The 56,339-nt window shown below is 68.5% G+C and carries 53 protein-coding genes and 1 riboswitch (2 of these 54 running past the window's edge); of the genes, 41 read left to right on the forward strand and 12 right to left on the reverse strand.

Annotation, left to right across the window (positions count from 1 at the left end; all coding sequences use genetic code 11):
- The 5 genes in view from HTY53_RS16410 to HTY53_RS16430 are tightly spaced (at most 28 nt apart) and all read left to right on the forward strand, a layout consistent with a single transcriptional unit that may run on beyond the window.
- On the forward strand, positions 1-936 hold the 3' portion of the coding sequence (locus tag HTY53_RS16410; protein ID WP_254599985.1) for a tripartite tricarboxylate transporter substrate binding protein. The gene continues 72 nt to the left of window position 1, outside the view; only the last 936 of its 1,008 coding nucleotides appear in the window; its start codon lies beyond the left edge, outside the window; the stop codon is at positions 934-936.
- Between the two features lie 4 nt (positions 937-940).
- Positions 941-3,151, forward strand: a complete 2,211-nt coding sequence (locus HTY53_RS16415; RefSeq protein WP_174107663.1) for an acetate--CoA ligase family protein — start codon at positions 941-943, stop codon at positions 3,149-3,151.
- Positions 3,148-4,566: an acetyl-CoA carboxylase biotin carboxylase subunit gene (locus HTY53_RS16420; RefSeq protein ID WP_174107664.1), complete on the forward strand. Its 1,419-nt coding sequence runs from the start codon at positions 3,148-3,150 to the stop codon at positions 4,564-4,566. The genes HTY53_RS16415 and HTY53_RS16420 overlap by 4 nt, the downstream gene beginning before the upstream one ends.
- Before the next feature lie 14 nt (positions 4,567-4,580).
- Positions 4,581-4,793, forward strand: coding sequence for an acetyl-CoA carboxylase biotin carboxyl carrier protein subunit (locus HTY53_RS16425; RefSeq protein WP_006580124.1), 213 nt, complete (start codon positions 4,581-4,583; stop codon positions 4,791-4,793).
- Between the two features lie 28 nt (positions 4,794-4,821).
- Positions 4,822-5,262: a PaaI family thioesterase gene (locus tag HTY53_RS16430; RefSeq protein ID WP_371557741.1), complete on the forward strand. Its 441-nt coding sequence runs from the start codon at positions 4,822-4,824 to the stop codon at positions 5,260-5,262.
- Between the two features lie 198 nt (positions 5,263-5,460).
- On the opposite strand, the gene thiD is transcribed toward HTY53_RS16430, so the two are convergent.
- Entirely contained in the window at positions 5,461-6,300 is an 840-nt protein-coding gene (thiD, locus tag HTY53_RS16435; RefSeq protein ID WP_174107666.1) for a bifunctional hydroxymethylpyrimidine kinase/phosphomethylpyrimidine kinase, read from the reverse strand.
- 119 nt (positions 6,301-6,419) lie between these two features.
- A riboswitch (S-adenosyl-L-homocysteine riboswitch) is annotated at positions 6,420-6,513 on the forward strand.
- A 123-nt stretch (positions 6,514-6,636) separates the two neighbouring features.
- On the opposite strand from thiD, the gene ahcY reads away from it, so the two are divergent.
- From ahcY to HTY53_RS16455, 4 genes are all read left to right on the forward strand, one after another.
- Positions 6,637-8,055 (forward strand): adenosylhomocysteinase, encoded by a 1,419-nt coding sequence (gene ahcY, locus HTY53_RS16440; protein WP_174107667.1) that lies wholly within the window; start codon positions 6,637-6,639, stop codon positions 8,053-8,055.
- A gap of 160 nt (positions 8,056-8,215) precedes the next feature.
- A complete protein-coding gene (locus HTY53_RS16445) occupies positions 8,216-8,569 on the forward strand; it encodes a phage holin family protein (protein WP_174107668.1) in 354 nt (117 codons plus the stop codon).
- A 50-nt stretch (positions 8,570-8,619) separates the two neighbouring features.
- Positions 8,620-9,450 (forward strand): methylenetetrahydrofolate reductase [NAD(P)H], encoded by an 831-nt coding sequence (metF, locus tag HTY53_RS16450; RefSeq protein WP_174107669.1) that lies wholly within the window; start codon positions 8,620-8,622, stop codon positions 9,448-9,450.
- Between the two features lie 88 nt (positions 9,451-9,538).
- On the forward strand, positions 9,539-10,324 hold the full coding sequence (locus tag HTY53_RS16455) for a Mut7-C RNAse domain-containing protein (RefSeq protein ID WP_174107670.1): 786 nt from the start codon (positions 9,539-9,541) through the stop codon (positions 10,322-10,324).
- Positions 10,325-10,327: 3 nt separating this feature from the next.
- On the opposite strand, the gene HTY53_RS16460 is transcribed toward HTY53_RS16455, so the two are convergent.
- Positions 10,328-10,948 carry a 5-formyltetrahydrofolate cyclo-ligase gene (locus HTY53_RS16460; protein ID WP_174107671.1) on the reverse strand — a complete coding sequence of 207 codons (621 nt, stop codon included), beginning with the start codon at positions 10,946-10,948 and terminating at the stop codon, positions 10,328-10,330.
- A 149-nt stretch (positions 10,949-11,097) separates the two neighbouring features.
- Here HTY53_RS16460 and HTY53_RS16465 point away from each other — a divergent pair, with 149 nt between their 5' ends.
- From HTY53_RS16465 to HTY53_RS16485, 5 genes are all read left to right on the forward strand, one after another.
- Positions 11,098-13,068, forward strand: coding sequence for a lytic transglycosylase domain-containing protein (locus HTY53_RS16465; protein ID WP_174107672.1), 1,971 nt, complete (start codon positions 11,098-11,100; stop codon positions 13,066-13,068).
- A gap of 209 nt (positions 13,069-13,277) precedes the next feature.
- A complete protein-coding gene (locus HTY53_RS16470; RefSeq protein ID WP_174107673.1) occupies positions 13,278-14,297 on the forward strand; it encodes a complex I NDUFA9 subunit family protein in 1,020 nt (339 codons plus the stop codon).
- Positions 14,298-14,530: 233 nt separating this feature from the next.
- A complete protein-coding gene (locus tag HTY53_RS16475; RefSeq protein ID WP_174107674.1) occupies positions 14,531-15,220 on the forward strand; it encodes a glutathione S-transferase family protein in 690 nt (229 codons plus the stop codon).
- A gap of 25 nt (positions 15,221-15,245) precedes the next feature.
- Positions 15,246-16,490, forward strand: coding sequence for a multifunctional CCA addition/repair protein (locus tag HTY53_RS16480; protein ID WP_174107675.1), 1,245 nt, complete (start codon positions 15,246-15,248; stop codon positions 16,488-16,490).
- Positions 16,491-16,812: 322 nt separating this feature from the next.
- Positions 16,813-18,942: a hypothetical protein gene (locus HTY53_RS16485; protein WP_174107676.1), complete on the forward strand. Its 2,130-nt coding sequence runs from the start codon at positions 16,813-16,815 to the stop codon at positions 18,940-18,942.
- Here HTY53_RS16485 and HTY53_RS16490 read toward each other — a convergent pair.
- Both HTY53_RS16490 and HTY53_RS16495 read right to left on the reverse strand, forming a co-directional pair.
- A complete protein-coding gene (locus tag HTY53_RS16490) occupies positions 18,937-19,131 on the reverse strand; it encodes a DUF2905 domain-containing protein (protein WP_006579486.1) in 195 nt (64 codons plus the stop codon). The two genes, HTY53_RS16485 and HTY53_RS16490, sit on opposite strands and share 6 nt — an antisense overlap.
- Before the next feature lie 14 nt (positions 19,132-19,145).
- Positions 19,146-20,342, reverse strand: coding sequence for a class I SAM-dependent methyltransferase (locus HTY53_RS16495; RefSeq protein WP_174107677.1), 1,197 nt, complete (start codon positions 20,340-20,342; stop codon positions 19,146-19,148).
- Positions 20,343-20,357: 15 nt separating this feature from the next.
- Here HTY53_RS16495 and HTY53_RS16500 point away from each other — a divergent pair, with 15 nt between their 5' ends.
- The 6 genes from HTY53_RS16500 to ttcA all read left to right on the forward strand — a co-directional run bounded on the left by HTY53_RS16500 (position 20,358) and on the right by ttcA (position 23,598).
- Positions 20,358-21,221: an SDR family oxidoreductase gene (locus tag HTY53_RS16500; RefSeq protein WP_174107678.1), complete on the forward strand. Its 864-nt coding sequence runs from the start codon at positions 20,358-20,360 to the stop codon at positions 21,219-21,221.
- An 86-nt stretch (positions 21,222-21,307) separates the two neighbouring features.
- On the forward strand, positions 21,308-21,703 hold the full coding sequence (locus HTY53_RS16505) for a dihydroneopterin aldolase (protein ID WP_174107679.1): 396 nt from the start codon (positions 21,308-21,310) through the stop codon (positions 21,701-21,703).
- Positions 21,704-21,824: 121 nt separating this feature from the next.
- On the forward strand, positions 21,825-22,115 hold the full coding sequence (locus tag HTY53_RS16510) for a nucleotidyltransferase family protein (RefSeq protein ID WP_174107680.1): 291 nt from the start codon (positions 21,825-21,827) through the stop codon (positions 22,113-22,115).
- Positions 22,116-22,195: 80 nt separating this feature from the next.
- Positions 22,196-22,288, forward strand: a complete 93-nt coding sequence (locus HTY53_RS24795; protein WP_254599989.1) for a hypothetical protein — start codon at positions 22,196-22,198, stop codon at positions 22,286-22,288.
- Positions 22,263-22,499 (forward strand): HepT-like ribonuclease domain-containing protein, encoded by a 237-nt coding sequence (locus HTY53_RS24800; RefSeq protein WP_254599986.1) that lies wholly within the window; start codon positions 22,263-22,265, stop codon positions 22,497-22,499. The genes HTY53_RS24795 and HTY53_RS24800 overlap by 26 nt, the downstream gene beginning before the upstream one ends.
- 118 nt (positions 22,500-22,617) lie before the next feature.
- Complete coding sequence (ttcA, locus tag HTY53_RS16520) at positions 22,618-23,598, forward strand: tRNA 2-thiocytidine(32) synthetase TtcA (RefSeq protein WP_174107681.1); 981 nt, start codon at positions 22,618-22,620, stop codon at positions 23,596-23,598.
- Positions 23,599-23,635: 37 nt separating this feature from the next.
- Here the strand turns inward: ttcA and HTY53_RS16525 are convergent, their stop codons facing one another.
- Positions 23,636-24,532 (reverse strand): DUF6279 family lipoprotein, encoded by an 897-nt coding sequence (locus HTY53_RS16525; RefSeq protein WP_368041015.1) that lies wholly within the window; start codon positions 24,530-24,532, stop codon positions 23,636-23,638.
- A gap of 43 nt (positions 24,533-24,575) precedes the next feature.
- Here HTY53_RS16525 and HTY53_RS16530 point away from each other — a divergent pair, with 43 nt between their 5' ends.
- From HTY53_RS16530 to glmS, 3 genes are all read left to right on the forward strand, one after another.
- Complete coding sequence (locus HTY53_RS16530; protein WP_174107682.1) at positions 24,576-24,812, forward strand: hypothetical protein; 237 nt, start codon at positions 24,576-24,578, stop codon at positions 24,810-24,812.
- Positions 24,813-24,822: 10 nt separating this feature from the next.
- Entirely contained in the window at positions 24,823-26,196 is a 1,374-nt protein-coding gene (glmU, locus tag HTY53_RS16535) for a bifunctional UDP-N-acetylglucosamine diphosphorylase/glucosamine-1-phosphate N-acetyltransferase GlmU (protein WP_174107683.1), read from the forward strand.
- Positions 26,197-26,318: 122 nt separating this feature from the next.
- On the forward strand, positions 26,319-28,157 hold the full coding sequence (glmS, locus tag HTY53_RS16540; protein ID WP_174107684.1) for a glutamine--fructose-6-phosphate transaminase (isomerizing): 1,839 nt from the start codon (positions 26,319-26,321) through the stop codon (positions 28,155-28,157).
- Between the two features lie 110 nt (positions 28,158-28,267).
- Here glmS and HTY53_RS16545 read toward each other — a convergent pair whose 3' ends face one another.
- Together HTY53_RS16545 and HTY53_RS16550 are read right to left on the reverse strand one after the other, a co-directional pair.
- Complete coding sequence (locus HTY53_RS16545) at positions 28,268-29,644, reverse strand: heavy metal sensor histidine kinase (protein WP_174107685.1); 1,377 nt, start codon at positions 29,642-29,644, stop codon at positions 28,268-28,270.
- Positions 29,644-30,330 carry a heavy metal response regulator transcription factor gene (locus tag HTY53_RS16550; RefSeq protein WP_174107686.1) on the reverse strand — a complete coding sequence of 229 codons (687 nt, stop codon included), beginning with the start codon at positions 30,328-30,330 and terminating at the stop codon, positions 29,644-29,646. The genes HTY53_RS16545 and HTY53_RS16550 overlap by 1 nt, the downstream gene beginning before the upstream one ends.
- Before the next feature lie 211 nt (positions 30,331-30,541).
- Between HTY53_RS16550 and HTY53_RS16555 the strand changes: the two genes are divergently transcribed.
- The 5 genes from HTY53_RS16555 (at position 30,542) to HTY53_RS24940 (ending at position 35,236) form a co-directional block, all read left to right on the forward strand.
- Positions 30,542-32,449, forward strand: coding sequence for a copper resistance system multicopper oxidase (locus HTY53_RS16555; RefSeq protein ID WP_174107687.1), 1,908 nt, complete (start codon positions 30,542-30,544; stop codon positions 32,447-32,449).
- 47 nt (positions 32,450-32,496) lie between these two features.
- Positions 32,497-33,534, forward strand: a complete 1,038-nt coding sequence (locus HTY53_RS16560; RefSeq protein ID WP_174107688.1) for a copper resistance protein B — start codon at positions 32,497-32,499, stop codon at positions 33,532-33,534.
- A 40-nt stretch (positions 33,535-33,574) separates the two neighbouring features.
- Positions 33,575-33,961 (forward strand): copper homeostasis periplasmic binding protein CopC, encoded by a 387-nt coding sequence (gene copC, locus HTY53_RS16565; RefSeq protein ID WP_174107689.1) that lies wholly within the window; start codon positions 33,575-33,577, stop codon positions 33,959-33,961.
- Positions 33,962-33,965: 4 nt separating this feature from the next.
- Positions 33,966-34,904 (forward strand): copper homeostasis membrane protein CopD, encoded by a 939-nt coding sequence (gene copD / locus HTY53_RS16570; protein ID WP_174107690.1) that lies wholly within the window; start codon positions 33,966-33,968, stop codon positions 34,902-34,904.
- 200 nt (positions 34,905-35,104) lie between these two features.
- Entirely contained in the window at positions 35,105-35,236 is a 132-nt protein-coding gene (locus HTY53_RS24940) for a hypothetical protein (protein WP_255650794.1), read from the forward strand.
- A gap of 152 nt (positions 35,237-35,388) precedes the next feature.
- On the opposite strand, the gene HTY53_RS16575 is transcribed toward HTY53_RS24940, so the two are convergent.
- From HTY53_RS16575 to HTY53_RS16585, 3 genes are all read right to left on the reverse strand, one after another.
- Positions 35,389-36,156 carry a dienelactone hydrolase family protein gene (locus HTY53_RS16575; protein WP_174107691.1) on the reverse strand — a complete coding sequence of 256 codons (768 nt, stop codon included), beginning with the start codon at positions 36,154-36,156 and terminating at the stop codon, positions 35,389-35,391.
- An 84-nt stretch (positions 36,157-36,240) separates the two neighbouring features.
- On the reverse strand, positions 36,241-37,053 hold the full coding sequence (locus HTY53_RS16580) for a helix-turn-helix domain-containing protein (protein WP_174107692.1): 813 nt from the start codon (positions 37,051-37,053) through the stop codon (positions 36,241-36,243).
- 225 nt (positions 37,054-37,278) lie between these two features.
- On the reverse strand, positions 37,279-38,016 hold the full coding sequence (locus tag HTY53_RS16585; protein ID WP_174107693.1) for a GDSL-type esterase/lipase family protein: 738 nt from the start codon (positions 38,014-38,016) through the stop codon (positions 37,279-37,281).
- A 285-nt stretch (positions 38,017-38,301) separates the two neighbouring features.
- Here HTY53_RS16585 and HTY53_RS16590 point away from each other — a divergent pair, with 285 nt between their 5' ends.
- From HTY53_RS16590 to HTY53_RS16615, 6 genes are all read left to right on the forward strand, one after another.
- Positions 38,302-38,583 carry a UxaA family hydrolase gene (locus tag HTY53_RS16590; protein WP_006575911.1) on the forward strand — a complete coding sequence of 94 codons (282 nt, stop codon included), beginning with the start codon at positions 38,302-38,304 and terminating at the stop codon, positions 38,581-38,583.
- 152 nt (positions 38,584-38,735) lie between these two features.
- Positions 38,736-39,911 carry a UxaA family hydrolase gene (locus HTY53_RS16595; protein ID WP_174107694.1) on the forward strand — a complete coding sequence of 392 codons (1,176 nt, stop codon included), beginning with the start codon at positions 38,736-38,738 and terminating at the stop codon, positions 39,909-39,911.
- A complete protein-coding gene (locus HTY53_RS16600) occupies positions 39,911-40,849 on the forward strand; it encodes a hydroxyacid dehydrogenase (RefSeq protein ID WP_174107695.1) in 939 nt (312 codons plus the stop codon). Before HTY53_RS16595 ends, HTY53_RS16600 begins: the two co-directional genes overlap by 1 nt.
- Positions 40,846-41,904, forward strand: coding sequence for an Ldh family oxidoreductase (locus HTY53_RS16605; protein ID WP_174107696.1), 1,059 nt, complete (start codon positions 40,846-40,848; stop codon positions 41,902-41,904). Before HTY53_RS16600 ends, HTY53_RS16605 begins: the two co-directional genes overlap by 4 nt.
- Positions 41,905-42,030: 126 nt before the next feature.
- Complete coding sequence (locus HTY53_RS16610) at positions 42,031-43,035, forward strand: Bug family tripartite tricarboxylate transporter substrate binding protein (RefSeq protein ID WP_174107697.1); 1,005 nt, start codon at positions 42,031-42,033, stop codon at positions 43,033-43,035.
- Positions 43,036-43,209: 174 nt separating this feature from the next.
- Positions 43,210-43,950 carry a GntR family transcriptional regulator gene (locus tag HTY53_RS16615; protein ID WP_174107698.1) on the forward strand — a complete coding sequence of 247 codons (741 nt, stop codon included), beginning with the start codon at positions 43,210-43,212 and terminating at the stop codon, positions 43,948-43,950.
- Between the two features lie 28 nt (positions 43,951-43,978).
- Here the strand turns inward: HTY53_RS16615 and HTY53_RS16620 are convergent, their stop codons facing one another.
- Positions 43,979-44,389: a Fur family transcriptional regulator gene (locus HTY53_RS16620; RefSeq protein ID WP_174107699.1), complete on the reverse strand. Its 411-nt coding sequence runs from the start codon at positions 44,387-44,389 to the stop codon at positions 43,979-43,981.
- Between the two features lie 176 nt (positions 44,390-44,565).
- On the opposite strand from HTY53_RS16620, the gene HTY53_RS16625 reads away from it, so the two are divergent.
- The 5 genes from HTY53_RS16625 (at position 44,566) to HTY53_RS16645 (ending at position 51,889) form a co-directional block, all read left to right on the forward strand.
- The gene (locus HTY53_RS16625; RefSeq protein WP_174107700.1) at positions 44,566-46,743 is read left to right on the forward strand and encodes a TonB-dependent siderophore receptor; all 2,178 of its coding nucleotides are present in this window, start codon (positions 44,566-44,568) and stop codon (positions 46,741-46,743) included.
- 214 nt (positions 46,744-46,957) lie between these two features.
- Positions 46,958-48,508, forward strand: a complete 1,551-nt coding sequence (locus HTY53_RS16630) for an ABC transporter substrate-binding protein (protein WP_368041016.1) — start codon at positions 46,958-46,960, stop codon at positions 48,506-48,508.
- An 86-nt stretch (positions 48,509-48,594) separates the two neighbouring features.
- Entirely contained in the window at positions 48,595-49,575 is a 981-nt protein-coding gene (locus tag HTY53_RS16635; RefSeq protein ID WP_174107729.1) for an ABC transporter permease, read from the forward strand.
- The gene (locus tag HTY53_RS16640) at positions 49,572-50,408 is read left to right on the forward strand and encodes an ABC transporter permease (protein ID WP_174107702.1); all 837 of its coding nucleotides are present in this window, start codon (positions 49,572-49,574) and stop codon (positions 50,406-50,408) included. Before HTY53_RS16635 ends, HTY53_RS16640 begins: the two co-directional genes overlap by 4 nt.
- A gap of 29 nt (positions 50,409-50,437) precedes the next feature.
- Positions 50,438-51,889: an ABC transporter ATP-binding protein gene (locus HTY53_RS16645; RefSeq protein ID WP_254599988.1), complete on the forward strand. Its 1,452-nt coding sequence runs from the start codon at positions 50,438-50,440 to the stop codon at positions 51,887-51,889.
- A gap of 130 nt (positions 51,890-52,019) precedes the next feature.
- Here the strand turns inward: HTY53_RS16645 and HTY53_RS16650 are convergent, their stop codons facing one another.
- Entirely contained in the window at positions 52,020-52,325 is a 306-nt protein-coding gene (locus HTY53_RS16650; RefSeq protein ID WP_174107704.1) for a zf-TFIIB domain-containing protein, read from the reverse strand.
- 268 nt (positions 52,326-52,593) lie between these two features.
- Between HTY53_RS16650 and HTY53_RS16655 the strand changes: the two genes are divergently transcribed.
- Entirely contained in the window at positions 52,594-55,572 is a 2,979-nt protein-coding gene (locus tag HTY53_RS16655; protein WP_174107705.1) for a hypothetical protein, read from the forward strand.
- 76 nt (positions 55,573-55,648) lie between these two features.
- A protein-coding gene (locus HTY53_RS16660) for a leucine-rich repeat domain-containing protein (protein ID WP_174107706.1) crosses the window boundary here: on the forward strand, positions 55,649-56,339 show its 5' end (the start). The gene runs 1,154 nt beyond the window's last position; the window shows 691 of its 1,845 coding nt (coding positions 1-691); it begins with the start codon at positions 55,649-55,651; its stop codon lies off the right edge, out of view.

A 56,339-nucleotide genomic window follows, 5' to 3' on the forward strand; every position in this document is an offset into this window, starting at 1 on the left:
GCAGCGGCCGTCGTGCCCGGCACCGCCGCCGCGCAGGAAAACTGGCCGAGCAAGCCCGTCACCATCATCGTGCCGTTCCCGGCCGGTGGCATGACCGACGTGCTGGCGCGTCGCATCGCCAAGGACATGGCGGTCGATCTGAAGCAGCCGGTCGTGGTCGAGAACCGCGCCGGTGCCAGCGGGCAGATCGGCACCGAGATGGTGGCGCGCGCCAAGCCCGACGGCTACACGCTGCTGGTCTCGGCGACGCACCATGTGATCAACCCCGCGGTGCGCGGCACGCTGCCGTACGACGCGGCGAAGGACTTCACGCCGATCGCGCTGCTGGCGACCACGCCCAACGTGCTGGTCGTCAACAACAATATCCCGGCCTCGACGCTGCCGGAGTTCCTCGCCTATGCGAAGAAGCAGAAGGAGGGGCTGTCGTTCGGCTCGTCGAGCATCGGCGGCGCGACCCATATGTCGGGCGAGCTGCTGAAGCTGATGACCAAGGCGCCGATGGTCCATATCCCGTACAAGGGCGCCACGCCGGCGATGGCGGACCTGCTCGGCGGCCAGATCCCGGCGCTGTTCCACGATGCGATGACGATGGCGCCGTACGTCAAGGACGGCAAGGTCAAGGCGATCGGCACGACCTCGGCCAAGCGCAGCGACGCGCTGCCCAATGTGCCGACCATCGCGGAGCAGGGTGTGGCCGGCTACGAGGCGACCACCTGGATCGGCTTCTACGGCCCGGCCAATCTGCCCAAACCGATCGTCGACCGGCTCAACCGCGAGGCCGTCAAGAGCATGAACGCGCCCGACTCGAAGGCGAGCCTCGCGCAATCGGCGACCACGCCGGGCACGATGACGGCCGAGCAGTTCGGCGGCTTCGTGCAGGCCGAGCTCGCCAAGTGGAAGCGCGTGGCCAGCGAAGCCAAGGTCAAGGTGGAATGACGCGATGACCGATCTTCATGTCAATCCGGCGGCGTCGGCAGAAGGCAGCGAGCTGCTGTCGCTGCTGTCGCCGCGTTCGGTCGCGGTGCTCGGCGCCTCCGACAATGCGGTCAAGGCCGGCGGCCGGCCGATCGACTATATGCGGCGGCAGGGCTTTGCCGGCGCGATCTATCCGGTCAATCCGAACCGCGCGACGATTCAGGGGCTGACCGCCTATCCGTCGCTGGACGCACTGCCGGCCGCACCCGACCTGGTCGTGATCAGCGTGCCGGGTTCGGAGGTCGAACAGGCGATCGACCAGTGCCTGGCGATCGGCGCGCGCGGCGCGGTGATCTATTCCTCCGGCTTCGCCGAATTGGGCGAGGCCGGCGCGGTGCAGCAGCGGCGGCTGGTCGAACGTGCCCGCGCCGGGGGGCTGCGGCTGTTCGGTCCGAACACGCAGGGCCTGGCCAACTTCGCCAGCGGCGCGATCGCGCATTTCTCCACGATGATCAACGAAGAGCCGGGCCAGGACGGCCCGGTCGCCATCGTCAGCCAGAGCGGCGCGGGGTCGGCCATCGTCTACGGCGGGCTGCGCCGCAAGGGCATCGGCGTGCGCTATATGGTCGCCACCGGAAACGAGGCCGACGTCAGCGCCGCCGAGGTCGTGCGCGCAGTGCTGCACGACGAGCAGGTTCGCGTGGTGCTGCTCTATATCGAGTCGCTGCGCGACCCGCAGGTGCTGGCGCAGGCCGCGCGGCTGGCGCACGAGCGCGACGTGCCGATCCTCGCCGTCAAGGCGGGCCGCACGCGCTCGGGCCAGTTGACCGCAAGCTCGCACACCGGCGCGCTGGCGGGCGAGGATGCGCTGGCCGATGCCTTCCTGCGCCGACATGGCATCGTGCGCGTGGCGGACTTCCGCGAGCTGGCCGAGTACTGCCAGGTCTTCGTCGGCAGCCAGCGGCCGCGCGGCGATGGCGTAGTGGCGATCAGCAATTCCGGCGCGACCTGCGTGCTGGCGGCCGACGCGGCCGAGGACGAAGGGCTGCGCCTGGTCGAGTTCGATACGGCGGGGACCGAGGCGCTGCGCGCCGTGCTGCCGAGCTACGTCAGCGCGCGCAATCCGATCGACATGACCACCGCGCTGCTGGGCCAGCCGCAGATCTTCGGCCGCACGCTCGACGCGGTGGCCGCGCGCGGTGCCGCCGACATGATTCACGTCGGCTTCCCGATCGGCGGCGAGGGCTACGACTTCGACGACTTCTCCGCGCAGACCGGGCGATTCGCTGCGGCCAGCGGCGTGCCGGTCGTGGTCAGCGCCAATCAGGAGTGGGTGGCGCAGGCCTTCCGCCAGCACGGTGTGCCGGTGTTCGACAGCGAACGCGCGGCGATGCGTGCGCTGGGTCTGCTGTCGCGCTATGTGCAGGCGCGTGCCACGGTGCTGGCGGCACCACTTGCACCACTGGAACCACTGGCGGCACTGGCGGCAATGGACGCGACATCGGTGCCGGCTTCGGGCGGCGCTGCGGCTGCGTCCGCCACCATCACGCTCGACGAAGTACAGAGCCTCGCGCGGCTGGCCGCAGCCGGGCTGCCAGCGGTCGCCCATCGCCTGTGCCGCGACCGCGTGCAGGTGCGACGCGCCGTGGCCGAGTTGGGTTTGCCGGTGGTCGCCAAGGGCGTGTCGGCGTCGATCACGCACAAGTCCGAGTACGGGCTGGTGCGCCTGGGCCTGGACAGCGAAGAACGTGCGCTGGCCGCCTTCGACGAACTCGATGCGATGCTCGTCACGCTGGCCGCCGAGCAGGGCGTCGAACACGGCGGCGTGCTGATTGCGCGCCAGCACAAGGGGGCGTTCGAACTCGCGGTCGGCGCGCATCGCGACCCGGTGTACGGGCCGGTGGTGATGATCGGGCAGGGCGGCGTGCTGGTCGAGGCGCTGGACGACGTGCAATTCCTGCCCGCGCCATTCTCGGCCGCGCAGGCGCGCGACGCCATCGCCCGCCTGCATGTCGCGCGCGCGTTCGGCGCGGTGCGCGGCATGCCGGCGGTCGATGTCGAGCGGCTGGCGGCGATGCTGGTGGCGCTGGGCGACTGGTTCGCCAGCGGCGAGGCCGGAAGTGAGGCCGAGTCGGTCGATGCCAATCCGGTGATCGTGCCGCGCGGCGATGCCGCCCCGGTGATCGTCGATGCCGTCGTCGTGCGACGCGCTGCCGATGGCGAGGTGCCGCGATGACGCCCAGATTGCAGATCCGTCCGTTGCGCCGCGTGCTGGTCGCCAACCGCGGCGCGGTGGCCGCGCGCATCCTGCGCGCGCTGAACGCGCAGGGCATCGAGTCGATCGCCGTCTATTCCGACGCCGATGCCGAAGCGCCCTACCTGCAGCAGGCCACCGTGCGCGTGCGCCTGGGCGAGGCTCCGCCGCTGCAGAGTTATCTGAATCAGGACGCACTGCTGCAGATCGCGCGCGAGCATGGCGCCGACGGCGTGCATCCGGGCTACGGCTTTCTGTCGGAGAACGCCGGCTTTGCCGAATGCGTGGAGGCGGCGGGTCTGTGTTTCATCGGTCCGTCGTCGCGCTGGATTCGCCGGCTCGGCCACAAGACCGAGGCGCGCGCGCTGATGGCGACCCACGGCATGCCGATGACGCCGAGCAGCGCGGTGCTGCCCGACGATCCCGTCGTCGTCGCCCAGGCAGCGGCGCGCATCGGCTATCCGGTGCTGATCAAGCCCGCCGGTGGCGGCGGTGGCATCGGCATGCTGCCGGCGCGCGACGACAGCGAACTGGCCGCGGCATGGCAGCGCGCGCGCTCGGTCGCGCAGCGCAGCTTCGGCCAGGCCGAGCTGTATCTGGAGAAGCTGATCGAGCGGCCGCGCCATATCGAATTCCAGCTGCTCGCCGACCGTTACGGCGGCGTGCGGGTGCTGGGCGAGCGCGACTGCTCGGTGCAGCGGCGCCATCAGAAGGTCATCGAGGAGGCTCGCGCGCCCAACGTGCCGGCCGACGAGATCGATGCGATGGCAAGGCGCCTGGCCACGCTGCTGGCGACGCTCGGCTACGACGTGATCGGTACCGTCGAGATGCTGTACACGCGGGAAACCGGCTTCGTCTTTCTCGAGCTCAATACGCGCCTGCAGGTCGAGCACGCGGTCACCGAGCAGGTCACCGGCATCGATATCGTCGCGGCGCAGTTGCGGCTGGCGCGCGGCGAGCCGATCGAGGCGGTATTGCCGGCGCCTGTCCGGCTGCGTGGCCACGCGATCGAGGCGCGCGTCTATGCCGAGGACCCGGTGCGCTTTCTGCCGTCGCCGGGGCCGCTGACGGTGTATCGGCCGCCGGTGGGCGAGGGCGTGCGGGTCGAGACCGGCTATGCCGAGGGCGGCCGTGTCACCCCTTACTACGACCCGATGCTCGCCAAGGTGATCGCCACCGGTGCCGATCGGCCGCAGGCGATTGCGCGGCTGCGCGCGGCGCTGGACGCCTTCGCCATCGACGGCGTCAAGACCAATATCCCCTTTATCCAGCGGGTGCTGGCAGACGACGAATTCATCGCCGGACGCATCGATACGGGCCTCGCGCAGCGCGTGCTGTCCGGCGGAACGATGACCACCGGCGCGACGCCGGAAGCCGCATCCACCCTGACATCCTGATCCCGGAGTTCCCCATGAAGCAAATCGAAGCGGCCGTCGCCGGCCATGTCTGCGCCGTCGACGTGCAAGTTGGCGCTACCATTGCGGCCGGCGATGCCGTGATGACCATCGAGTCGATGAAGATGGAAATCCCGCTCGAGTCCGAGCAGGCCGGCGTCGTCAAGGCCATCCTGGTGCAACCCGGCGATGCGGTCGCCGAGGGCCAGGTCGTGATCGAACTCGAGTAAGGAAGTGGTTTTGGAAAGCAGTACGCAAATCGTCCCGCAGATCGTTCCGGTCGCGCCGGGCACGGCCGAAAAGCCCTATTTCGGCATCGACGTCCCGCTGATGCGGCATCTGGGCCTGCAGCCCGTCCATATCGAGGAGGGGCTGTGCCGGACGCGGCTGCCCGCGAATCCCGCTCTCGTCAACAGCCGTGGCGACGTACATGGCGGCACGCTGATGGCGGTGCTGGACTTCACGCTCAGCGGCGCGGCGCGCTCGCATGCGCCGCTGGAGACCGGCGTGATCACGATCGACATGTCGACCCACTTCCTGGCGGCCGCGCGCGGCGAACTGACCTTCGAAGCCCGCTGCATGCGGCGCGGCGCGCGGATCGCGTTCTGCGACGGCGAAGTCAAGGACGCCGCCGGCAATGTGGTGTGCGTGGCGCGGGCGGCGTTCAAGCTGGTGCCGCTGGCGGCCGGGGGGAATTGAGGGGGTTGATGATCGGCCTCGCTGGCTGAGCGGGCGCCCTTTGCCCTCTCCCCCGGCCCCTCTCCCGCAAGCGGGCGAGGGGAGCCAACCGGCGATAACGGCAGCGTGGCCTACGTCGTACGCAGACCTCACTCCCCTCTCCCGCTTGCGGGAGAGGGGTGGGGGAGAGGGCAAGCGAGCGCCTCTCCCCAACTGACTTCACCCCAACACCCGCGGCGCGAAGCCGTGGTTCAGCGGGCCGTTGCCGGCCCCGAGCCGCAGGTCCGCGCCGGCGGCGATGGCCTGGGCCACGAAATCCAGCGCAGTGCCGACCGCCTGCTCGAGCGCGTCGCCGCGCGCCAGTTGCGAGGCGATCGCGGCGGCCAGCGTGCAGCCGGTGCCGTGCAGATTGCGGGTATCGATGCGCGGATGGCTGAATACCCGCACGCTGCCGTCGGCGCTCATCAGCAGGTCGTCCAGGCTGCCTTGCTCGCCCCCTTGCTCGCCGGCTTCCGCCAGATGTCCCCCCTTGAGCAGCACTGCCTGGCAGCCCAGTTCGATCAATTCCTGCGCTGCGCGCTCCATGTCGGCGCGGCGCGTGACCGGGCGGCCCAGCAGGTACGAGGCCTCGGGCAGGTTCGGCGTGACCAGCAGCGCGCGCGGGAACAGCAGCTGCACCATCGCCTGCGCGGTGGCGTCGTCCGACAGCGTCGCGCCGGAGGTGGCGACCATCACCGGATCGACCACCAGCTTGCGCAGGCCGTGACGGTCGACCGCGGCAGCCACCGCCTCGACGATCGCCGCCGTGCCCAGCATGCCGGTCTTGGCCGCGTCGATGCCGATATCGCCGGCCACCGCGTCGATCTGCGCCGCCACCATCTGCGCGGGAATCGCGTGCACGCCGGTCACGCCGAGCGTGTTCTGCGCCGTGATCGCGGTGATCGCGCTCATGCCGTAGCAGCCGAGCGCGGCGAAGGTCTTCAGGTCGGCCTGGATGCCGGCGCCGCCGCCGGAGTCGGAACCGGCGATGGTCAGGGTACGCGGGGGAAGGGCGGTCATAACGAGTCGAAAGGCGAGGTCCGGGACGGGCGGCGGCGGCTTGCGGGCTCGGTCCGGACCAGCCGAAAAGAAATCGGAGAGCGGCACACCGTCGCCGCGCAGGGCAGGTACAATACCGCCACTCCGAGGAGCGTTGCAACGGACGGCGCGCGGGCCAACCCCGCATTCTGCCATCCGCCAGGCTCGGAATGTCTTCAACGGCGCTCGCTGAACCGTGGTTCGCACGGTGGCGAGTCGACCTATCCGCACGCTGCGTCAGCTTCCCTGCCGACCGCAGCCCATCCGCGGAACCCGTCCCCTCTGTTCACCGGCGTCCACTCTTCGACGGAGTGAATCATGAACGCTGTAACCGAACTGAAGAACGATTTCGTGGTGGCCGACATCGGCCTGGCCAACTGGGGCCGCAAGGAAATCGCCATCGCGGAAACCGAAATGCCCGGCCTGATGGCGATCCGCGAGGAATTCGCCGCCAGCCAGCCGCTCAAGGGCGCCCGCATCGCCGGCTCCCTGCACATGACGATCCAGACCGCCGTGCTGATCGAGACGCTGAAGGCGCTCGGCGCCGACGTGCGCTGGGCCTCGTGCAACATCTTCTCGACCCAGGACCACGCCGCCGCCGCGATCGCCGCCTCCGGCACGCCGGTGTTCGCCTTCAAGGGCGAATCGCTGAAGGAATACTGGGACTTCACCCACCGCATCTTCGACTGGGCCGACGGCGGCACGCCGAACATGATCCTGGACGACGGCGGCGATGCCACGCTGCTGCTGCACCTGGGCGCGCGCGCCGAGCGCGATCCGTCGGTGATCGCCAACCCCGGCAGCGAGGAAGAGACCTACCTGTTCGCCGCGATCAAGGAAAAGCTGGCCAAGGATCCGGGCTGGTACAGCCGCAACCTGGAAGCGATCCGCGGCGTCACCGAGGAAACCACCACCGGCGTGCACCGCCTGTACCAGATGGCCCAGAAGGGCGAACTGCGCTTCCCGGCGATCAACGTCAACGACTCGGTCACCAAGAGCAAGTTCGACAACCTGTACGGCTGCCGCGAATCGCTGGTCGACGGCATCAAGCGCGCCACCGACGTGATGATCGCCGGCAAGGTCGCGGTGGTGTGCGGCTACGGCGATGTGGGCAAGGGCAGCGCCCAGGCGCTGCGCGCGCTGTCGGCACAGGTGTGGGTCACCGAGGTCGACCCGATCTGCGCGCTGCAGGCCGCGATGGAAGGCTATCGCGTGGTGACGATGGAATACGCGGCCGACAAGGCCGACATCTTCGTGACCTGCACCGGCAACTACCATGTGATCACCCACGACCACATGGCGAAGATGAAGGACCAGGCGATCGTCTGCAATATCGGCCACTTCGACAACGAGATCGACATCGCCTCGCTGGAGAAGTACCAGTGGGACGAGATCAAGCCGCAGGTCGACCACGTGATCTTCCCCGACGGCAAGAAGCTGATCATCCTGGCCAAGGGCCGTCTGGTGAATCTGGGCTGCGCGACCGGCCACCCGTCGTACGTGATGAGCAGCTCGTTCGCCAACCAGACGCTGGCGCAGATCGAGCTGTGGCAGGAGCGCGATAGCGGCAAGTACCCGGTCGGCGTCTACACGCTGCCCAAGCATCTGGACGAGAAGGTGGCGCGCCTGCAGCTGAAAAAGCTCAACGCGCAGCTGACCGAGCTGACCGACCAGCAGGCCGCCTATATCGGCGTGCCGAAGGAAGGTCCGTACAAGGCGGATCACTACCGTTATTGACGTGGTTTTCTCCCTCTCCCGCTCGCGGGAGAGGGTTGGGGAGAGGGAAGCGACGCCAGGCACCGGCAAGACGGTGAATATGACGACCGCCCAGGCCCTCTCCCCCGGCCCCTCTCCCGCAAGCGGGAGAGGGGAGCAAACCAACCGACAAGGAGTTGCCATGAGATTGCTGGCGGTATGGATCATCAACGCGCTGACGCTGTTCGCGATCAGCGCGGTGGTCGACGGCATCGAAGTGCGGGGCTTCGGCTCGGCGATGATCGCGGCGGCAGTGCTGGCCGTCATCAATACGCTGATCCGGCCGATCCTGGTGCTGCTGACCTTGCCGGTCACGCTGCTGACGCTGGGCTTGTTCATCTTCGTGATCAACGCGCTGCTGTTCCTGTTCGTCGGCAATCTGCTGTCGGGCTTCACCGTGTCGGGCTTCTGGACTGCGCTGCTCGGTTCGCTGCTGTACAGCGTGATCTCGACCCTGCTGGCCGGCCTGCTGCTGCGCGACCGCGAAGTGGCCTGACGCCGGGCGCTCCTCCTTCCAGCGCCGCCTCGTCGGCGGCGCCACCCATCATGCAAGACCGCTACTACAGCTTCGAGTTTTTCCCGCCCAAGACGCCCGAGGGCCGGGAAAAGCTGCGCAATACCCGTGCGCAACTGGCCCCGCTTGGGCCCAAATACATCTCGGTGACCTTCGGCGCCGGCGGCACCACGCAGCAGGGCACGCTCGACGCCGTGCTGGAGATCCAGCGCGACGGCATCGACGCCGCGCCGCACCTGTCCTGCGTCGGCTCGACCCGCGACGGCATCCGCGAGATCCTGCGCACGTACCGCAACAACGGCATCCGCCATATCGTCGCGCTGCGCGGCGACATGCCCTCCGGCATGGGCGAGATCGGCGAATTCCGCTACGCCAACGAGCTGGTGGAATTCATCCGCGCCGAGACCGGCGACTGGTTCCATATCGAAGTGGCCGCCTATCCGGAGTACCACCCGCAGGCGCGCTCCCCGCGGCACGATCTCGAGAACTTCGTGCGCAAGGTCAAGGCCGGCGCCGATTCCGCGATCACGCAGTACTTCTTCAACGCCGACGCGTATTTCCGCTTCGTCGACGACGTACGCGCGCTCGGCGTGGACGTGCCGATCGTGCCCGGCATCATGCCGATCACCAACTATTCGCAGCTGATGCGCTTCTCCGAGATGTGCGGCGCCGAGGTGCCGCGCTGGGTCGCCAAGCGGCTGGAGAGCTTCGGCGACGACCGCGAGGCGATTCGCGCCTTCGGGCTCGACGTGGTCACCGCGCTGTGCGAGCGGCTGCTGGCCGGCGGCGTGCCGGGGCTGCATTTCTACACGCTGAACGCGGCCGGCGCGACCAAGGCGATCTGGCAGCGGCTGAAGCTATAAGGCCGTAAGGCTGTAGTGCTGTAGTACGCCAATCGCGATGGCGGCCATGGGGGGCGGAAGGTGCGCCCCCGATGGCATACTGTGCCGCATGGTTACCGCCACGTTCCGCTTCTACGAGGAGCTGAACGATTTCCTCCCCCCGGCGATGCGCGGACGGGACTGGTCCTGTCCGTGCGCCCGCGCGGCCACGGTCAAGCACATGATCGAGGCGCTCGGCGTGCCGCACACCGAGGTCGAGCTGATCCTGGTCAACGGCGAGTCGTGCGGCTTCGACCGGCTGCTCGCCGACGGTGACCGGGTCTCGGTCTACCCGACCTTCGAGGCGCTCGACGTCACGCCGCTGCTGCGGGTACGCCCGGCCCCGCTGCGGGTCACCCGCTTCGTCGCCGACGCCCACTTGGGCGGGCTGGCCGCCCTGCTGCGGCTGACCGGCTACGACACCCTCTACGACAACCACTTCGACGATCGCGAGATCGAGGCCATCGCCGCGCGCGAGGGCCGCATCGTGCTGACCCGCGACCGCGAGCTGCTCAAGCGCAGCAGCATCACGCACGGCTGCTACGTGCGGGCGCTGAAGCCGCAGGCGCAACTGCGCGAGATCTTCGCGCGGCTCGATCTGCGCCGGCAGGCACGGCCGTTCTCGCTGTGCCTGAGCTGCAATGCACCGCTGCGCGCGGCCTCCAGCGACGAGGTGGCCGACCGCGTGCCGCCGGCCGTGCTGGAGCGGCACGCGCGTTTTTCCACCTGCGATGTGTGCCGCCGGGTGTTCTGGGAGGGCTCGCACTGGCGCCGGATGCGGGCGCTGGTCGATTCGCTGATATTGCCGGCGACGCCGGCGGACGAGCGCACATCCGCCGGCCAGGCCGAACCTTAGCGCCTAGAAGCGCCCGCTCTCCGTCACGATCCAGTCCATCGGGATGTCATGCGCCCCGGGCGCCAGGTCGATCCGGCAGCTTTCGTAGCCAATGCCGATCGCCACCGGCTTGCCGGGCAGCGCGGCGAGCGTGCGGTCGTAGAAGCCGCCGCCGTAGCCCAGACGGAACTTCCGGGCGCTGAAACCGACACAGGGAATCAGCAGCGCGTCGGGCGTCACGGCCGGCGTGCCGTCGGGCACCGGGATGCCGTAGCGGCCCTCGCGCATCGGCGTGTCCGGCGTCCAGCGATGGAAGTCCAGCGGCACCCCCGGGCGGCTGACGGCCGGCAGCGCGGCGTCGCGCCCCGGGGCAGCCGCAAGCCAGCGCGCAACCAGTCCGCGCGCGTCGAACTCCTGCTGGATCGGCCAGTAGAACCCCAGGCAATGCACCGGCAGCCAATCGAGCAGCGCGGCGAGCTCCGCCTCGATGCGCGCATCCAGCTGCGCACGCTGCGCCAGGCTGGCGCGGCGCTCCAGCAGCGCGGCGCGCAGCGCCCGGCGCTCCGGGGCGGGATCGCCCGGCGCCGAAGAGGGCTGCGAGGACGAGGGCAGGGGATCGAGTGGACCGGTCGGTGCGTGGGCCATGAGCTGGAGAAATACGTGCCGAAGCGGGGCGTTAGTCCACGATCGGCCGGTGTGAAGTGCGTGTGATAATGTCCGCGGACTATTGGTTTTCAAGCGGTGCGGCAGCCACATCGAGGGCCGGCCGGGCCGCCACAACAAGGAAAGACAGGATGCGCAAGGGAGTATATCGGCAGCGTGCGGGACAGTTCGCATTGACCGCGATCGCCACCGCATTGAGCTGGACGCTGCTGGCAACGCCGGCCGCCGCGCAGAAGCGCACGGTATCGTCGAACGGGCAGGGCGCCGCGTCGACCATGATCCCGAGCAATCCGGACGACGCCTTCCGGGCGCTGCGCGAGGCCGCGCGCAAGAACGACGTGGCGCGCGCCTATGCGATCTCGGCCACGCTGGTCGACTACCCGGTGCCGTCGTACGTCGAATACTTCCGCATCAAGCCGCAGCTGTTCGACGCCACCGGCCTGGCGCGCATCGATGCGCCCGACGACGAGGTGCGCGCCTTCCTGCAGCGCTACCAGGGCGAGGCGATCGCCGACCGCATGCGCAACGACTGGCTGCTGGTGCTGGGCAAGCGGCGCGACTGGGCCAACTTCGACGCCCAGTATCCGCAGTTCGTGCTGAAGGACGATACCCAGGTCGAGTGCTATGCGCTGCTGTCGCGCGCGCTGAAGGGGCAGAACGTCGCCGCCGAGGCGCGCGCGCTGCTGACCGAGCCGAAGAACTATGGCGAGGGCTGCGTCGACCTGATCGGCTATCTGTACCAGAGCCGCCAGATCACCCGTGCGGACGTCGCCTTCCAGGCCCGCACGGCGCTGGAGCAGAACTACACCACGCTGGCCGGGCGCATCGCCGCCACCGTGCCGGATGGCGCCGTCGACGGCGACACGCTGGCCACCGTGGTCAAGATGGCGCGCAACGACCCCGCGCAGGCCGCCGCCTACCTGACCGCCAGTTCGGGCAGTCTGTCGCGCGACGAGCAGGGTGCGGGCTGGGGCGTGGTCGGCCAGTTCGCCGCCAAGAAGCTGCTGCCCGATGCGGCCGGCTACTTCCGGCGTCAGATCGAGCTGGGCGGCAATCAATGGCTGTCGACCGAAACGCAGGAGTGGCGCGTGCGCGCGGCCCTGCGCCAGGGCGACTGGAAGCTGGTGCGCCTGGCCGTCGAATCGATGCGCCCCGAATTGCGCACCAAGGATCCGGCCTGGACCTACTGGCTGGGCCGGGCGCTGGCCGACGCGGGCCGCACCGAGGAGGCTCGCCAGCAGTACCAGTCGATTGCCAGCGGCTTCAATTTCTACGGGCAGCTCGCCAGCGAGGAACTTGGCCAGCGGATCACGCTGCCGCCGCGTACCCAGGTCAGCGACACCGAGGCCATGGCGATGCGCACCCGCCCCGGCTTTCAGCGCGCCAAGGCGTTCTACGACATGGATCTGCGCTTCGAAGGCAACCGCGAGTGGAACTGGGAGCTGCGCGGCATGAGCGACCGCGAACTGCTGGCCGCGGCCGAGTACGCGCGCCGTATTTCGTTGCTGGACCGCACCGTCAACACCGCCGACCGCACCCAGGCGCAGCACGACTTCTCGCTGCGCTTCCTGATGCCGTTCCGCGACATCATGCAGCGCGCCACCGACGAGGCCGGGCTCGACATGGCCTGGGCCTACGGCATCATCCGCCAGGAGTCGCGCTTCATCATGAATGCGCGCTCGTCCGCCGGCGCGCATGGCCTGATGCAGGTGATGCCCGCCACGGCCAGGTATGTCGCCCGCAAGATCGGCATGACGGACTTCACGCCGTCGATGATGAGCGACCCGAACGTCAACATCCTGCTAGGCACCAGCTACATGAGCATGGTGCTGACGGACCTGGAGAGCTCGCAGACGCTGGCGTCGGCCGCCTACAACGCCGGCCCGGGCCGCCCGAAGAGCTGGCGCACCAGCCTGTCGCGGCCGGTCGAGGGCGCGATCTTCGCCGAGACCATTCCGTTCACGGAGACGCGAACCTACGTCAAGAATGTGCTCTCCAACGCCACGTACTATGCTGCATTGATGCACGGACATCCGCAGTCGCTGAAGGCGCGCCTGGGCACCGTGGTGCCGTCGCAGGTCACCACCACCAGCCTGCCGTGACGATGCTGTGACGGTGCCCTGACGGTGCTCTGAGGGCGCCCTGGTACGCGCCCTTCGGGTACCACTGCCGGCCATGCCTGGCCGGCGCGGTGCGCCGGTGCAAGGCGACGCCGCGCGATGTCCGCCGCTGGGGTCGAACGCTGGGTCGAACGCTGGATCGAAACCCGCCGCGGCAGCCGTGCCGCGGCCACCGTGCCACGGAGGACATCATGCTGACGAGCAATGTACTGGTCATCGGCGGTTCCGGCTTTATCGGCAGTCATCTGGTCGCGCGCCTGTCCGGCGTGGCAAACCGCAGCAACGCGCCGCTCGAGCATGCGACGGTGGTCATCCCGCCGATGGATCCCGAGCGGATCGTCGTCGCAACCCGCAACGAGGACAATGCGCGCGATCTGCTGGCCCTGCCGCGGGTCGAGGTCGTGGTGCTCGATGTCACCGACGAGGCGGCGCTGGACAGCGCGATCGGCTCGCTCGGCATCGAGGGCATCGTCGTCAATCTGGTCGGCGTGCTGCACGGCGGCCGCGGCGACCCCTATGGGCCCGGGTTTGCCGCCGCCCATGTCGAACTGCCGCGCCGGCTGATCGCGTCGATGCGGCGCACCGGCGTTCGCCGGCTGCTGCATATGAGCGCGCTCGGCGCGGACAGCGCCGGCCCGTCGATGTATCTGCGCAGCAAGGGCGACGGCGAGCGGGTGGTGCGCGACAGCGGCCTGGACTGGACCGTGTTCCGCCCGTCGGTGGTGTTCGGCCCCGACGATCATTTCCTCAATCTGTTCGCCAGCATGCAGCGCCTCGCGCCGGTGGTGCCGCTGGCCTGCGCGCAGGCGCGCTTCCAGCCGATCTACGTGCAGGACGTGGCGCAGGCGATGGTCAACGCGATGGCAACCCCGGCGACCATCGGCCGGTGCTACGAACTTGGCGGCCCGCAGGTCTATACGCTGGAGGAACTGGTGCGCTTCGCCGGCGAAGCCTCGGGCCATCCGCGGCCGGTGCTGCCGCTGCCGGATGCGCTGGCGCGGCTGCAGGCCGCGGTGCTCGAACATATGCCGGGCGCCTTGCTGTCGCGCGACAACCTCGATTCGATGCGCCTGGACAATGTGCTGACCGGGCCGATGGCGCCGGAGCTTGGCGTGCAGCCGACCAGCCTGGAAGCGATCATGACGGAGGCGCTGTCGGGCGGCAGGGAGACGCGGCTGGAAGCACTGCGCTCGAGCGTGCATCGGCGGTGAGGGAATGGATTGCGATGCGGTTGATCGAGGGCAGCAGCGGTTCAATCGCTATGTGACCCATATTGACACGCCTTGCGAGTCCAATTCGTTTGGTCCGCCCCGGAGCCGCTCGCTACAATGTTCGGCCTGAAGCCCGGTGTGGCGCCCAATGTCGCGCAATGGCGCGCGATGCCGGCATTTCCCGCTTGCCACACCGTGCGCACCTCGCTCTCTCCCTCTCCAAGGACCCGCAAATGAAGCTCGTCATCGGCAACAAGAACTATTCCTCCTGGTCGTTGCGTCCCTGGCTGGTGATGGCGCATACCGGCATTCCGTTCGAGGAAGTCCCGGTGCGCCTGTTCACGCCGAGCTTCGCCGAGGAGATCGGACGCTATGCGCCGGCCAACAAGGTGCCGGCGTTGGTCGACGGCGATATCGTGGTGTGGGACTCGCTGGCCGTCGTCGAATACCTGGCCGAGCGCTTCCCCGACAAGCCGCTGTGGCCGCGGGACCCCGCCGCGCGCGCGTTCGCCCGCTCGATCTGCGCGGAGATGCATGCCGGCTTCGGCAATCTGCGCAGCCAGCTGCCGATGAACCTGAGCGCGATGCTGCCGGGCATGGGCTGGAACGTCGCGGTGCAGCGCGACATCGACCGCATCGTGCAGCTGTGGAAGGAGGCGCGCGACCGCTTCGGCAAGGGCGGCCCCTTCCTGTTCGGCGAATTCTCGATTGCCGACGCCTACTACGCGCCAGTCGTTTGCCGCTTCGCGACCTATGGCATTCACCTGCCCGAACATGCCAAGACCTATGCCGACCTGGTGCTCGAGCTGCCGGCGCTGCAGCGCTGGATCGCCGCGGCGCGCGAGGAGCGGGATTTCCTGGCACCGGACGAACCGTATCGCGTCGCCCCGGACCGTGACGACGCGATCGTGATCCATCACTGAAGCGTCGGACCGAGGAAGGAGCTCCATGCAGATCTACGCCGTCGGCGGCGCCATCCGCGACCAGTTGCTGGGTACGCCGAGCCAGGATCGCGACTACGTGGTCGTCGGCGCGACCCCGGCGCAGATGGAGGCGGCCGGCTTCAAGCCGGTCGGCAAGGACTTCCCGGTCTTCCTGCATCCGCGCACGCGCGAGGAATACGCGCTGGCGCGCACCGAGCGCAAGACCGCTGCCGGCTACAAGGGCTTCGCGTTCTATTGCTCGCCCGATGTCACGCTGGAGGACGACCTGATCCGGCGCGATCTGACCATCAACGCGATGGCGCAGGCCGTCGACGATGCCGGCCGGCTGGTCGGGCCCGTGATCGACCCGCATGGCGGGCAGCGCGATCTGGCCGCCCGGGTGTTCCGCCACGTATCGCCGGCCTTTGCCGAGGACCCGGTGCGCATCCTGCGGCTGGCGCGTTTCGCCGCGCGCCTGCCCGAGTTCACCGTCGCGCCGGAGACGCTGGCGCTGATGCGGTCGATGGTGGACAGCGGCGAAGTCGATGCGCTGGTGGCCGAGCGGGTCTGGCAGGAACTGGCGCGCGGGCTGATGGAAGCGCGCCCGTCGCGGATGTTCGAGGTGCTGCGCGAGTGCGGCGCGCTCGCGCGGCTGATTCCGGAACTGGACCGGCTGTGGGGCGTGCCGCAGCGCGCCGAGTATCACCCCGAGGTCGACACCGGCGTCCACGTGATGATGGTCGTCGATACCGCCGCCGCGATGCAGGCACCGCTGACGGTGCGCTTCGCCGCGCTGGTCCATGACCTGGGCAAGGGCACCACGCCGGCCGACGTGCTGCCGCGCCATATCGGCCACGAGCAGCGCAGCGTGGCGCTGCTCGAAGCGGTCAGCAAGCGGCTGCGCGTGCCGACCGATTGCCGCGACCTTGCCGTGCTGGTCGCGCGCGAGCACGGCAATATCCATCGTTCCAGCGAATTCGGCGCCGCCGCGGTGACGCGGCTGCTCGAGCGCTGCGACGCGCTGCGCAAGCCCGAGCGCTTCGCCGAGGCGCTGCAGGCCTGCGAGGCCGACGCGCGCGGCCGGCTCGGCTTCGAGCAGCGCGACTATCCGCAACCGGCCCGCCTGCTGGCCGCGCGCGAAGCCGCCGCCAGCGTCGATGCCGGCGCCATCGCGCGCGAATGCGCGGGGCAGGTCGAACTGATCCGCGAGCGCGTGCACGAGGCGCGGGTTGCCGCAGTGGCACGCGCGCTGGGGCAGGCCGGCGACTAGCGCGGCGGCTGCGGCAAGTTATCGCTCAAGTCACCACGGCAAGTCACCGCGGCAAGTCACCGCGGCAAGTCACCGCGGCAAGTCACCACGGCAAGTCACCACGGCAAGTCACCGCGGCAAGTCACCATCACAAATCGAAAGCGACGGTCTGGAGCGGACAACAGAATGGCGCCTCGCTCGCACGCGGGGGCTGCTGGCCTGCCACTGCATCCGAGCGGGTAGTCGCCGACGCCAGCACCGAAGCGCATCGTCTCTTCCTCGCCATGGTGCCGATCCGGCACGGCAGCCCAGCGTCGGCGTTGTCCTGTCCAAAGGAGGGAGGATGCTGCGGCAAATCGATGCTCATTGCATGACGAACCCGGCGTTCGTGCCGGCCGCGCCTGCCGGGCAAGCCGGGCCGGGCGGGCAGACGCGCGCCACATGGCACGAACTGACGACCGATCTGTTGCGGCACGTCGCAGGCTATCTCGACCATCGCCGCCTTTGCGGGATGGCGCGGGCCGACCGGCGCACGCGGGCGGCACTCGCGCCCATGATCCAGTCGGCAAGGATCGACTGGTGCATCGGCCGCGTGTCCAATCTGTCGACCTTGCAGGCCGCGCTGCGGGAAATCCATGAAGGCGCCATCCCGCCGAACGTCCGCGCCCGCCATATGGCCGCACTGGCAGAACGCCTCACGTCGATGCATCCGTTCGTGGCCGCCAGGGCGTGCGGTCTCATGACCGACTCGGTCGCGACGCTGCCGGCCGACTTGCGCCAGCGCCTGCTGTGCGCATTGCTGTCGTGCTGCGGCAAGTTGGCGCACCTGGCCACGCGCCAACGCATCGTCCACCACGTAGAGATGGCCTGGCACCTGCGCTCGCTGCAAGGACGGCTGTTGCAACTGGCGTGCGGACTGCCGGCGCCTCAGCAGGCTGCGGCGCTGCTCGCCCTTTGCACAGAATTTCCCCGGTTGACCCAGGAGGCGGCCGCCGCGTTGCCCGCATGCCTGCAGCGCGCCATGGCGGTGCCGGGCGCGCAGCATGCGCCGTTGATTGCGCCATTGATAACGGCGATGTGTTGGGCGGTACGTTCGCTCGGCAGGGCCCCGGTCGAGCTGCTGGCCACCGTGCAATCGGCCTACCCGGCATTGGCGCGGCAGGACGGCGCGGCCGCCATGGCGGAGCGCACTGCCGTGCTGTGTGCGGTGGCGGACGTAGCGGGCCCGGCGTGGCTGCATGCCGGCGACATCGACTTGTCGGCCCAGGTGCGGCAGTGGGTATGGGAGGCGCTGCGGGATCTGCCTGGCGAGAGCCGGCTTCGGGTGCTGAGCCGGGTTGCCGCGTGGAGCCATGCCGGATCGTCGCGCGAGCAAGTGCTGGAATGCAGCAACCGGCTGTGGACCGAAGGGCAGAAGGCGTGTACCGATGCGGCGACGCGCGCCCATTGGCTCGCGATCGTCTACAAGGCGGCGCCCGGCGTCTGTGTGGCGCCGCGTCTGTGGGGCGACCTATGGGCAGAGGCGGTCAGGCTGGCACCGCCAGGATGCGCGGTCCTCATCGCGTCGCATGCTTCCTCGCTCGGCCTGCTGCCCCATGAGGCCAGGCGCGACGCCTGGTCCGGGCTGTTTCGGCATGCCGTCGACGTGCTGCCGATCGACCATCGCGCGGGGCCGCTGCAGGCACTGGCCGCCGCGCTGGCGGAATTGAGCGGACCCTTTCCCGATTCCCGCTGGGACGCGATGATCGACGCCGCCGCGGATTTGCCGCCGGCAGGGCGGGCACCGGTCCTGTACGAGTTCTGCGCCGCCTTTCCGGAGCAGTGCGAGCGCCACTGGGATCGCTATCTGCAGCTGCTGGCGCAACTGCCGCCCGATGCGCTGAACGGCGAGCTGCAACGGGCCTGCGATCAGCTGCGTCGGCTCACCGCGGCGATGGCGGCGCGCGCAGTGCCGCGCCTCGCCGCGTTGCTGCAACGCCTTCCCGCCGACCACCGCGAACAACCGTGGCTGGCGCTTTGGCGGCTGGTCGGGGTGATCCTCGGCCCGGCCGACCGGACAGCGGCATGGGAGGCCTTGCTGCGGGCAATGGTCCCGTTGCCGCCGACGCTCGAGCAGAGGTGGCTGGTGGCAGCCGCGGCGATCGATCACGCGGATGCGTGCATGCTGTTGCTCGAGCGCGCCGCCGGCCTGCCGGCGGCCCGGCGCGCCAGCGTGCTGTCGGAACTGGCGCGTGGCTCGGTGGCGGGGCGCCCCAGGGAGACATGGCTGCCCATATGGCAGGCGCTGGTGGAGGCGGTACGGAGCTTGCCGCCGGCGTACCGCGGTTCGCCCCTGCACGCGCTCAGGGAATTGCAGATCGCGTTGTCGGAAGCGGATGGCGGGCCGTGGCGCGAGGCATTGGCGGCGCTGACCGCGCTGTATGAGGGGGTGCCGCCGATCGACCTGCCGCCGGCAACCGGCGCACCGTCATAGCAGCCGGCCGACCACCAGCGCGATCAGCGACAGCAACACCGTCGACGCGAACGGCAGCACCCACTCGCGGCCGAACAGCCGGAAACGCACGTCGCCCGGCAGGCGGCCCAGTCCGATCTTTTGCAGCCACGGCAGCGCGGACGACAGGATGATCACGGAAAGGAAGATGGTCAGTGTCCAGCGCAGCATCGTGGGTTCCGTGGCTACAGGGTGTGGCTGCGGTCGCCCGCGGCAAAGCCGATCGGCACGCTGTCGCCCAGGCCGCGCGTCAGCGCGATGGCCTTGAACAGCTCGCCCATTTCGGCTTCGGACAGCAGCTTCTGCACCGCATTGGCGGCCGGCAGGAAGCTGCGCGGATCGTTCGGGTCCAGCGACATCAGCAGTTCGGTGATGCCGGTATTCATCAGCAGGCGGGCCTGCGAGGCAAAGCCCGCGACTTCGAGGCCGGCGTCCACCGCGGCCTGCGCGATGCCGCTGAAGTTCACGTGGGCAGTGATGTCCTGCAGCCCCGGATAGAGAAACGGATCGGGGTGGGCGTGATGGCGGTAGTGGCACATCAGCGTGCCGCCGGTGCGCTGCGGGTGGTAGTACTCGCTGGCCGGAAAGCCGTAGTCGATCAGCAGGGCCGCGCCGCGCGACAGCATCGCGCCGACCGAGCGGACGAAGCCCTCGGCCTCGGCATGGGTTTCGGTGACAAGGTCATGTTCGCCAGGAATCGCCGCGACGACTGCGGGAATGTCGGAGGGATCGAGCTTTCTGTCGGCGAAGCGGAACCGGGCATCCGTCCCGTGCTCGGCGCCCTCGGCCCGTGCCACGCCGCGCTCATGCCAGACGCCGCCGACCCGGGCGTACAGCCGCACCGGCATCGCATCGAGGACCTCGTTGCCGATCGCCACGCCTTCGAAGCGGGCGGGCAGGGCGTCGAGCCACCGCACGCGTGCGGCCAGATGCGGGGCCCGCTCGGCCAGCGTGGCCTGTTGCCGGGCACGCAGTTCGCCGGACAATTCGACGATCCAGTAGCTGGAGGGCAGGCGGCCTTCGGTTTCGAGCGCGAGCAGCAGGTCCGCTGCCAGCCGGCCGGTGCCGGCGCCGAACTCCATCACCTCGTCCAGGCCGAGCTCGAGCCATTGGGCGACCTGGCGGGCCAGCGTGCGCGCGAAGAACGGTGTCAGTTCAGGTGCGGTGATGAAGTCGCTGCCGTCGCGCACGTCGCGGCCGAACTTGGCCGCGCCGCCGCTGTAGTACCCGAGCCCGGGCGTGTAGAGCGCCATCGCCATATAGCGGTCGAAGCCGAGCCAGCCTTGCGCGGCGTCGATCGCCCCGCCGATGCGCGTGGCCAATGCCGTGGAGGCATCGAGCGCGTCCGCGGAGGGAAGGGGTAAACTACCGGTTTTCTGCATCCCGCGATTGTAGCAATGCCAGATTTCACTTCTGCTGCCGCTCCTTCCAGCGCTGCCTCGGCAGTTGGCTCCACCGCTGCCGCCGCCGCGTCCGCCTCGTCGACGCAGGCCGCCGCGCCCGACAGCCGCGGTATTGCACTGGTGACGGGCGGCGCCCGCCGCATCGGCCGGGCCATCGCGCTGGAGCTGGCGGCGCGCGGCTGGGATATCGCGGTGCACTGCCATCGCTCGCGCGAGGAGGCCGAGGAGGTCGCCGGACAGATCCGCGCCCTCGGCCGCCGCGCCGCGGTGCTGCAGGCCGACCTCGCCGACGAGGCCGCCACCGGGGGGCTGATCGCCGCCTGCACCGCCGCGCTCGGCACGCCGACCTGCCTGGTCAACAACGCCTCGCTGTTCCAGTACGACGTCGCCACCAGCTTCTCCTACGGCTCGCTCGACACCCATATGCGCACCAATGTCGCTGCGCCGCTGCTGCTGTCGCGCGAGCTGCACCGGGCGCTGCCGGACGATGCGCGCGGCGTGGTGATCAACCTGCTGGACCAGAAGCTGGACAATCTGAACCCGGACTTCCTGTCGTACACGCTGTCGAAGGCCGCGTTGCAGACCGCCACCATGCAGCTGGCCCAGGCGCTGGCGCCGCGCCTGCGCGTGGTCGGCGTGGCGCCAGGCATCACGCTGGTGTCGGGCGACCAATCCGGCGGCGGTTTCAAGCGCGCCCACCGGATGACGCCGCTGGGCCAGTCCTCGACGCCGGACGATATCGCGCAGGCCGTGGCCTATCTCGCCGAGGCCCGCGCGGTTACCGGCACCACGCTGTATGTCGACGGCGGCCAGCACCTGATGCCGCTGGCGCGCGACGTGATGTTCCTGACCGAATGACTTCCCTGGAGCCGGCGCCGCCTGTACCATCGGCGGCCCTTGCCGGTTCCCGGCTCCCTTCTCTCCGCCCTCTCCCTCACGCCGCCATGTCCGCCGCTCTTTCCCATCCCAGCCTGCAAGACTGCCGCCGCATGTTCCTGCGCAACTACGAAGTGCAGATCAACATCGGCGTGCACGAGTTCGAGAAGAAGGGCGAACAGCGCGTGCTGATCAATATCGACCTGTACGTGCCGCTGGCGGAAAGCACGCCGCACGACGACAAGCTGCACGAGGTCGTCGACTACGACTTCATGCGCAATACCGTGGCCGAGCGCATGGCGCTGGGCCACGTCCATCTGCAGGAAACGTTGTGCGACGACGTCGCCCGGGCCATGCTGCGCCATCCCAAGGTGCGCGCGGTGCGGGTGTCGACCGAGAAGCCGGATGTGTATCCGGACTGCGAGTCGGTGGGGGTCGAGGTGTTTCATATCAAGGCGGCGTAAGCCCCGACGATGCGGCCCGATATATACGGGCTCTCGAAACGAGGGGGGTTGTCCTATTGCTCTCCGGCGTCTTTCCCCTATCATTTGCCGAGAAGTCCCACTCTTAGCAGATTGGTGAGCCATGCGACCCTCGAAGGCATTTCAAGCGCATCGCGCTGCGATCCGAAACATCATCGAGAGCCATCACGGCTCCAACCCTCGGGTGTTTGGCAGCGTGCTGCATGGATCGGATACGGCGGCAAGCGATCTCGATATCCTGATCGACCCTACGCCGGAGACCAGCCTGCTCGATATTGGGGCCATGCGGCTCGCGTTGCGTCGCCTGCTGGGCGTCCCCGTAGACGTCGTGACGCCCAACGCCTTGCCGGAGCAGTTTCGAGATGAGGTCGTCAATGAAGCGGTCCCGGTATGAGCCGAGACCGGCGCAGGCTGATTGATTACCTTGGCCATATGCTCGAGGCGGTGCAGCAGGCAGGCTCGTATGTCGTTGGCATGGACGAGTCGGAGTTTCTGCGCAATCGCCTGGTGCAGGATGCCGTAATCCGGAATATCGAAATCGTTGGCGAAAGCGAGCCGCAACATTGAGCGTCATTACCCGGAATATGTCCGGGAGAATCCGGATGTTCCTTTCTCCGCGGCATACGAAATGCGAAACGTGCTTGCGCACGGCTATTTCAAGGTAGATCTTCAAGCGGTATGGCTGACGGTGAAACGCGATCTCCCGGCGATCGCTGCGCAGATCACTCCATTGCTCGCGGCGCTTCGCCAGCAAGAAGGGGCTGAACCAACCGCCTAGGCCTGTCCGTCCCCCGGAGGTGCCGCTCCCATCCCCGGCCCCTTCCCCTGATACCCGCTAGAATGGCGTTCTTTGCCGTAGGGCCGGCGCGCGCAGTGCCGGCGAGAGCTATTCCGCCATGACCGAAACCACCCACTCCAGGAACTTCTACCGCCTCGAGACCTATCTGCAATCGCAGACGGGCCGTGCGATCGGCGACTTCAAGATGATCGAGGACGGCGATACGGTGCTGGTCTGCCTGTCGGGCGGCAAGGACTCGTACACGATGCTGTCGGTGCTGATGGCGCTGCAGAAGCGGGCGCCGATCGACTTCAAGCTGATCGCGATGAATCTCGATCAGAAGCAGCCGGGCTTCCCCGAGGACGTGCTGCCGCGCTATCTGGACGGTATCGGCGTGCAGTACGTGATCGTCGAGGCCGACACCTATTCGATCGTCAAGGAGAAGGTGCCCGAGGGCAAGACCACCTGCTCGCTGTGTTCGCGGCTGCGCCGTGGCGTGATCTACCGCACCGCGAAGGAACTGGGCGCCAACAAGATCGCGCTGGGCCACCATCGCGACGACATCGTCCAGACCTTCTTCCTGAACATGTTCTTCGGCGGCAAGATGAAGGCGATGCCGCCGAAGCTGGCCACCGACGACGGCCAGCACATCGTGATCCGCCCGCTGGCGTATTGCTCGGAGAAGGACATCGCCGCCTATGCGCGCGCGATGGCATTCCCGATCATCCCCTGCAATCTGTGCGGCTCGCAGGAGAACCTGCAGCGCAAGAAGGTCAAGGAGATGCTGCTCGAGTGGGAGCGGCAGAATCCGGGCCGCATCGACAATATCTTTTCGGCGCTGAAGAACGTGGTGCCGTCGCACCTGGCCGATACCGAGCTGTTCGACTTCAACGGTCTGGCGACCGGGCTGGCGAAGGTCGACGAGGCCTCGCTGTTCGGCGATTCGACCTTTTCGCAGCAGCCGCTGGTGTTCGCCGGCGGCAGCGCCGAGAACCGGATGGAGTTCGTCCGCTTCGAGAAGCCGTCGGCGCGCGAGGCCCGGCCCGAGCGCGCTGCCGAGGCGGGGGCCGCCGCCGCAGCGGCGTCGGCCGCGGAATAAAGCCGGGCGCCCGAGCGCCCGCGTTTCCCCTCCTGCTTCAGCTCGCCGCGCGCGACGGCACCGTGGCCGGCTGCCGCGGTGCCTCGCGCATCAGCGACTGCGTATCCTCGATCCACTTCTGGAAGCGCTCGACCGCGTGGCGCTTCTGCTCCGGCGTCGTCATGTTGGCGATCTGCGCCGCCACCGACAGTCCCGCCTCGGTATTGGCCTCGTAGCTGACGCGGCGCTCGCGTGTCGGCGGCGCCTGCCACTGGTCGCCGAAGCGCTGCAGCAGTGCGATCACGCGGGCCTTGGGCGGATGCTCCGCCTGGACCTGCCGGACCAGCGCCATCCATGCCTGCTGGCGCTTGACCCGTTCGGCGAAGCGCGCTTCGGCGTTGTCGACCACCGGACCGAGCGCCGTGCGGATGGCGTCCTGCTGCTCACGGGAGAAGCGCCCGTAGATCAGCGTGGCCCACTCCATCACCTTGTCGTAGCGGGCTTCCAGCCGATCTTCCCGGCTGCCGCGCAGGAATTTCTTCCGGTACTTCTCGTTGCCGTCGGCGAACTTGCGCTCCATCCGCTTGATCTGCTCGGGCGTCAGCGTCAACAGCAGATCGGCGACATCGGGTATCGCATGGTCGAAGGCCACGCGCGCCATGCGCTGCGTGTCGTCGCGCACGCGTTCGAGCTGGGCCTCGGTCACCGGTCCCTGGACCTCGCTCTTGGCGCGTTGCAGCAAGGCGGCGATCTCGGGCAGCTGCTCGCGCCGATGCCAGGCGAAGAAGCGGGCGATGGCGTCGCGCGTCTGCGGTTCCTGGTCATCGGAGACGTCGACATAGTTGTCGATCCACCAGTAGGCAAGGTGGTCGCCCTGCTGATAGCCCAGCTTCATCGCATTGCAGGCGGTCAGCAACACCAGCATCCCCGCCGCGATCAGTTCGCGCCACCGCACATTGTGAATTTGCGCAACAGCCGGCAAGCGGCGGATACCCCCCATGCTAGAATCGCCGGACGCGCTGACGGCCGCTGGCCGCCGCCCGCCGAGCCAGCTCTGGCAACGGTTTGCGGGCGATGGCGAGGTGCCGGCGACGGCTTCCGCACGAGCCCGTCCATGGCGGGATGAGGCCGATGACCGGCCCATCGCCAGCCAGTTGCGCCAGCGCCCGGCTGTCACGTCGGGGCTGGTCGCGCGTCTTTCCGATCCGGATGTCAATTCGGGCGCACTCACTTAGGAACCTCCTCGTGAACATCGTCATTCTCGCCGCCGGCATGGGCAAACGGATGCATTCCGATTTGCCGAAGGTGCTGCATCCGCTGGCCGGCCGGCCGCTGCTTGCTCATGTGATCGATACCGCGCGTACATTGTCGCCGACGCGGCTGGTGGTGGTCGTGGGCCATGGCGCCGAGCGGGTCCAGGCGGCGGTCGCGGCGCCGGATGTCGCCTTCGCGCTGCAGGCGCAGCAGCTGGGAACCGGCCATGCGGTGATGCAGGCGCTGCCGCTGCTCGATCCGGCCCAGCCCACGCTGGTGCTGTACGGCGACGTGCCGCTGACCCGAGCGGACACGCTGGCCCGTCTGGTGGAAGCCGCCGGGCAGGACCGTTTCGGCATCCTGACCGTCGAGATGGACGATCCGACCGGCTACGGCCGCATCGTGCGCGACGCCGCCGGCAGCATCGCCCGCATCGTCGAGCAGAAGGACGCCAGCGACGCCGAGCGCGCGATCCGCGAGATCAATACCGGCATCGTGGTCTGCCCGACCGCGAAGCTGACCGAATGGCTGTCCACGCTGCGCAACGACAACGCGCAAGGTGAGTACTACCTCACCGATACCGTCGAGCGCGCCGTCGCCGATGGCGTCGAGGTCGTGTCCGCCCAGCCGGGCGCGCTGTGGGAGACGCTGGGCGTCAACAGCAAGGTGCAACTGGCCGAACTGGAGCGGCTGCACCAGCGCAACCTGGCGATGCGCCTGCTCGAAGCCGGCGTGACCGTGCTCGATCCGGCCCGGATCGATATCCGGGGCGAACTGACATGTGGCCGAGACGTCACGATCGACGTGGGGTGCGTGTTCGAAGGACGGGTTCACCTGGAAGACGGCGTGCAGATCGGTCCTCACTGTGTGATCCGCGATAGTCGCATCGGTTCCGGCGCACGTGTGCTGGCCTTCTGCCATCTGGAGCAGGCGCAGGTCGGCGCGGACGGCAGGATCGGGCCCTATGCCCGTCTGCGTCCCGGCACCGAGCTGGCCGAGGACGTCCATATCGGCAACTTCGTCGAGGTCAAGAACAGCCAGATCGCCGCGCACAGCAAGGCCAACCATCTGGCTTACGTCGGCGACGCCACGGTGGGCTCGCGCGTCAATATCGGCGCCGGCACCATCACCTGCAACTACGACGGCGTCAACAAGCACCGCACGGTGATCGAGGACGACGTCTTCATCGGCTCGGACTCGCAACTGGTGGCGCCGGTCACGGTGCGACGGGGCGCCACGCTGGGCGCCGGCACCACGCTGACCAAGGAAGCCCCGGCCGACCAGCTGACGCTGTCGCGCGCCAAGCAGATGACCATCCCCAGCTGGCAGCGTCCGGTCAAGCAGCCCAAGCAGGGCACGAAGTAAGATAGGCGCACCGCGCTGGCCGGCGCGCAAGGCCTGGGCGGGCGGCATAAGCGCCCGGCATCCAGACATCGAACAAAGCATCAACGCAGGCGGTCACGAGCCGCTGCACCAGGGAGAGCAACATGTGTGGCATCGTCGGCGCGGTTTCGACGCGCAATATCGTTCCGGTTCTGATCGAAGGCCTGCGCCGCCTGGAATACCGCGGCTATGACTCCTGCGGCGTGGCGGTGGTCCGCGAAGACACGCTCGAGCGCGCCCGCACCGTGTCGCGGGTGGCGGACCTGGACGAACAGACGCGCGGCTCGGGCCTGTCCGGCACCATCGGCGTGGCCCACACGCGCTGGGCGACCCACGGCAAGCCGGACACCATCAATGCCCACCCGCACTTCTCCGGCGAGACCATCGCGCTGGTGCACAACGGCATCATCGAGAACTACGAGCCCCTGCGCGACGAACTGCGTGCCGCCGGCTACGGCTTCGATTCGCAGACCGACACCGAAGTGGTCGCCCACCTGGTGCACCAGGCCTACACCTATCCGAGCAGCGCCACGCGCGGCGACCTGTTCGCCTCGGTGCGCGCGATCACCAAGCGCCTGCACGGCGCCTACGCAATTGCCGTGGTGGCCAAGGATCAGCCGGACGTCGTGGTCGGCGCGCGCGCCGGCTCGCCGCTGGTGGCGGCGCTGGGCGAAGGCGAGGCATTCCTGGCATCGGACGCACTGGCCGTCGCGGGTACCGCAAACCGCGTGATCTATCTGGAAGAAGGCGACGTGGTCGAGGTGCGGCGCGACGCGATCACGGTCCACGACCTCAACGACGAGCCGGTCGAGCGCGAAGTGCGGGTCGTGGAGGCGCACGCTGCGGCGGTGGATCTCGGCCCGTACCGGCATTTCATGCAGAAGGAAATCTTCGAGCAGCCGCGCGCGCTGGCCGACACGCTCGAGGGCATCGAAAGCATCGAGCCGAGCCAGTTCGGCGAGCGCGCCGCGCAGGTGTTCGCCAATATCGACAGCGTGCTGATCCTGGCCTGCGGCACCAGCTACTACTCGGGCTGCACCGCCAAGTACTGGCTCGAAGCGATCGCCCGCATCCCGACCCAGGTCGAGGTGGCCAGCGAATACCGCTACCGCGTGACGGTGCCCAATCCACGCCAGCTGGTGGTCGTGATCTCGCAATCGGGCGAGACCGCCGACACGCTGGCCGCGCTGCGCCATGCCAAGAGCCTGGGCCACGAGCACACGCTGTGCATCTGCAACGTCGCCAGCAGCGCGATGGTCCGCGAAACCGAGCTGCGCTTCATCACGCGTGCCGGCACCGAGATCGGCGTGGCCTCGACCAAGGCCTTCACTACGCAGCTGGCCGCGCTGTACATGCTGACGCTGGCGCTGGCGAAGCTGCGCGACACGCTGTCGGAGGAAAGCCAGGCCAAGGCGCTGGCGAACCTGCGCCACCTGCCCGCCGCGCTGCACGGCGTGCTGGCGCTCGAGCCGCAGATCATCGCCTGGTCGGAAGACTTCGCCCGCCGCGAGAACGCACTGTTCCTCGGCCGCGGCCTGCACTACCCGATCGCGCTGGAAGGCGCGCTGAAGCTGAAGGAAATCTCGTACATCCACGCCGAGGCCTATCCGGCCGGCGAGCTCAAGCACGGCCCGCTGGCGCTGGTGACCGAGGCGATGCCGGTGGTCACGGTGGCGCCGAACGACGCGCTGCTGGAGAAGCTCAAGTCGAACATCCAGGAAGTGCGCGCCCGCGGCGGCCGCCTCTACGTGTTCGCCGACGCGGACACCCACATCACGTCGACCGACGGCATCCAGGTGATCCGCCTGCCCGAGCACTACGGCGACCTGTCGCCGATCCTGCATGTGGTGCCGCTGCAATTGCTGGCGTATCACACGGCCTGCGCGCGGGGTACGGATGTCGACAAGCCGCGCAATCTGGCGAAGTCGGTGACGGTGGAATAAGCGGACGGTCCCGGAAAGGGCGCTGCGGCGAGGTAGGCCGCAGCGCCCTTTTTCTTTGTCGACAGCGACAAGCCGCCAGCCGCCCGCCGCCCGCCGCCCGCCGCCAGCCGTCAGCTCGCCTGCTTCGGAAACCGCAAGGCAAACCGCGTCTTCCCCCGCTCCGACCGCACCGCGATATCCCCGCCATGCGCGAGCATGATGGCCCTGGTGATCGACAGCCCCAGCCCCACGCTGTCCGACTCCGGCCTCGTCCGCGACTTGTCCCCCCGCGAGAAGCGATCGAAGATCGAAGGCAGCAGGCCCGGGTCGATCTCGGGGCCATCGTTCTCCACCGCGACCTCGACGTGTTCGCCGGCGTCCGCCACGTCGACGACAATACTGCCGCCCGGCGGCGTATAGCGCAGCGCGTTCGAAATCAGATTGCTGAGCGCCCGCCGCAGCATCAGTCGATCACCACGGATCCGGCCGTCTCCCTGCAGCGCCAGCCGCACCGCCTTGTCTTCGGCCAGCGCCTCGTAGAAGTCGAACAGCGCGCGCACCTCGTCGGCGATGCGGATCGCCTCGGTGTTCGGCAGATCGAGCCCGTGTTCCATCTTGGCCAGATACAGCATGTCGGACACCATGCGCGCCAGGCGTTGCAGCTCCTCGGCGTTCGAGGCGAGGATCTCGCGGTATTTGGCGGCATCGCGCGGCTGCGACAGGGCGACCTGGGTTTGCGTCATCAGATTGGTGATCGGCGTGCGCAGCTCGTGCGCCAGGTCCGACGAAAACTCGGAGAGCCGGCGGAAATCGTCCTGCAGCCGGGCCAGCATCGCGTTCAGGTTCGCTGCCAGGTCGGCCATTTCGACGGGAACGGCTTCGACCGGCATCCGCTCGTACAGCTTGCTGCCGGTCACGGTCTGCGCGCGCGAGGCCATGGTGCGCAAGGGCGACAGTCCCCGTCGCGCCGCCCACCAGCCGAGCACGCCGCTGGCCAGCGCGGCGAGCGCGATATAGAACACCAGCGACTGGCGAAAGGCGTGAATGAAGTGGTCGTGGATCTCGGTGTCCATGCCGACCAGAATGCGCAGCGGCTCACCTGTAGCCGGATCGCGCACGGTACGCACCATGCCGCGATACAGCTGGCCGTTCTGCCGCCATTCGAGCGCGTCGTCGTCAGCGCCGCCTCGCGTCGCCGCATCGAGGGCCGGGAGGAAATCGACGCCGGGGCTGGCAAACAGCGGATCGGCTGTCCCGCCCTGAACATGGATCAGCAGGCCGCCGTGGTGCTTCTGCGCATCGGCCAGCCGCGCGGCCATGCCGTCGGCCGGTCCGGCCGTGGCGATCCGCTCGACCATCCGCAGATTGTCGCCAAGCAGCGCGTAATCCTGATCGGCGAAATGCCGGTCCATCGCCGAGAAGATCAGCCATCCCAGGCCCAGCAGCACGCACGCCGAAGTCAGCGAGAACAGCGCGGTCAGCCGGGCCGTCAGTGACAGGCGCGGCATCAGTCGGCGTCCTCCGGGTTTTCGAGCACGTAGCCCATGCCGCGCACCGTCTGGATCAGCTTGAGGTCGAAATCGTCGTCGATCTTGGCGCGCAGGCGGCGGATGGCGACGTCGATCACGTTGCTGTCGCTGTCGAAGTTCATGTCCCAGACCTGCGAGGCGATCAGCGAGCGCGGCAGCACCTCGCCGCGCCGGCGGGCCAGCAGTTCGAGCAGCGAGAACTCCTTGTTGGTCAGCACGATGCGCCGGCCCGCGCGCGTCGCGCGGCGACGAGCCAGGTCCAGCACCAGGTCGGCGATCTGGATGCGGTCCAGCGCCACCTGCGTGGCGCCGCGGCGCAGCAGCGTGCGGACGCGCGCCAGTAGTTCGGCGAAGGCGAACGGTTTGACCAGATAGTCGTCGGCGCCGAGTTCCAATCCCTTGACGCGATCGGCGACGCTGTCGCGTGCCGTCAGGAACAGCACCGGGACCCGGTTGTCGGCGGCGCGCAGCGTCTGCACGATGCGCCAGCCGTCGACGTCGGGCAGCATCACGTCGAGCACGATCAGGTCGTAGGTTTCCGTCATGGCCAGATGCTGGCCGTCCAGGCCGTTGGCGGCCAGGTCCACCACGAACCCCGCCTCGGTCAGACCCTGCCGCAGGTATTCCCCGGTCTTGGCCTCGTCTTCGACTACCAGCAATTTCATTTGCGCTTCCCGCTTCCCGTCTCGCGCGGCAACCATGAGGCGCCCGCAGCCGCTGTCGCGATAGTGTAGGGCGAGGCCAACCAACATGACGCGAACATTACCGGAATGTAATGTCGAGGTAATTGGCCGGTTACTGCGCCGTCCTTATGCTGGCGACGCGATAGAAGCGATAAACGCGATAGAACGCGATAGACCACAAGGAACCGCCTCCATGCCTCGTTTTGCCCCGCCCGCCCTGGCCCTGCCGCCCCATCTGTCCCGCCGGCGCTTCGTGCAAGGTCTGGTCGCCGGCGGCGTGCTCGGTGCGCTGTCGGGCTTGCCGGCCGCGGCATGGGCGCAGAACGCGGGCGCGCCACGGCGCGCGGGCAGCGGCAGCGCGCCGGTGCTGACCGGCACCGAGTTCGACCTGGTCATCGAGGAGGCGGTCGTCAACTTCACCGGCAAGCCGGCCATCGCCCACACCATCAACGGCATGCTGCCCGGCCCGACGCTGCGCTGGCGCAAGGGCGATATGGTGACGATCCGCGTCACCAACCGCTTGCGCGAGCCGACCTCGATCCACTGGCACGGCATCATCCTGCCGTTCGAGATGGACGGCGTGCCAGGCATCAGCTTCCCCGGCATCGCGCCGGGCCAGACCTTCACCTACCGCTTCAAGGTCGTGCAGAGCGGCAGCTACTGGTACCACTCGCACTCCGGCTTCCAGGAGATGACCGGCGTCTACGGCGGCCTGATCATCGACGGCGACGACGATTCGATCCGCGCGGACCGCGACCATACCGTGCTGCTGTCCGACTGGACCGACGAGGACGGCATGCGGGTGCTGTCCAAGCTCAAGACCCAGAGCGACTACTACAACTACAACCAGCCCACCGTCGTCGACTTCTTCCGCGATGTCGCCAACGACGGCGTCAAGGCGGCCGTCGACAAGCGTCGCATGTGGAACCAGATGCGGATGAGCCCGACCGATCTGGCCGATCTGTCCGCGCATACGCTGACCTACCTGACCAACGGCGTGACGCCGGCCGGCAACTGGACGGGCCTGTTCAAGCCGGGCGACAAGGTGCGGCTGCGCTTCATCAATGGCAGCGGCAATACCTTCTATGACGTGCGCATTCCGGGGCTGAAGCTCAAGGTCGTGCAGGTCGACGGCCAGAACATCGAGCCTGTGACGGTCGACGAATTCCGCTTCGGCCCCGGCGAGACCTGCGATGTCCTGGTGGAGCCGCGCGACGAGGCCTACACGATCTTCTCGCAGTCGATGGACCGCACCGGCTACGCGCGCGGCACGCTGGCGACGCGCGAGGGGCTGCAGGCCGCCGTGCCGGCGCTCGACAAGGCCGAATGGCTGACCATGACCGACATGATGGGGGACATGGGGGCGATGGGCGCGGCTGGGATGGCAGGCATGGGCCATGGCGGCGGGCACGACCACGGCGCCACGCGGGGCACGCATGGCACGCACGGGGCGAACGGCATGCACGGGGCGCACGGGGCGCATGGCATGCACGGTATGCACCACGGTGGCATGGCGATGGACCACAGCCAGCACGCGATGCCGGCGATGCGGTCGGATGGCTCGCTCAAGGTGCCCGGCAAGACCGCCCGCCATGCGCGCACCGAATACGGCCCGAGCACCGACATGCGGGTCGATATGGCGCGCACCAATCTCGACGATCCGGGCATCGGTCTGCGCAACAACGGGCGGCGCGCGCTGACGCTGGCCGACATGCGGACCATCGGCGGTCCGATGGACCCCCGGGGGCCGGGGCGTGAGGTCGAGCTGCACCTGACCGGCAACATGGAGCGCTACACGTGGTCGTTCGACGGCCTGGAGTTCGGCAAGTCGACGCCGGTCTACTTCCGCCACGGCGAACGGCTGCGGGTGATCCTGCACAACGACACGATGATGACCCACCCGATGCACCTGCACGGCATGTGGAGCGAGCTGGAGACACCGGACGGCGACTTCCAGGCGCGCCGGCACACGATTCCGGTGCAGCCGGCGCAGCGCATCAGCTTCCTCGTCACGGCCGATGCTGTCGGACGTTGGGCCTGGCATTGCCATCTGATGATGCATATGGACGCAGGCATGTTCCGCGAAGTGCTGGTGGCCTGATGGGCCCGAGCTTCCATCCGAATTCCAAGACGCACGGGGCCCGAGCCATGCCAACGAAAACACTCCTTGCCATCCTGCTGGCGTCCGCCGGCATTCATGCCGCCTGGGGGCAGCAAGCGCACCAGCACGATCACGCCGACCATCAGCAGCACCAGCAGCACCAGCAGCACCAGCAGCATCAGCGGCATCAGCAGCATGACGAGCACGCGCAGCATCATCAGCACCAGCACCAGCACCAGCACCAGCACCAGCACCAGCAGACCGACCACGGCACCAAGCCACCACCGTCCCGCGGCACCGCCCCGCAGCCGGCGATGGACCACGGCGACATGAAGATGCAGGGCGGCAGCGCGCCGCCCGACGCGCGTGACCCGCACGCTTACTCCGGCGGCCATCGCCTTGGCGTCGGGCAGTACGCGCTCGGCCCACATCGCCAGTTGCATATGGCCGACGAGCATCTGTTCGGCTCGGTGCTGGTGGACCGCCTCGAGTGGGCGCGCGGCACCGAGACCAGCGCGGCCGCGTACGAGGCACAAGCCTGGTTCGGCGGCACCTACGACCGGCTGGTGATCAAGGCCGAGGGCGAAGTCGAACGCGGCAAGGTGCACGAGGCTCGCACCGAGCTGCTGTGGGGCCACGCCATCGCCAGCTATTGGGACACCCAGCTTGGTATCCGCAACGACGCCGGCCACGGCCGTCCGGCGCGCAACTGGCTGGCGTTTGGTGTGCAGGGTCTGGCGCCATACTGGTTCGAAGTCGACGCCACCGGCTACCTCGGCACCGAAGGGCGGACGGCGCTGCGGCTGTCGGCCGAGTACGAACTGCTGATCACGCAGCGGCTGATCCTGCAGCCGCGCATCGAGGCGAACTTCTACGGCAAGAACGACCGCGAGGTCGGCGTCGGCAGCGGCCTGTCCAACGGCGCCGTCGGCGTGCGGCTACGCTACGAGTTCAACCGGCAATTCGCGCCGTACATCGGTGTCGAGCGCTACCAGACCTTCGGCAATACGGCCGACATGGTGCGCGCATCAGGCGGGCGCAGCGGCGAGACGCGTTTCGTCGCCGGCGTGCGCGTCTGGTTCTGAGCCGTACCGTCTTTCTCGCTGACTTCTCAGGGAGCGTCCCATGCGTGCGATCCGTACGACCGTCCATACCTTGCTGCTCGGCGCGGCGCTGCTGAGTGGCCACAGCGCCTTCGCGCACCCCCGGCTGCTGTCATCGACACCCGCGGACAACGCCGAAGTGTCCGCGCCGGACCGGATCGAGCTGCGCTTCTCCGAGGGCCTGGTGAAGCAGTTCTCCGGCGCCAATCTGCTGATGACAGGCATGCCGGGCATGGCCAATCATGGGCCGATGAAGATTGCGGCCGCCGTGTCGCCGGGAGAAGACGCGAAGACGCTGGTTGTCACGCCGGCCAAGCCGCTGGTGCCCGGCAGCTACCGTCTGGAATGGCGTGCGGTCGGGTCGGATACGCATCCGGTCAGCGGCAAGGTCTCGTTCCAGGTGAAGTGATCCGATGCCGGCGGACTGGCCGACCGTTCTGTTGCGGTTCGCGCTGTACCTGGACCTGATGCTGGTGTTCGGGCTGCCGTTTTTTGTCGTCCATGCGCTGCGCGGCGACGAGCGCCGATCGCGCTTCGCCACATCGGTGCTGTACGCAGCAGCCGGTGGCGCGATCGCCGGACTGCTTCTGTCCGTCGGCAATCTGCTGATGATGGCCAAGGCGCTGTCGGGCGTCGCGCAATACGCACATCTGGACCCGGAAACCGTCGGCATGGTGCTGAGCGCCACCGACTTTGGCGTGGCCTGGGGTGTGCGGATGGCGGCGCTGCTTGCCGCGTTGCTTGCCCTTTCACTGCGCGGCCTGCCACACGGGCTTCGCCTCGGCATCGCGACCGTTGCGGCGGCCGTGGCGCTCGCCACGCTGGCGTGGGCGGGCCACGGCGCCATCGGCGAGGGAGCCCGCCGCTACCTTCATCTCGGCGCCGACATCGCGCATCTGCTTGCGGCCGGTACCTGGGTCGGCGCGTTGCTGGGCTTCGTCGTCATGGCCGCCCGCGCGCCGCACGCGACCCCGGCCCGGCTGGCGCTGCTTGGCCGCACCGCCACCGGGTTTGCACGCGTCGGCACGCTGGTCGTTGCCACGCTGGTGCTGACCGGCGCGATCAACTACTGGCTGATCGTCGGCCCGTCGCTGGCCTCCATCGCCTCGACCCCCTACGGCGTGCTGCTGCTGGCGAAGCTGGCGCTGTTCGGCGCGATGCTGGGGCTTGCCGCCCTGAACCGCTATCGCCTCAGCCCGCGCCTGGCCGCGGCGCTGGTCTCCGGCGAACCGCGCTGGGCAGCAGCGGCGCTGCGCCGCAGCCTGTGGCTGGAAACCGGCTGCGCCGCGGCGATCCTGGCGCTGGTGGCGTGGCTCGGCACACTGTCGCCGGAGCCGCTGCAAGGGGGGTAGCGGCTTCGGGCCCCGGCGCGTTTGCAGCATTGACAATACCTCGTGCAGATTCTGCGACATCGACTGCCTTACCGATGCGCATGACCCCTACGCTGCGGAGGATAGGTCTCCCAACGCGGGTATCACGCCGATCCGCGTGCTGGCACGCTCGATGCATCGGTTCGAGTCCGGACGTCTTGTCCGCACATCCGGAGACCATCATGACTCAGCAACAGCAAGGCCAAGGCCAAAAGAGCGGCAGCAAGCAGCAGCAACAGCAGCAGCAAAGCAAGGGCGGCCAGCAGCAGCAAGGCGGCCAACAGCGCGAGCGCAAGCAGCAGCAACAGAAGTAAGGCAGTGCGGGAGGATGCGGCGGCGAATGCCCGGAGGGCTTCGCCGCTTTTTTTGCGTTACAGCAATCGGACCATCAACCTTAGGACGCTTGCTCGTCGAACTTGTCCCACAGGGCGGACTTGAACCATGCCGGCATCCTGTCGGGCTTTTTTCACTGTCCGAGTAGTGGGTGGCATTCCTTTGCGCTCAACTGCTCGGCCAGAAACGCCTTCATCGCCGCCCACGAGCGCCTGTCGGCCTTCGCGTCATAGACGATCCCCCGCTCGGGGAAATTTGCGCCGGCGAAGGTGAAGGCGTGGCGCGCGTGCCCATAGGCGTGCAATTGCCAGTCCGCCCCGGCGTCGGTCAGTTCGCTGGCGATGGCCAGCACATCGGCCGGCGGCGCGACCGGGTCTCCCCAGCCGTGCAGCAGCAGGACGCTTGCGCAGATCGGCTCCTGCCTGCCGATTCCTGGCGGCTGTAGCACGCCGTGAATGCTGATGGCGGCGACCAGGTTCGGCGGCGCCGCGCGCGCCAGGTCCAGCGCGCACAGGCCGCCGAAGCAGTAGCCGACCGCGGCGATGCGGCCCGGATCGACGCCGGGGAGCGCCATGGCGGCATCGAGCCCGGCCAGCAGCCGTCGCCGCAGCAGGGCACGGTCGGCCAGCATCGGATTCATCAGATGCGAGTTGTCGCCCATCGGGTCGCCGCGCACGCCCTTGCCATAGACGTCGGCGGCGAAGCAGACGTAGCCCAATGCGGCCAGCCGGTCCGCGCTGCGCTTGATGGGATCGCTCAGGCCGCTCCACTCGTGGGCCAGCAGCACGCACGGCGCGGACGGCCCGAGGCCCGCGGGCCGGGCCACGTAACCCTCGAAGGTCGTCTCGCCGTCGGTGTAGTCGATCGGCGTTCGTTCCAGCGCAATCTCTTCAACGTCCATACCCACCTCCTGTCGTGTGCCATCGGAGGATGCCGCTGCGCGGACGCGCCGTATTGAACGTTTGGGACGCCGGACGTCGCCTCGTCAGAGATAGAAGGCCGGACCGTCGCCCGGTTGCCGGCCGAAATACTCGGCCAGCTGCGAAGGCCCGCCGCGGGCGTAGCCGCCCGGGGTCTGGGCCAGCCGACGCCGCCAGTTGCGGATCTGGTGCGCCTGGTCGCTGAAGCCGGTCAGCGGATCGCCATCGCCGCGTTGCACGGCCTGGATGCTCGACTGCAGCCGTTCCAGGTCCATCAGCTGCTTGGGGCCAAGGCCGAGATGCCGCTCGAACCATCGGTGCAGTTGGCGGCGATCGACGGCGGTCAGCCGGGCGATGTCCTGCACCTGCCGGCCTTGCCGCAACAGCGCGTGGGCTGCCGCGAGGGTCGGCAGTTCCATTGGCGCGCGGGTGGCGTCGAGGCGCCGCAGCAGCCAGTCGTCCAGTTGGCGGGCGATCCGGGCCGGCGACCACGCGGCGCTGAGGTCTGCCTCGAGCGCGCAGGCCGCCCCGTCGCCCAGGTAGCTGGCGAGGTCCATCAGGCGATCCTTGCAGTCCGGGCCAATGCCGGGAAATAGCCGCGCCAATCCCACGGCGCTGAACATCGCCATGACGAAATACGTGTCCGACCACGAGCGCCAGCGGCGGCTGGCCGACTGGAAACCCAGCAGCGAGACCTTCGGGACCGTGGCGCCGCCCTCCATCGCATTCGGGCGGCCGAAGTTGACCGACAGCACCGCGCCCGGATACGGGCAGGTCACGATCGGCTGCCCTTCGTACAGGCCCTCCAGATCCTGGACGAACCAGTAGCCGTTGACATAGGGCGCCAATGCGGGGCAAGGGGCGATTACCTGGAACATGGCGGCGTCGTTGGAAAGGCAGTGCGGAGGCGGAGGACAGGCGACGGGCGATGTTCCCCCGCAACGGATGACGTCGAACATACCAGAAGCCGGGCCCTGGAGCGCTGCCCACGCCGGTCCCGGGGAATGCCTCCGCGGCCGGCACGCCGCTATCGCGTCGTCAAGCCCCCAACGCGTCGTCACTGCTCCTGCCCGTCGCCACGCCCCCACCGTGTCGCCATGCCCCTATCGCGTCGCCACGCTGGCGCCGCGCAGATACGGCAGGATCACGGCCTTCCAGCGCGCGTAGCCCTCGCCGTTCAGATGCACGCCGTCATAGGTGTACGCGCGGTCCAGGTTGCCGTCGCGGTCCGCCAGCGCGCTGCCGACATCGATCCATTCGACCCGATCGTCCCCGGCCGCCAGTTCGGCCAGCAGCGCATTGAATTGCGCGACGCGGCCATTGTCGCGGCCGGTGTCGCGGACTTCGCGGTTGATTGGCAGCGTGCTTTGCAGATAGATCCGCGTGCCTGGAGACACGCGCTTGACCGTGTCGACGATCTGCCGATAGCGGTCGAACACGTCGCGCTCGTCGTACGCGCCGAGGTCGTTGATGCCCGCCATCAGGAACAGCTTGGACGGCCGCGTCTTCGCCACCGATTCGATGCGGTCGAGGATGCGCGCCGTCGAATCGCCGCCGATGCCGCGATTGACGACATCGTGGTGGCCGAGAAACTCGCCCCATTCCCCCGCTTCGGTGATCGAGTCGCCGACGAAGACGATCTTGCCGGCGGGCAGCGCGGCATCGAGCGAGCGTAGATGCTGCAGCCGGCCGGCGCTGTAGCCCGAGCCATCGTCGCGGTGCTTGAGCTTGAAGGCCAGATAACTGATGCCGCCGAGGCGGTGGATCGCCATCACCGTGGCGCTGACGAACGCCAGATTCAGCAGCAGCGACGCCACCAATAGCAGTCTGATCGGACGCATGACCGACTCTCCAGATAAGCGGAGGTTGGGGCGGCCGATCTCCCTCCGGCACCGGGCAGCCGCGTCCATGGAAAGCTCCGCGAAAGCCGATCTTCGGACGGCGCGTGCGCCTTTGTCCGTGCGACAGCAAACGCTTCTCATTTCAAAGGCGGGTTACGTTGGGACGCCAAGGCGCTCGAAGTGCACATCGATATACATCTAATTCATATAGATGAGTTGGTTGACCTTTATGAGTTACCGACCTATGATCCGATGCACGCACCAACCCACAGAGGAGACACAACGATGATTCACGTCGTACTGCACGACGCCAAGGACACGGTGGCCGTGGCCGTGGTGGAAGGGATCGAGGCGGGCACCGAGCTCAACGCCTGGATCATGGACGAGGACCGCACCATCACGGTGACCGCGCGCCAGCCGATTCCGATCGGCCACAAGGTGGCGCTGCGCGACATGGCGCCGAACGACACGGTCTACAAGTACGGCGTCGACATCGGCAAGGTGGTCGCGCCGATCAAGGCCGGCGAACACGCTCACGTGCACAACATCAAGACCAAGCGCTGGTAAGCGGCGCCGCCGGGCAGTCCGCGCGGGAAGGTCCTTCGATCCCCGCCATTGCAGCCATCGCAGCCATCGCAGCCATCGCAGCCATCGCAGCCATCGCAGCTCATCCAGGCCATCCAGGCGATTCCAGCCATTCGAGAACCGAACACCACGCCATGTCCATCATCGATCAAAACACCACCTTCTGGGGCTACCGCCGCGACAACGGTCGGGTCGGCGTCCGCAACCACGTCATCATCCTGCCGCTGGACGACCTGTCCAACGCCGCCGCCGAGGCGGTCGCGTATGCGATCAAGGGCACGATGGCGATTCCCCATCCCTATGGCCGCCTGCAGTTCGGCCCCGATCTGGACCTGCACTTCCGCACGCTGATCGGCGCGGGCAGCAATCCGAACGTCGCCGCCGTGGTGGTGATCGGCATCGAGGACGGCTGGACCAAGCGCGTGGTCGACGGCATTGCCAAGACCGGCAAGCCGGTGGTCGGCTTCGGCATCGAGGGCCACGGCGACCACGAGACCATCAAGCGCGCGTCGAAGGCCGCGAAGGAGTTCGTGCAGTACGCGACCGCGCTGCATCGCGTCGAATGCCCGATCGCCGATCTGTGGGTCTCGACCAAGTGCGGCGAGTCGGATACCACCTCGGGCTGCGGCGCCAACCCGACCGTCGGCAATGCCTTCGACAAGCTGCATCCGCTCGGCACCACGCTGGTGTTCGGCGAGACCTCCGAGCTGACCGGCGGCGAGCATATCGTCGCGGCGCGCTGCGCCAACGACGAGGTGCGCCACCAGTTCATGGCGATGTTCGAGCGCTATCAGGGCATGATCGACCGCTGGAAGACCACCGATCTGTCCGAGTCGCAGCCGACCAAGGGCAATATCGCCGGCGGCCTGACCACCATCGAAGAGAAGGCGCTCGGCAACATCCAGAAGATCGGCAAGAAATGCACCGTCGATGGCGTGCTCGACAAGGCCGAGGAGCCGACTCATCCTGGCCTGTGGTTCATGGATTCGTCGTCGGCCGCGGCCGAGATGGTGACGCTGTGCGCGGCTGCCGGCTTCGTCGTGCATTTCTTCCCGACCGGCCAGGGCAACGTGATCGGCAACCCGATCGTGCCGGTGATCAAGCTGTGCGCGAATCCGCGGACCGTGCGCCTGATGAGCGAGCACATGGACGTCGATTGCTCCGGCCTGCTGCAGCGCGAGCTGAATCTGGACCAGACCGGCGACAAGCTGCTCGAATGCATGCTCGCCATCGCCAACGGGCGCTGGACCGCGGCCGAGGCGCTGGGTCACCGCGAGTTCGTGCTGACCCGCATCCACGAGTCGGCCTGATGAAGCGGATCTGCATCAGCGAGTTCATGGACCCGGACGCGGTGGCCGCGCTGACGCCCGGGTTCGAACTGCGCTACGAGCCTGACTGGGTCGACCGGCGCGCCGATCTGCTGGCGGCGCTGCCTTCGGCCGACGCGCTGATCGTGCGCAACCGCACGCAGGTCGATGTGGCGCTGCTCGACAGTGCGCCGCGTCTGCGCGTGGTCGGGCGGCTCGGCGTCGGCCTCGACAACATCGATGTCGAAGCGTGCAAGGCGCGCGGCATTCGCGTGATTCCGGCCACCGGTGCCAACGCACGCTCGGTCGCCGAGTATGTCGTCACCACGGCGGCGATGCTGCTGCGCGGCGCCTATCAAAGCAGCGGCGAGGTGACGCAGGGCAAATGGCCGCGCGCACGTCTTTCGGAGGGGCGCGAGGCGCTGGGCAAGACGCTGGGCCTGATCGGCTTCGGCGACATCGGCCGGCAGACGGCGGCCTTGGCGCAGGCCTTCGGCATGCGCGTGATCGCCCATGACCCGATGCTGCGCGACGACGATCCGGTCTGGCAACGCAGCGACGTCGCGCCGCGCAGCCTTGACGCATTGCTGGCGCAAGCCGATGCGGTCAGCCTGCACGTGCCGCTGGTGCCGGCGACCCGGCATCTGCTCGATACGCGTCGGCTGGCTCAGATGCGGCCGGGTGCGGTGCTGATCAACACGGCCCGTGGCGGCGTGGTCGACGAGGCCGCGCTGGCCGCCGCGCTGCGCGAGGGCCATCTGGCCGGCGCCGCGCTCGACGTGTTCGAGCACGAGCCGCTGACCGCGGGCTCGCCGCTGGAAGGCGTGCCCAATCTGGTGCTGACACCGCATATCGGCGGGGTCACGCGCGAAGCCAACGCACGCGTGTCGATGCTGATCGCGCAGCAGGTACGGCAGGCGCTGCAGGAGGCATCGACATGAGCGCTGCCAACACGATTGCCGTCGATGCCGTCCGCCTGACCCAATTGGCCGAGGCCGCGCTGCGCCGCGCCGGCGCCAGCGCGCTGCAGGCCCAAGCCACCGCCGCGGCGCTGGTGCGGGCCGATGCGGCGGGCCTGGCCTCGCACGGCGTCTCGCGCGTGCCGATGTATGTCGCGCATCTGCGGCGAGACCGCGTCGACGGCGCGGCAGTGCCGGTGCTGCGCACGCCGGACGGGCCGAACGAACAAGGCGCGCAGCAACGCGCCGCGCTGCTGGTCGATGCCCGATGCGGGTTCGCCTTTCCGGCTTGCGCGATGGCGATCGAGCACGCGATCGTTCGCGCGCGCGAGCTTGGCGTCAGCGTGGCCGCGGTCACCAACAGCCACCACTTCGGCGCGGCCGCGTCGCATCTGGAGCCGGTCGCCGACGCCGGCATGATCGGCATCGCGCTGGGCAACTCGCCGGCGGCCATGCCGGCCTGGGGCGGACGCAAGCCGCTATTCGGCACCAATCCGATCGCCGCGGTGTTTCCACGCCGCGGCGCCGCGCCGGTGGTGATCGACCTGTCGCTGTCCGAGGCCGCGCGCGGCAAGATCATGGTCGCCGCCAAGGCCGGCCAGCCGATCCCGCTGGGCTGGGCGCTCGACGAAGCGGGCGAGCCGACCACCGACGCGGCGGCCGCGCTGCGCGGCTCGATGCTGCCCGCCGGCGGCGTCAAGGGCGCGATGCTGGCGCTGCTGGTCGAGCTGCTGGTGGTGTCGCTGGCCGGCGCGCAGTTCGGTGCCGAGGCCGATTCCTTCTTCGAGGACGCGGGCGCCCGCCCGCGCATCGGGCAGGTCTTCCTGGTGCTGGACCCCGGCGCGTTCAGCGGCGCGCAGGTCTATCACGATCGCGTCGAGGCGCTGCTGGCGGCAATGTTGGCCGACCCGGGCACACGCCTGCCGGGCGCGCGCCGCGAGGCATCGCAACAACGCGCCAGCCGCGAGGGCATCGCCGTGCCCGCCGCGCTGCTGGCCGAACTGGAGGCGCTGGCCGGGGAGGGTAGCCCGGCCTAGCAAGCGTCAGCTCACGCCGGCCTCCGGGCAGCGCCGTCCAGACGATGCGCCCGGGGCTGCCCCAAGGCTGCCCAAATACGCCGAGGTCCGCAAAGCACGGATGGCGGCAAACAAAGGAGACAAACCATGCATCGCCTGTTGATTCGCTCCATGCTGCGGCATGTGGCCGCGTTGTCCGTTGCCTTGTCCGCCATTACCGCCGTCACCGCGGCCGCGCCCGCGGCGGCCCAGGGTCCCGCCGACTATCCGGGCAAGCCGATTCGCTATGTGGTGCCATTCGCGCCCGGCGGGCTGACCGACATCATGGCGCGCATGGTCGGCCATCAGCTGTCGGAGGAATGGGGCAAGCCCATCGTGATCGACAACAAGCCGGGCGGCAATGCCAACATCGGCGCCGACCAGGTCGCCAAGGCGCCGGCGGACGGCTACACGTGGCTGGCCGTCACGCTGACGCACGCGTCCAACGTCACGCTGTTTCCGAAGCTGCCGTTCAATATGCAGAAGGACCTGGTGCCGGTGGCGCGCATCGCCTCGTCGCCGATGACCGTGGTGGTGCCGGCCAATTCGCCGATCCAGTCGATGAAGGACCTGGTCGAGGCGGCACGCAAGGGCAAGCTCAATGCGGGCTCGAGCGGCAACGGCACGCCGCCGCATCTGACGCTTGCACTGTTCGAGAGCCTGACCGGCACCAAATTGACGCATGTGCCGTACAAAGGTGGTGCACCGTCGATGACCGACCTGATCGGCGGGCAGATCGACGTGGTGTTCTCCAACTTCCCCGAGTCGCTGGCCTACGTCAAGGGCGGCAAGCTGCGTGCGTTGGCCGTGACCACGCGCGAGCGTCATCCGCTGCTGCCCGATGTGCCGACGGTCGGCGAAGTGGGCTTTCCCGATCTGCTGGTCGAAAACTGGACGGGTTTGATGATGCCGGCGGGCACGCCCAAGCCGATCGTCGACAAGGTCGGCGCGGCGGTGGCGAAGATGGTCGAGGTCAAATCGGTGCGCGACCGCATCGTGGCCGCGGGCTTCTCGCCCGCCCCGCAGGCCAGCGCGCCCTTTGCGGACTATTTCCAGGGCGAGGTCGCGCGCTGGGCAAGGCTGATCGACCAGAAGGGCATCCGCGCCGAGTAAGTCGAGCGAAGCATCGAACCGAAGGAACGAGGCGATCTTCACGGCGGCAGGGCGGGGCGGAGCAGGTGACAGCAGTCATCCATGTTATATAGACGGGTCGTGCGGCGCCGCTGGACAGCAGCGGCGTCGGCACCGGCATCGTGCCAATCCATCCGTGCAGGGAGATCGTTGAAGGTGGGCGCAGAATTCGAAGCAGGCGCGGCAATCGGCGGCGTGCTGTACAAGGACGTCAAGCGGGCCATCCTGGCGGCTCTGGCCGCCGGCGAGTGGAAGCCGGGCGAGGCGATTCCGGCCGAACGCAAGCTGGTGGAGCGCTTCGGCGTGTCGATCGGCACGCTGCGCAAGGCGATCGACGAACTGGTGGCGGAGAACATCATGATCCGCCATCAGGGGCGCGGCACCTTCGTCGCGACCCACCGGCAGGAGGATCATTTTTTCCGCTTCTTCCGCGTGGTGCGCGAGGACGGCCATCGCGCCTTTCCGAGCGTGCGGCTGGCGAAGTTCCGGCGCGGCAAGGCCAGCAAGGAGGAGGCGCTGGCGCTCGGCCTTGCGCCCGGCGATCGCGTCTTCCATTTCGTCAACGTGCTGTCGCTCGACGGCAGGCCGGTGATGACCGATGCGATCACGGTGCCCGAGGCCCTGTTCGAAGGGCTGACCGAAACCATGCTGCGCGAGCGGCCGAACACGCTCTACAACTTCTATCAGGACGCCTTCGGCATCAACGTGATCCGCACCGAGGAGCGGCTGCGCGCCGTGCTGGCCGACGAGGACGACCATCGGCTGCTGGAGGTGCCGGTGGGCGGCCCGCTGCTGCAGATCACGCGGATCGCCTCGTCGTATCACGACCGGCGCGTCGAGCGCCGCGTTTCGCGGCTCGACACCACCGCGCACGAATTCGCGATCTCGCAGCCTTAAGTCGGTTTTCTTCCTTCCTTGCTCGGGCTCAGCCCGCGCGCCGCTTGCCGACCTTTTTTGTCGCGCATTCGCGGCAGCGGCCGCGCAGCGTCAATTCGTGCTGCTCGACGACGAAGCCGGGCGGCGTGATTTCCTCCAGATGCCCGGGGCATCCTTCCAGCGGAAAGACACGGTCGCACGTCAGGCACTGGAAGTAGTGCTTGTGCACGATCGCATCGGGCGGCGCCGCGACTTCGTAGCGGTCGGCCTGGCCCGGCAGCGGCACCGCCACCAGTCCTCCTTCCTGCAGCATGGCGCGGATATTGCGGTAGACCGTCGCGAGTCCGAGCGTCGGCACCGTGCGTTGCGCCGCGGCCAGAATCTCGGCAGGGCTCAGCGGCCGGGCGGCCTCGCGCAGCGCGCCCAGCACGGCCTCGCGTTGACGGGTCATGCGTTCCATAGCTAGAATGATAATGAAAATTCGTTCTCAATAAGGCGCGCCGTCGCTCGGCAGCGTCACCGCAGACCGTATTGTCGCCGCTTATTGTCGTTGCTTGCGGCTTCCCTTGCCGGCCGCGCACGCGGGCGGCAAGGCGGTGGTGGTGGTCGCGCGCCTTCGTTCACCCTTCATCCACCATGTCCACGCCGATTTCATCGCCCGCGCGGCCGCACGCGCGTCTGCCAGCGAGTTTGCCTGCGCGAGCATCGCGCGCGACGCATCCGCTGCCGCCGCTCGCCGCCGCCCTGTTCGCCGTCGCGGTGCTGGCCGAACCCGCCGAGGCCGCGGAGCGCGAGGAAGCGGTGCTGCCCGAGGTTGCGGTGGTCACGTCCGGCGCCGCATCGTACAACGCCGACGAGGCCAGCGGCGCGACGCGCACCGACACGCCGCTGCGCGAGGTGCCGCAGGCGGTGCGCGTGGTGCCGCGCGCGATGATCGATGATATCGGTGCCACGCGGCTCGAGCAGACCTTCGACTATGTCAGCGGCATCGCGCGCCAGGACAGCTTCGGCGGACTGTGGGACAACTTCGCGGTGCGCGGCTTCGCCGGCAACGAGAACACCGGCACCGGCTATCTGGTCAACGGCTTTGTCGCCAATCGCGGCTTCACGGCGCCGCGCGATGTCGCCACCATCGAGCGCGTCGAGGTGCTCAAGGGCCCGACCTCGTCGCTGTATGGCAGCGGCGAGCCGGGCGGTACGCTGAATCTCGTCACCAGGCAGCCGCAATTCAAGCCGGCGCAGAACTACGAGATGGAAGTGGGCAATCGCGACCGCTATCGCGTCGCGGCCGATGTCACCGGACCGCTGGGCGAGAACGTCGCCGGCCGCCTGATCGCGGTGGGCGACCATCAGGGCAGCCAGCGCGCCTTCGTCGACAGCCAGCGCTATCTGCTGGCACCGTCGCTGACATGGACGCTCGGTGCGGATACCGTGATCCAGTACGCGGGCGAATGGCAGCGCTTCTCGACGCCGCTGGACCGCGGCATCGTCGCGGTCGACGGCCGTCTCGATGCGGTCGGCCGCAAGACCTTCCTCGGCGAGCCCAGCGATGGCGACATCCGCCTGGACAGCCAGTCGCATCAGATCGGCGTCGAGCACCAGTTCTCGCCGGGATGGAAGGGCCGGCTGTCGGTGGCCTATCGCGGCGGCTCGCTGGAAGGGTATTCGACCGAGCCCTTCGCGCTGGCGGCCGACGATCGCACGCTGCGGCGCCAGCGCCGATACCGCGACTACCAGTCCGACGACACCGCGCTGCAGGCAGACCTGACCGGCCGCTTCGACACCGGACCGCTGTCGCATACGCTGCTGGTCGGGCTCGACGCCTATCGCTTCAGCAGCAGCCAGGTGCAGCTGCGCGGCAACCCCACCGCCGCGACGCCGTACCCGATCGATATCTACGAACCCGTCTACGGATCGACGCCGCCGCCGTTGCTGCCGAACACCGATACGCACGAGCGGCAGACCAACATCGGCCTGTACGCGCAGGACCAGATTGCCTTCGGCGAACGTTGGCGCGTGTTGGGCGGCCTGCGGGTCGACTCGTATCGGCAGACGCTGGACAACCGCCTGCGCGGCACGCGCGTCGAGCAGGACCAGACCGCGGTGTCGCCGCGGCTGGGCATCGCCTATCTGGCCAGCAACAACGTGACGCTGTTCGCCAATGCCAGCCGCTCGTTCCGGCCCAATCCCGGCAGCAACGCCGCCGGCGAGCCGTTTACGCCGGAGCGCGGCCGCGCCGTCGAAGCGGGCGTCAAGTTCGAGACCGACGATCGCCGCCTCGGCGCGACGCTGAGCGCCTTCACGATCCACAAGCGCAATGTGCTGACCGCCGATCCGGCCGACCCGTCCTTCTCGACCACCGCCGGCGAGGCCCGCAGCCGCGGCCTGGAGCTCGATCTGGCCGGCCGCGTCGGCCAGCACTGGCGCGTGTCGGGCAGCGTCGCGCTGACCGATGCCGAGATCACCGCCGACACCCGGCTGCCCGCCGGCACGCCGCTGCGCAATATTCCACGCACCAGCGCCAGCGCGCTGGCGGTCTACGAGGATGCGGCGCGGTGGGGGCAACGCTATGGTGTCGGCGCGGGCGTGCGCTACATCGGCAAGCGCTCCGGCGACAGCGCCGACAGCTTCAAGCTGCCGTCCTACACGCTGGTCGATCTGCTCGCCTACTGGCAACTGAGCAAGCAGGCCCGGCTGACGCTGAACGTGCACAACCTGTTCGACCGCGACTACTACGCCAGCTCCTACAGCGCGCTGTGGATCGCGCCCGGGGCAGGACGCACGGTGCGGCTCGGACTGCGGCTGAGCTATTGACGCGATGCGACGGCCCGCTGCCACGTTCCCGATCGAATCGATGCCGCCAGGCACATCCAACTCGTCCAGCTCGCCTGGTTCGGCCGGTTCGCCCGACTCGCCACGCCGCCGGAGGCTGCTGGGCGCAGGCGCGGCCGCGCTCCTGTCGCCGGCGCTGGCGCAAGGCACAGGCACAGGCACAGGCACAGGCACGAAGACCGCTGCCGACCGCACCGTGCGCGTGATCGGCCCGTGGGAGCTGTCGAGCCTGGACCCGCTGCGCGGCGGCTATCTGTTCGCGCGCATGCAGGTCGCCGAGACGCTGGTCGACTATGACGCGCAGGCGCGGCCCGTTGCCGCACTGGCGTCGCGCTGGCAGGTATCGACCGACGGCCTCGAATGGCGCTTCGTGTTGCGCGAGGGCGCGCGCTTCCATGATGGCTCGCCGGTCCGCGCTCGGGATGTCGTGAACGCGCTGCGGCGCGCCCTGCATCCGGCCGGCGTGCTCGGCCAGGCGCCGATCGCCGCGATTGATGCCGTGACCGATGCCGTGACCGATCCCGCCATCGATGCCGCGGCCGATGTCCAGTCCGGCGCGGTGGTGCGGATTCGCTTGCGCCGGCCCTTTCCCGCGCTGCCGGCCCTGCTGTCGCACAGCAGTACCCAGATTCTTGCGCCCGCGTCCTTTGGCGCCGACGGCGCGGTGCGCGCCATCGTCGGCTCGGGGCCGTACCGCGTCGTTACGCTGGAGCCGCCGCAGCACTTCTCGGTGGTGGCCTTCGATGGCTGGCGGGGGCCGGCCCCTGCGGTGCGCCGCGCCAGCTATCTGGCGGTCGGCCGCGCGGAGATGCGGGCGCTGATGGCCGAGGCCGGCCAGGCCGAACTCGCCTACGGGCTCGATCCCGGCAGCGTGGCGCGGCTGCGGCGCGGCGCCGCGGTGCGCGTGCACCAGCAGCCGATTCCGCGCACCACCGCGCTCAAGCTCAACGCCGGCCACCCGGTGCTCGCCGACCTGCGCGCGCGGCAGGCGCTGTCGCTGGCACTGGATCGGCGCGGCATCGCGCAGGCGGTGCTGCGCGAGCCGTCGCTGGCCGCCACGCAGCTGTTCCCGCCCGCGCTGGCCGGCTGGCATCGCGGCGATTTGCCGCCGCTCGCGCACGACCCCGTACGCGCCCGTGCGCTGCTCGCCGAACTCGGCTGGCGGCCCGGCACCGACGGCGTATTGGTGCGCGACGGCAAGCGTTTCGCGCTGACGCTGCAGACCTTCCCCGATCGTCCCGAACTGCCGGTGATCGCCGCCGCGATTCAGGAGCAGCTGCGCCTGGTCGGCGTGCGGATCCGCGTGGCGGTGGGCAACTCCAGCGAGATTCCGCTGGGCCATCGCGACGGCACGCTCGAGATGGGCCTGATCGCGCGCAACTATGGCGCGGTACCCGATGCGTTCGGCACGATCGCGCAGGACTTCGGCGCGGCGGGCGGCAAGGACAGCACGGGCGGCAAGGACAGCACGGGCCGCGAGGGCGGCACGGCCGGCGGGGATTGGGGCGCGATGGGTTGGTCATCTCCGACACTGACGCGCGCGCTGACGGCGATGTCGTCGAGCGCCGACGCCGCACGTGCGCAGGCGTTGCGCGAGCAGATCGTCGGCGCGCTGCACGACGGTCTGCCGCTGGTGCCGGTGCTGTGGTACCAGCAGACGCTGGCGGCGAGCCCGCAGCTGGCTGGCGTGTCGATCGATCCCTTCGAACGCAGCTACCGGCTCACCGATTTGCAATGGACCCGATGACGCCACCGAACTCTCAGGCCACCCAGGTCGCCGCCGCAAGCCTCGGCGAGACCGTATCGGCATCGCCCGATGCCCCGCACGATGCCATGCGCCAGCGGCACGCGGACGCTGCCACTCGGCTGATCGCGCGCGTGCTGCTCCAACGCGGCGTGCAGGCCGCGGTCGTCGCCGCGCTGGTCGGCAGCCTCAGCTTCCTGATGATGCGGCTGCTGCCGGGCGATATGGCATTCCGCATCGCCGCCGGCCGCTATGGCTACGACATGGTGACCGCGCAGGCCGCCGACGCGGTGCGCGCCGAACTGGCGCTCGATGGTCCGTGGCTGGACAGCCTGCTGGCATGGTGGTCGCGGCTGCTGCATCTGGACCTCGGCACCTCGACGGTGACCGGCGCGCCGGTCGCCGCCGAGATCGCGCATCAGCTCGGCCATACGCTGTGGCTGGCGCTGGCCGCGCTGATGGTCTCGACGCTGATCGCGCTACCGCTGGGCTTTGCCGCCGGGCGGCACGTCGGCGGCAACACCGATCGTGCGACGCTGGCGCTGTCGGTGCTGCTGCGGGCATTGCCGCCTTTCGTGCTGGGCATCCTGCTGGTGCTCGCCTTCGCGGTCGAGCTCGACTGGCTGCCGGCCGGCGGCCACGGCGAACACGGCAGCTGGATCGCGCCGGCGCTGACGCTGGGGCTCGGGTTGGCCGCCACCGCGATGCGGGTGGCGCGCGATGCGATGGCCGGCGTGGTGGCCGCGCCGTACTGGCTGTTCGCGCGCACCAAGGGTTTGTCGGACCGGGTTGTGATGGCACGGCATGGCGTGCGCAACGCCGCGGTGCCGGTGGTCGCCTATCTCGGCGTGCAGCTGGTCTATCTGCTGGAGGGCGTGGTGGTCGTCGAGACGCTGTTCGCCTGGCCCGGCATCGGCCATGCGTTGGTGCACGCAATCTTCGGCCGCGATGTGCCGATGATCCAGGGCACCGCGTTGACGATGGGCCTGCTGTTCGTGGCGTTGAACGCCGCAGTCGACCTGGCCTGCATGGCGATCGATCCGCGGCTGCGGGCGAAGGTGGCGCGATGAACGGAACCGCGACCCTGACCGGCAAGCGCGGTTCGGCGACGGCCCGGCCGCGCCGCCTTGTCGCGCTGCTGCTGATCGTGCTGCTGGCCCTGTTCGCCATCGTGGGCCCGTGGGCCGCGCCGCGCGAGCCGTTCGAGCAGGATCTGTACGCCGTGCTGCAAGCGCCGACGATGGCCGAGCCGCTAGGGACAGACCATCTGGGCCGCAGCGTGCTGGCCCGCACCGCGCATGCCACGCGACTGTCGCTGGGGCTGGCCCTGCTGTGCGTGCTGTCCGCCGCGCTGCCGGGCACGCTGCTGGGTTTGTTTGCCGCGTGGCGCGGCGGCTGGGTCGATCGCATCGCCGGCGCGTTCGCAGACGCGGTGCTCGCGCTGCCCGGGCTGCTGCTGGTGCTGCTGCTGTCCGCGCTGGCGCCGGGCGCGATGTGGCCGCTGTATCTCGGGCTGTCGCTGGTGCTGTGGGTCGAATACTTCCGCGTCGCGCGCGCCAGCGCACAGATCGTGCTGCAGAGCCACCATGTCGAGGCCGCGCGTCTGCTCGGCTTCGGTCCGGTCTATATCGCGCGCCGGCATCTGCTGCCGGAGCTCGCGCCGGTGCTCGGCACGCTGAGCAGCTTCGGCCTCGGCGCGGCGGTGCTGGCGCTGGCGGCGATGGGCTTCGTCGGCATGGGCGTGCAGCCGCCGATGGCCGAGCTCGGCCTGATGATGACTGAACTGCTGCCGTATGCGGCCGAGGCGCCGTGGGCCATCGCCAGTCCGATCGCGGTGCTGGCGCTGGCGATTCTCGCATTGGCGTTGCTCAACGAGCGTACGCGTGCCGAGGTGTCGCCATGAACGCGCGGAACGAACCCGTAATCGCAGATTTGAACAATGACCTGCACGACGACCTGCACGCCCACCTGCACGGCCACCTGCAAGGCAACCGCAGCGGCTGCCTGCTTGGTGTCAGCGACCTGTCGGTCACCAGTACCGATGGCGTGCTGTTGCAGCCGGTGTCGTTCGAACTGCAGGCCGGCCGCGCGCTGACGCTGCTGGGCGAGACCGGTTCCGGCAAGAGCCTGCTCGCCCATGCCGTGATGGGCTCGCTGCCCGCGGGACTGCGCGCCAGCGGCCAGTTGGCGGGGCATGGCTGGCATTGCGATGCCGGCGATATGCGGGCACGGCGGCCGCTGTGGGGTCGGGAGCTGGCGCTGCTGCCGCAGGAACCCTGGTTCGCGTTGGACCCGCTGATGCGCGTCGACGCGCAGCTGGCCGAGACCTATCGCCATGTCGCCGGCGAATCGCGCCGGCGCGCCGCGCACCACGCCGCGCAGGCGCTGCGCGCGGTCGGGCTCGGGCATGCCGAGCGCGTATGGCCGACCACCTTGTCCGGCGGCATGGCGCAGCGCGCCGCGTTCGCAATCACGCGCGCCGGCGGTGCGCCGATCCTGATTGTCGACGAACCGACCAAGGGCCTGGACCGGAGGTGGCGCGACGATCTGGTGGCGCGGCTGCGCGCGGCGCTGGAGCAGGGCTGCGCGGTGCTGACCATCACGCACGATATCGGCGTGGCGCGGGCGCTGGGTGGTGACACCATGGTGATGCTCGACGGCCGGGTGGTCGAGCGGGGCCCGACCCACGAGCTGCTGCGCGCGCCGTCGCACGACTACACGCGCGCGCTGATTGCCTCCGAGCCGGCGGCATGGCCGCGTCGGCCGATGCCCGCGACAGGCCGTGAGGTGTTGTGCGCCAGCGGCCTGCGCAAGCGTTTCGGCGATCGCGTGCTGTTCGACAGGCTCGACCTGACGCTGCACGCCGGCGAACGGGTGGCCGTCACCGGACCCAGCGGCAGCGGCAAATCGACGCTGGGCAATGTGCTGCTCGGCCTGGCCCGGGCCGATCGCGGCAGCGTGCGCCGCGCCGACGGCATCGCGCCGGTTCGCTACCAGAAGCTCTATCAGGATCCGGCCGGTGCCTTCGCGCCGCATGTTCCGCTCGGCCGCGCGCTGCACGACCTGATCGCGCTGCACCGAATCGAACGCGCGCCGCTGGGCCCGTGGATGGAACGGCTCGGACTGTCCGCCGACCTGCTCGAACGCTTGCCGAGCGCGGTCTCGGGTGGCGAACTGCAGCGCTTCGCGTTGCTGCGCGCGCTGCTGCTGCGTCCCGCCTTCCTGTTTGCCGACGAGCCGACCTCGCGGCTCGATCCCGTCACGCAGCGCAACACCATCGACCTGATCGTCGAGGCGGCGGAAGAATCGGATTGCGCGCTGATGCTGGTCACGCACGATCCCGATCTCGCCGCCAACGTGGCGGCGCGCACGCTGGCGTTCTGATGAACACGGCGCCCCGAGTGGCGCCGTGTTCGTTATGGCGGTATCGAAGATCGTCGATCGACTTGGCCAATCAAGGCGGTCGATCGAAGCCGTAATCGAAGACGTCGATCGAAGACGTCGATCGAAGCCGTCAATCGAAGATCTCGTGCCAGATGCTCTTCTTGCGATAGTGCTTCTGCTCGCGGTAGCGGTCGTCGTCGCGGTAGCCGCGCTGTTCATAGCCGCGGTCGTAGCCGCGCGGGTCGACCGGCCGTTGCGGCGCGGCGGCCTGGGGCGCCTGGGCGACCGGCGCCTGTTCGGCCGCAGCCCGCTCCAGGATCTTGTCGAGCTCGCCGCGATCGAGCCACACGCCGCGGCATTTCGGGCAGTAGTCGATTTCGACGCCCTGGCGTTCGGCCATCACCAGTGTGGCTTCGGGGCAAACGGGACATTGCATGGCTGCTCTCCTTGAATGGCTGTCAACCGCTGTCAGACCGTCGCGTGCGGGGTTGGTTCGGAAGAAAAGTGATGCATACGGCTGTTTATGGGCGTCCTGCCTGCGACAGGCGGCTAATGCGGCTCCGCGGCCTTGATCACGCGCTGCACAAATCGCGGCCGCTCATTTTCCGATAGTTCCTATTGCTTTAGTTGGCTACCCCTTTCCTGAAGCCGCGGGGCACGTGCGTCGATAGATTTCCCCCATCGTCCACGTTCTATGCCTTCCCATGCCGAAGCCCTCCGTTCTGCCCGCTCCCCATACCGCCATCGGCATTGCCACCCTCGATTACAACAATCACGTCAACAAGAAGGCGTTCCAGCGCGCGCTCGATACCAACTTCGACGCCGAGATTCGCGCCATCCTTGCGCGCCCCCGCGGCGAGGTGCGGCTGGCTGACGGGAGCACCTTCCGAATTGCCTATGTGAGCGCCAAGGGGGCTAGCCGGCTCGTCATGACGCGTCAGCTGCCGGAATCGGCGAGCCGGCTGGAACGTGTCTTTCACGCTGTCCAGGACAACCTGGGGGAGATCGGCAAGATCCGACGCAAGATCGAGGACGTCGCTCACAAGAGCCAGGCCCTTGCACGCCGACTCGAGGCCAACGTTCCTGCCATCGTCGACGGCCTGTGGAACCAGGAGTTGTCGCTTCAGCTTCGGGCCGAGAACGGCCGCTTCGACAGCCATCAGGTGGACGCATGGCTCTGCAGTCCCCGGCGCAACGGCATCTTTCAGCAGCAATGCGTCGCGGCGATCGATCGGCACGACGGTCGGCAGGGCGAACGAAAGCTGACCGTCACGTTTGCGCTGGGCAAGCATACGCAGCGCGTCGAATTTCGCACCGCCCGTGCAGAGACACGTGAACAGGGCGAACGCGCATCGCGCGATCTTCACCGGATGGAGCGGGTGATTCGCGGTCAATACGCGGAGCGGTTCGGCAACTACCGCTCGGCCAGAGAGATGATGGCGATCTTCAAGACCGTCACCGTGATCGAGGAAACCAGACTGGAGCTCCAGCAGCGAGCGCATGCGCTGGTGCCGCAGCCGCACGACATCGAGGCTGGTCACCCCGTCGCCGGGCCTGAAGGAAATCTGCCCGCCAAGGCGTTCTATCTATCCGTCGCGACCGAGTCCGCCGCCCTTGCCAGCGATACGGCGAGGGCCATCGACCTTGCACTGTGGCTGTGCTCCGGCAAGATCCTCACGCAAGCGCGGGACGTCGCGCTGAGGTTCACGCAACCTGCTGCGCAAAGCGCGCATGACATCGCATCGCGCGACTTGCTCGAATATCACACGGCAGAAACCTTCGCCGTCGCCGATCGCGCGATCTCGGCGTTGCTGCGCGGCCACCGCGCGAGCGCGTTCCGCGACAGATTCAAGCTGGACATCGGTGCCTCGATCAAGGACCTCGAACTGCTGGAGAAGCATGCCGCCGAATTGGGCAACAGCGAAGGATGGCGAGAGGAAAACCTCGGCGATCGCCATGCGAGCAAGAAGCCGAATGATGGTGCGCCCCTCGGTACCCAGATCGTCCTCTTCAACCGAAAACTGTCGCCGCCGGAAGTCGCCTTGCGCCTGCTCACGTTCGACACAAGCAGCGTGCGCAGCGACCAGATGCCAGTGTCGTCCATCGGCGTCGCGGCGGCCCGGGAAGGCAATGTGCCGCGCATGCTGTACAAGCTTTGCATCAACAAGTTTCCCGCCTGTCTGCGCTTCGACGTCGAGTCGACCACGGCAAATATGCCGGGGCTTCTGACCGGCTTGCATTACCGAACCCTCGACCAGCTCGCCGACGATCTGTACCAGACGGTCCACGACGACCGGATGCATCGGATCGCGGCGGAGGTCAGGGAAAAGATCGATGAGCAGGTACGACGGATGCGTGCCGACATGCGCGCGAACCTGCGCAGCGGACTGGTTGCCGAGGCCCATGCCGACGAGTTTCTGCGCGGCTTGCCGAATGGGTTGCCGCAGGCAGAGCTTGCGTTGCGACGCACCGCTTTCGAGCAGGGACGTGCGTGTTTGAAGCAGGCAGGCGGCAGCATCGACGCCGAGCAGCGCGAACGCCTTCTGCGTTCGTACGATAGGGGCCTGCAGGGCCAGGCTGCTGCCAGAGAGGATCTGGCGACCGGTGTCCAGCCTCGGCTCGCCCATGAAGCCGGCAGGCGCGATGGCGCCGCCATGCGGCAAGGGCCGGGCGCACAGGCCGATGCGGGATGGCGGCACAGCATGACGCTCGCGCTGCATGACGCATTTGAGGCCGGCTTGCTTCCGCCTTCGTTTGCCGAGGCAGGGCGGTTGCATCTGCCATGCGCGGACGTCGTCGGCAAGCCCGCGTCCGCGCTCAGGCTGGCGGACGCCCTGGTTGCGTTCATGAATGCGAGGCACGATTGGGCTGCTGCCCACGCCGAGGCGGAAGAGGCCAGGCGTCATCTGGACGCATGGCGGTATCTGGCCGACAGTGGTGGTGTGCATGCCGACAGCGGCCGCGCCAAGGCATTCGAGGCCGCCCATGTCGGCGAAGCTGGAGCGAACCGCCGCCAGATCCAATGCCGCGCGAACATGATGGCGATGCGCGACGTCATTCTGAATCTGTGCATGGACGCAGGGATGAGCCGAAACGAGGCCGACTATGTGATGGCGGCGTTGGACCAGGACCAACGGGACGATCTCGTTCGCCCGGCCCAATATGTATCTCTCTCCCCCGGCGAACTGGACCGACGGCTGGACGCGATGCGCGATGCGGGGCAGCGCGCCAGCGACATGGCGCAGCGCATCGACACGCTGGTCGACGAACGGGAAAGGGAGCTGCGTGCGCGTACGGATCTGATGGTGGTAGGCCGGTCTACGCTTGGCGAATTCGACCGCTGGCATCGCCGGGAGCTACGCCATGCCGCGGACCAGCGTCCTGGCTCCGTGGTCCCGGACGCCGCGGGACAGCCGCCCGCCATTGCCGGTGAACCTGTTGCTGCCGGCGCTGACCCGGGCGCCCTCTCCGGCGCAATTGCGCAACCTCGGGCGGAAGTTCGACAGGCCGAACGGGGCGCCCCCCATACGGTGTCGCGAGCGCCGGGCAGGACGGTCTCGGACAGTGCGATGGATGGCCGGCCGCGTGCCGCCGTGGCGCCGCTGGACGATGGCCGGGCGGCGCAATGGCGGGCACGCCGGCACACCGATTCGGACGTCGATTCGCGCATCTATTCGCCTTGAATCTAGTGCCGTGCAGCGTTCTGCAGTGCCGGCATTCCGCCGCGTTCAACGTAATTCACACGACCAGGGGAATGGCATGACGATCAGTGAGTTGTCGCTCGATTCCTTCACGCAGTTCACCCGTATCGCCGGCAGTCATGACGGCGCCAGGCAGATGTGCCAGGCGGGGGCATTCCGCTTTCGGGCCCATTGCTATCGGCTCCATTACCGCGCCGACGGACCGACCGTCGTGCGCGACGGGCCCGCCTCAGGCATGAAGGACTTCTTCGCACATCGATTGCTGAACGGCACGGTGTATTCGTACGCGTCGCAGCTCACCCGCCATTTGCGCTCGAGCCGGGAAGCGGTGCTCCAATGCATGGTCAAGGTGCTCGATGACTGGATGGCGACGCAGCCTGACCAGCGTTGCATCGAGGCGACCCGCCGCATCCTGTCCTGTCACGAGAGGCACGACACCGTGCTCGATCTTCGCCATCTGGGCATGACGACCGTTCCGCTGGTGCTCGGCTGGCTGGGGCAGCTCACGGTGCTGCGTCTGAGCGGCAATGCCCTGACCGCAGTGCCGGCGGCGGTAGAGAGATTGACCGGGCTGCGGGTGCTCGAGCTTGCCGACAACCGGATCGGCGAACTGCCCCCGTGGATCGGAGAGTTGAAAGCGCTGCAGGTGCTGTCGTTGAGCGGAAACCGGCTGACTGCATGGCCCCAATGTATCGACAGGCTGCCCCAGCTCGCCTTCGTCTGGCTGGAGGACAATCGCATTACCGAAC

The sequence above is a fragment of the Cupriavidus gilardii genome, assembly GCF_013314895.1.
GTDB classification, from domain to species: Bacteria; Pseudomonadota; Gammaproteobacteria; order Burkholderiales; family Burkholderiaceae; genus Cupriavidus; species Cupriavidus gilardii_C.

Excerpts from the sequence above, each read along its gene's own strand:
- HTY53_RS16575 (WP_174107691.1), bottom strand. The coding sequence starts at position 36,156 with ATGGACGTTGAAGAGATTGCGCTGGAACGAACGCCGATCGACTACACC.
- HTY53_RS16580 (WP_174107692.1), bottom strand. The coding sequence starts at position 37,053 with ATGTTCCAGGTAATCGCCCCTTGCCCCGCATTGGCGCCCTATGTCAAC.
- HTY53_RS16505 (WP_174107679.1), top strand. The coding sequence starts at position 21,308 with ATGTCCGCCGCTCTTTCCCATCCCAGCCTGCAAGACTGCCGCCGCATG.
- ahcY (WP_174107667.1), top strand. The coding sequence starts at position 6,637 with ATGAACGCTGTAACCGAACTGAAGAACGATTTCGTGGTGGCCGACATC.
- HTY53_RS16470 (WP_174107673.1), top strand. The coding sequence starts at position 13,278 with ATGCTGACGAGCAATGTACTGGTCATCGGCGGTTCCGGCTTTATCGGC.
- HTY53_RS16420 (WP_174107664.1), top strand. The coding sequence starts at position 3,148 with ATGACGCCCAGATTGCAGATCCGTCCGTTGCGCCGCGTGCTGGTCGCC.
- HTY53_RS16590 (WP_006575911.1), top strand. The coding sequence starts at position 38,302 with ATGATTCACGTCGTACTGCACGACGCCAAGGACACGGTGGCCGTGGCC.
- HTY53_RS16595 (WP_174107694.1), top strand. The coding sequence starts at position 38,736 with ATGTCCATCATCGATCAAAACACCACCTTCTGGGGCTACCGCCGCGAC.
- HTY53_RS16460 (WP_174107671.1), bottom strand. The coding sequence starts at position 10,948 with ATGGCCCACGCACCGACCGGTCCACTCGATCCCCTGCCCTCGTCCTCG.
- HTY53_RS16445 (WP_174107668.1), top strand. The coding sequence starts at position 8,216 with ATGAGATTGCTGGCGGTATGGATCATCAACGCGCTGACGCTGTTCGCG.
- HTY53_RS16425 (WP_006580124.1), top strand. The coding sequence starts at position 4,581 with ATGAAGCAAATCGAAGCGGCCGTCGCCGGCCATGTCTGCGCCGTCGAC.
- ttcA (WP_174107681.1), top strand. The coding sequence starts at position 22,618 with ATGACCGAAACCACCCACTCCAGGAACTTCTACCGCCTCGAGACCTAT.
- HTY53_RS16500 (WP_174107678.1), top strand. The coding sequence starts at position 20,358 with ATGCCAGATTTCACTTCTGCTGCCGCTCCTTCCAGCGCTGCCTCGGCA.
- HTY53_RS16635 (WP_174107729.1), top strand. The coding sequence starts at position 48,595 with ATGCGCCAGCGGCACGCGGACGCTGCCACTCGGCTGATCGCGCGCGTG.
- HTY53_RS16610 (WP_174107697.1), top strand. The coding sequence starts at position 42,031 with ATGCATCGCCTGTTGATTCGCTCCATGCTGCGGCATGTGGCCGCGTTG.
- metF (WP_174107669.1), top strand. The coding sequence starts at position 8,620 with ATGCAAGACCGCTACTACAGCTTCGAGTTTTTCCCGCCCAAGACGCCC.
- HTY53_RS16455 (WP_174107670.1), top strand. The coding sequence starts at position 9,539 with ATGGTTACCGCCACGTTCCGCTTCTACGAGGAGCTGAACGATTTCCTC.
- copD (WP_174107690.1), top strand. The coding sequence starts at position 33,966 with ATGCCGGCGGACTGGCCGACCGTTCTGTTGCGGTTCGCGCTGTACCTG.
- HTY53_RS16625 (WP_174107700.1), top strand. The coding sequence starts at position 44,566 with ATGTCCACGCCGATTTCATCGCCCGCGCGGCCGCACGCGCGTCTGCCA.
- HTY53_RS16550 (WP_174107686.1), bottom strand. The coding sequence starts at position 30,330 with ATGAAATTGCTGGTAGTCGAAGACGAGGCCAAGACCGGGGAATACCTG.
- HTY53_RS16485 (WP_174107676.1), top strand. The coding sequence starts at position 16,813 with ATGCTGCGGCAAATCGATGCTCATTGCATGACGAACCCGGCGTTCGTG.
- HTY53_RS16495 (WP_174107677.1), bottom strand. The coding sequence starts at position 20,342 with ATGCAGAAAACCGGTAGTTTACCCCTTCCCTCCGCGGACGCGCTCGAT.
- HTY53_RS16510 (WP_174107680.1), top strand. The coding sequence starts at position 21,825 with ATGCGACCCTCGAAGGCATTTCAAGCGCATCGCGCTGCGATCCGAAAC.
- copC (WP_174107689.1), top strand. The coding sequence starts at position 33,575 with ATGCGTGCGATCCGTACGACCGTCCATACCTTGCTGCTCGGCGCGGCG.
- HTY53_RS16585 (WP_174107693.1), bottom strand. The coding sequence starts at position 38,016 with ATGCGTCCGATCAGACTGCTATTGGTGGCGTCGCTGCTGCTGAATCTG.
- HTY53_RS16650 (WP_174107704.1), bottom strand. The coding sequence starts at position 52,325 with ATGCAATGTCCCGTTTGCCCCGAAGCCACACTGGTGATGGCCGAACGC.
- HTY53_RS16530 (WP_174107682.1), top strand. The coding sequence starts at position 24,576 with ATGCTAGAATCGCCGGACGCGCTGACGGCCGCTGGCCGCCGCCCGCCG.
- HTY53_RS24940 (WP_255650794.1), top strand. The coding sequence starts at position 35,105 with ATGACTCAGCAACAGCAAGGCCAAGGCCAAAAGAGCGGCAGCAAGCAG.
- HTY53_RS16560 (WP_174107688.1), top strand. The coding sequence starts at position 32,497 with ATGCCAACGAAAACACTCCTTGCCATCCTGCTGGCGTCCGCCGGCATT.
- HTY53_RS16545 (WP_174107685.1), bottom strand. The coding sequence starts at position 29,644 with ATGCCGCGCCTGTCACTGACGGCCCGGCTGACCGCGCTGTTCTCGCTG.
- HTY53_RS16555 (WP_174107687.1), top strand. The coding sequence starts at position 30,542 with ATGCCTCGTTTTGCCCCGCCCGCCCTGGCCCTGCCGCCCCATCTGTCC.
- HTY53_RS16620 (WP_174107699.1), bottom strand. The coding sequence starts at position 44,389 with ATGGAACGCATGACCCGTCAACGCGAGGCCGTGCTGGGCGCGCTGCGC.
- HTY53_RS16640 (WP_174107702.1), top strand. The coding sequence starts at position 49,572 with ATGAACGGAACCGCGACCCTGACCGGCAAGCGCGGTTCGGCGACGGCC.
- HTY53_RS16605 (WP_174107696.1), top strand. The coding sequence starts at position 40,846 with ATGAGCGCTGCCAACACGATTGCCGTCGATGCCGTCCGCCTGACCCAA.
- HTY53_RS16600 (WP_174107695.1), top strand. The coding sequence starts at position 39,911 with ATGAAGCGGATCTGCATCAGCGAGTTCATGGACCCGGACGCGGTGGCC.
- HTY53_RS16480 (WP_174107675.1), top strand. The coding sequence starts at position 15,246 with ATGCAGATCTACGCCGTCGGCGGCGCCATCCGCGACCAGTTGCTGGGT.
- HTY53_RS16465 (WP_174107672.1), top strand. The coding sequence starts at position 11,098 with ATGCGCAAGGGAGTATATCGGCAGCGTGCGGGACAGTTCGCATTGACC.
- HTY53_RS16490 (WP_006579486.1), bottom strand. The coding sequence starts at position 19,131 with ATGCTGCGCTGGACACTGACCATCTTCCTTTCCGTGATCATCCTGTCG.
- HTY53_RS16415 (WP_174107663.1), top strand. The coding sequence starts at position 941 with ATGACCGATCTTCATGTCAATCCGGCGGCGTCGGCAGAAGGCAGCGAG.
- HTY53_RS16655 (WP_174107705.1), top strand. The coding sequence starts at position 52,594 with ATGCCGAAGCCCTCCGTTCTGCCCGCTCCCCATACCGCCATCGGCATT.
- HTY53_RS24795 (WP_254599989.1), top strand. The coding sequence starts at position 22,196 with ATGGACGAGTCGGAGTTTCTGCGCAATCGCCTGGTGCAGGATGCCGTA.
- thiD (WP_174107666.1), bottom strand. The coding sequence starts at position 6,300 with ATGACCGCCCTTCCCCCGCGTACCCTGACCATCGCCGGTTCCGACTCC.
- HTY53_RS16475 (WP_174107674.1), top strand. The coding sequence starts at position 14,531 with ATGAAGCTCGTCATCGGCAACAAGAACTATTCCTCCTGGTCGTTGCGT.
- glmS (WP_174107684.1), top strand. The coding sequence starts at position 26,319 with ATGTGTGGCATCGTCGGCGCGGTTTCGACGCGCAATATCGTTCCGGTT.